The following is a 57,671-nucleotide window of genomic DNA, read 5'->3' as shown; positions in this document are numbered from 1 at the left end:
CAGACATTTTTATTTTAAGATTACTGAATATATTCATTGTAGTATATTTCATAAACAAAACCATTAAATCAAATTATGTCGAAGGCAAGCTGGAATATCTTGACAATCTAATATCAGGAACATTGACCTCTTTAATTGGTGTAGCGTTAAGTGTTGCTGGGTTACTAGGATATATTTCACTCAAAGGAGGAGACGCCTATTTGATTAATTTATCGCAAAATTTTCTATTTGGTGGGGGAAATCCCTCTATGTATCAATTCTGTATCGGATTATTATTTGAGGGAATCGCGTCTTCCATTATAATTACTTTTACCTTAATGCAGTATTGGAAAGACAGACCATTAAGACACTTTTAATAATCTACCACCTTACTTGAAAAGATGTTTTCGCGATTTAGAATCGTCCTGAAAACATCTTTTTATTTCCAATAAGTTCTAATTTTAATTCGAATTATGTATTTTTGACCCACATAATACATACTACTTATGAGTGTCACGAGAAATAATTGGACAAAAGAGGAAATCATAGCTATATATAATAAACCCTTAATGGATTTGCTTTTTGAAGCGGCAAGCATTCACAGAGAGCATCATGATCCTAATGTGGTTCAAGTATCTACTTTATTATCCATCAAAACCGGTGGATGTCCTGAAGATTGTGGCTATTGCCCACAAGCAGCACGTTACCACACCAATGTAGAAGGGAATGATTTAATGAGTGTGAGTCAAGTAAAAGCACAAGCGCTACGTGCAAAAGCTTCCGGTTCTTCACGTGTTTGCATGGGAGCCGCCTGGAGAAATGTAAAGGACGGACCTGAATTTGATGATGTATTAGAAATGGTTCGTACCATCAACAAACTAGACATGGAGGTTTGTTGTACCTTAGGGATGCTTACTGAAAATCAAGCACACCGATTAGCAGAAGCTGGACTTTATGCATACAATCACAATTTAGATACTTCGGAAGAATATTATAAAGAAGTTATTTCCACTCGCGGTTTTGAAGACCGTATTCAAACCATTGAAAACGTAAGAAAAACAAACGTAACGGTTTGTAGTGGTGGAATTATCGGAATGGGAGAAACTATTGAAGACAGAGCTGGAATGTTAGTCGCTTTAGCTACCCTTAACCCACAACCTGAATCGGTGCCTATTAATGCACTTGTAGCAGTAGAAGGAACGCCAATGGAAGAGGAAAAACCTGTAGAAATTTGGGAAATGATTCGTATGGTAGCGACTACCAGAATTGTAATGCCTGAAACGCAAGTACGTCTTTCTGCGGGAAGAACCAATATGAGTAGAGAAGGACAAGCGATGTGTTTCTTTGCAGGTGCCAATTCTATTTTTGCAGGCGATAAATTATTGACTACTCCAAATCCAGATGTTAATGAAGACATGAAAATGTTTGAAATGTTAGGATTACAGGCGCAAAAACCATTTATCAAAGCAATGCAACCTAAAACGGTTGAAGCTTGTGATTCGGAATACCAATCCCTTGGTGAAAAACCCAAATGGACTAGACCTACACACACGATAGAAAGAAACCTTGAAGCTAGCGGAAAAGGTAAAAATTAATACCCATCAAAGGTGAATTTATTATTGTAAAATGAATCCTAATTTACTTTCTCAAATAAATTCACCTTCTGATTTAAAAAAATTAAATCGGGCACAATTACCACAATTGGCACAAGAACTTCGAAATTTTATCATCGATATTATTTCAAAAAAAGAAGGCCATCTTGGCGCTAGTCTTGGCGTAATAGAACTTACTATCGCGCTTCACTATATCTTTGACACACCTTCCGATTTATTAGTTTGGGATGTAGGCCATCAGGCCTACGGTCATAAAATTCTCACTGGAAGAAGAGACATCTTTCACACCAATCGTGATTTTGACGGTATTTCAGGCTTTCCAAAAAGAAGTGAAAGTGAATACGATGCTTTTGGTGTTGGTCATTCCTCTACTTCGATTTCGGCAGCCTTAGGGATGGCATTGGCTTCTCATCTCAAAAATGAATGGAACAAAAACCACATTGCAGTCATTGGCGACGCCTCTATTGCTTCAGGAATGGCTTTTGAAGCCTTAAATCATGCCGGAGTTACCAATGCAAATTTATTAGTCATTCTAAACGATAATGCTATTGGTATCGACCCGAGTGTAGGCGCTTTAAAAGAGTATTTTACCGCTGTTAAAAAAGGTGAAAATCACGAAGAAAACAACATTATTCGCTCGTTAAATTTTGAATATTCTGGCCCCATTGACGGACATGATTTTGAAACACTTCTAGCCGAATTATCAAGATTAAAAACCATAAAAGGCCCTAAGTTTTTACATGTCATAACCACTAAAGGAAAGGGATTACAATTGGCTGAAGAAAATCAGGTCAAATACCATGCGCCGGGAAAATTTGATGCCGTAACCGGGAAAATTTACCCGAAAGAAGAAGACAATTCTCCACCAAAATTTCAAGAAGTTTTCGGACAAACCTTGGTTGAATTAGCGAAAATAAACGAAAAAATTATAGGCATAACACCTGCAATGCCTACTGGCTCGTCTATGAATTATATGATGGACGTTTTTCCTGATCGCGCTTTTGATGTCGGTATTGCCGAGCAACACGCTGTCACGCTTTCCGCAGGAATGGCTACACAGGGAATGGTTGTTTTTTGCAATATCTACTCTACTTTTTTACAGCGCGCCTATGACCAAGTGATACACGATGTAGCATTGCAAAATCTCCCTGTCATTTTTTGCTTGGACAGGGCTGGAATCGTTGGAGAAGATGGTGCCACGCATCATGGTGTGTTTGATTTGGCCTATTTGAGCTGCATTCCTAATCTTATTATTTATGCACCGCTAAATGAAATTGAACTGCGCAATATGATGTACACGGCGCAATTAGGATTGTCACACCCTGTCGCTATTCGCTATCCAAGAGGAAAAGGGTTTGTACAAAATTGGCATTTGCCGTTTCAAAAAGTAGAAATCGGAAAGTCCATTCAACTTGAAAACGGGAGTGATATCGCTATTTTATCAACAGGAACTATTGGAAATAATGTCACAAAAGCATTGAGTCAAGTCAACAGCAAAAACAATTTCTCACATTTTCATTTTCCTTTTGTGAAACCTTTAGACGAAGCAGCGCTACTTGATATTGGAAAGCATTATAAAAAAGTAATTACAATAGAAGAAGGAACTGTAAACGGCGGTTTTGGGAGTCTTGTCACTTCTTTTTTTCAAGAAAATGAAATCGCAATTTCGGTTAAAAAATTAGGAATTCCAGATGCATTTATCGAACAGGGAACCGTTCAACAATTGCACAAAATTTGCAAAATAGACGTCGAATCACTCGTTAATTATTTCACTACATGTTCATAGCGCCACAAAATACCGATTTATTACTTTCGGAAGCACAGAAAGAAGAATTGTATCTCAAATTAATCGAGCAAATTAATAAGGATTTTACGTTGGCTAATGAGAATGTCGATTTTCAAGTTTCTATAGCGCCAATCGACTTAAAAATACAGTTACACGAAAAAATCTACCGATTGATCCAACATAAATTCGCCGAATATCTTAACTTGCTGTACATTATCGATGTTCCAGAAAATGAAATTAAGAAATTAGACGGTTCTGATATTTCAGAACTAGCCGAACAAGTCGCTTTTTTGATTCTGAAAAGAGAATGGCAAAAAGTATGGTTTAGAAATCGTTATTAAAAAGACACCTATATGAAAACTTCCTTTACATTACTTGCACTTCTAGTTAGTAGTTTTTATTTCGCACAAACAAAAGAAACTTCTGAAATTAAAGTATTGTTAGACAATTGGCACAAAGCGGCGGCAGAAGCCAAATTTGAACCTTATTTTAACGCCTTATCTGAAGAATCAATTTATATTGGTACTGATGCTACCGAAAACTGGAACAAAAAGCAATTTGCGGCGTTCGCCAAACCTTATTTTGATCAAGGCAGGGCTTGGGCTTTTACCGCATTGGAAAGACACATTTATGTTTCTAAAGACAAAAAAACCGCTTGGTTTGATGAATTATTAAACACTCAAATGAAAATTTGCAGAGGTAGTGGCCTTCTAATTAAAGAAGGACAAGATTGGAAAATCAAACACTATGTTTTGTCGATGACAGTTCCAAATGACAACATGAATGAGGTAGTAAAAATTAAAGCACCTTTAGAAGATGCTTTGATGGAAAAACTAAAATAATTCCATTTATCGTTTTAGGGAAAAATGTCCTTTTACTTCTCTAGAGTCAGCTAAAGTAAAACTGTACCAATAATCAGTAGCGGTAACCGCTTTTCCATTGTAGGTACCATCCCAACCCATTTCTTTAGTAGTGATTTTTTTCAATACTTTCCCAAATCGATCAAAAATAGCTATGGAAATCGTTTCACTAGTATCAATTATTCCTTTGATGTTCCAATAGTCGTTAAACCCATCATTATTGGGCGTAAAAAAATTGGGAATACTTAGTATTGCGATTTCTTCAGAAACAATACCACATCCATTTTTATCTCGAACATAGACTGTATGTTTACTTGCTGAAACACTTTCAAAATAATTACTGTCCTGATATGGGCCGTCAATATTATCTAAAGCATATTCATAACTACCCAAACCTATTACATACACTCTAATAGAACTATTGGAAGCAAATTGGGGTGATTCCATTTTTATAATGGTGGCAATGCTTGATTTCAGAATGTTTTTATTGCTTTCGGCACTACAGCCATTTTCATTGGTTACCACTACCTTATAATTTCCTGTTTTGGTAATTGCTAATTCGTTTGTAATTTCGTTTTCAACTTCAATAGTATCTATAAACCATTTATAAGTATATAATCCACTTGAATTAGTCACAAGAGCTTTAATTTTTTGATTGTTATCACAAACAACATCTTCACTAACAAGCAAAATATTGGGTAGCGCTACGATGCTGTTTGGAAGATTAAAAACATTTTTACAATCGGGATTGTTTATAAAATTAACTTCGGCTATCAAACTTAAATTTGAAACCGTTAAAGGGTTCGGTAACGGATTGGGTAACGGCTGATTGTTGGCGTCATAAATTGTCAAATTAACATCCGATTGGCTTCCTACAATATCGCTAAATAAAGTGGTGGTATCTACAGTATAAGTCCCATCATTATTATCACAAAACTTCAAAATCGGAATCGTAACCGTTGGCGGACTAGAAACAAAAACTTTTTTTGTAATGGTACTATCTCCAAAATTACTACTTACGATTGCTGTAATTGTATATTCACCAGGGACGGTATACACATGAGAGGCTGTAATACTGTTTGCTGTAGTTCCATCGCCAAAGTCCCATAAAATCGAGTTAACTGTTTCGTTGGCTTCCACACTAAAATTAGTGGATTCTCCTAAACAGGTGTTTTCAGAAATGATTTCGGAAGTAAATAAAAACGATTGATTGAAAACAGGCAAACCTTGAAATGATAATTTCCCCAGCAAATCAACCCCATTGACCTGATAATTACATCCGGAACCACTAACATTAGGACTATTGATAACGCTTAAAAAATTAGAATTAAACAAGGCCACGTATATTTTACCATCAGGACCCATTTGCAACGAGGAAGGTTGCTCTGGTTGCGTAGAAACCGTTATGATAGAAGCTGGAATCGAAACAGCGTTCAAATTGAATTGATATACCTTTCTTTGTGTGGCATTGGAAACATATAAAAATTTATTATTGGAAGAAAACTCCACTCCATACATTTCACCTGGCTCATTTAATAAAAGAATCGGATTGGAAAGCACACCGGTTGTGGTGTTAAAATCGAATAAATCCAATTGCCCTAGACCTGAAGAACACGCCGCTAATTTTTTTCCATTGGAAGAAATTTTCATGGTCCCTCTTGTCACATCAACATTTCCCGTATAAACGGGGCCTACTGCTGTATTTACTGGTGTCGCATTTAATCCAGATGTTGTCAATTCAAATGTTTTAAAAAGATTTGTACCCCAATCATGAGTGACAATCCAATAATTAAAATCATCCGATTTTTTTATCACCGCTAATTTTTCACAGGTAGGACCATACACGAATACATTTTTAGCTACCACTGCTCCAAGTCCACCTTGAGCATCAATATCCACCACAGAATAACTAAATCCATTGGATCCGGCAGTCGCATCAATCGTAAAAATATAATACAAATTAATAGAGCCCGGCTTGGGTACTATTGTTGCTGATTGTGTAGACGAATTATGCCCAAACAAAGCACTCCCGTTTTGCATGATTACATGATTTTTATTCCAAACCGTAACTCCATCGGTATAAAAAAGTAATTCTCCAACTTCATTGCTTATGGTGGCACAACCTTCAATATTATTTGTTTGTCCATTAGTGACTGCTACCGGTACTCCTGAATTAAAATCTAAACCTGCACCCCCTCCAAAATACCAATAATTAGCCTCTCCTTGTGCCAAAGAAGTTTGAAAAACCAATAAAAATAGTATTCTTTTGAGTAGTTGCATGTTTTTAATAGATATGCTCTTTTAGCCGCTGAAACATTTCAACAGTCATATTTTCCAAGTTGAAATCATTATTCCAACCCCAGTCTTTTCTCGCTGAAGAATCATCAATACTGGCCGGCCAGCTATCGGCGATTTTTTGACGGAAATCAGGCTCGTAGTTGATGCTAAAATCAGGATAATGTTTTTTAATTTCAGCTGCAATTTCTTTCGGAGTAAAACTCATTCCTGACAAATTATAGGAAGAACGAATTTTAATTTGTTCCGCAGGTGCTTGCATGATATTGATGGTTGCTTTGATCGCATCGTCCATATACATCATTGGCAAACCTGAATTTTCTGATAAAAACGAGGTAAATTTACCTTCCGTAATTGCTTTGTGATAAATATCGACTGCATAATCGGTCGTCCCACCGCCTGGAGGTGAACTCCAACTAATCAAGCCCGGATAACGCAAACTTCTTACATCTACTCCGTATTGTTTGTGGTAATATTCACACCAACGTTCACCGGTTTGCTTACTAATTCCGTACACCGTTGAAGGTTCCATAATGGTATATTGTGGCGTATTTTCTCGTGGAGTTGTCGGTCCAAAAACAGCAATACTAGAAGGCCAATATATTTTTTTGATTTTTCCGGCTTTGGCTAAATTGAGCACATGGAAAAGAGAATTCATATTCAAATCCCAAGCAAAAGCTGGATTTTTTTCTGCGGTCGCCGACAGTAACGCCGCCATCAAATACACATCGGTAATTTGATATTTTTCGATAAGATGCTCAATTTGGTTATAATCTAATGCATTTACAACTTCGAAAATACCATCATTAACTACATCGATATTTAGTTTTCTAATATCGGAAGCAACCACGTTTTCGTTGCCATAAATTTCTCGAAGTTTTTGAGTAAGTTCGGTACCGATTTGCCCGCAAGCACCAATTATTAATATTTTTGTGTTCATAGTAGTTAATTTGGTAGACAAATATACCAAATAATCTGAATGTATTTCTTAAGATATTTAACACTTTTGACAACCTAAAAACAAAAATCGTACTTTTGTACTCTCAAAGAAATTAGTAAATGAAACTACCAATAGTATATAGCTTAATGGCACTTTTTTTATTTTCATCTTGTAAAGAAGACACCAAGGTGCGCGAAATGGAAATTTTAAAAGCCAAAAAAGAAAAAGAATTAGTTTTCAATGCTATTGATAAAGCCTGGAATTTTCCTGCTCGAAACCTTACTCCTGAATCGCAAATTATCGCTACAAGTTGGAACGAATGGCGATTATTTAATAACGAATTGCAACAAAAACCCGCTTCGACAATAAATGCCTATAAAGTAAAAACGAAGAGTTTAGTACAAAAAGCAGATGTACTGGAAGGTTCTATTCCAACGCGATTAAACAAACCTAAATTTAAAAGTCGTTTGGCAGCTTTAATCACCAAGCTAAAAGCACTAAATATGTTTTTAAATATCGATCGAATTCCTGAAAAAAGAGTAATCGCTATGGTTACCGATTTAAATCTAGAAGTCAATGCCATTAATGACCAAATTGAGGAAATCGTTCGCCGAAGTCATATTCCACTAGAAGATGGGGAAGCCATTATGATTAAAAACATTGGCGGAAAAACAGACGAAACTTCTCCGGTGCCTGAAACTGAATTACCAACTCAAGGTGTAAAATCCTTTGAAGAAATAAAGTAATTCTGTTTTAAAACTAACAATTATCATATTTAGAAGAATTTTAATTCTTACTTTTGCAATCTTAATTCAATCTAAATAAGTGAAACTAAATTTAGCACAATTACAAGTGGGTCAAAAAGGGATTATTGATGATTTCGATATCGACAAAGTTCCTTTGAAATTACTTGAGATGGGTTGTTTACCAGGAAACGAAGTGCAATTATTACAAGTTGCTCCTTTTGGTGATCCCTTATATTTGATTGTGGATGATTCACATTTAGCCATTCGATTAGAAACCGCGGAAGCCATTACTATTTCCATTACTAACCCATCTTAAAATGAAAGTTGGAAATATAAACATCGCTTTAATTGGAAATCCGAATGTTGGAAAAACCTCTGTTTTTAACCAATTAACAGGACTTAACCAACAAGTTGGAAACTATCCAGGTATCACAGTAGAAAAGAAAGTAGGCGTTTGTAAACTCGCTTCCAACCTTAAAGCAACGATTCTTGATTTACCCGGAACGTATAGCTTGAATGCAAGTTCACTGGACGAAAATGTCGTTATCGAACTCCTTTTAAATAAAAATGACAAAGACTATCCGGATGTTGCTATTGTAGTGACAGAAGTGGAAAATCTAAAAAGAAATTTACTCCTTTTTACCCAAATTAAAGATCTTGAAATTCCGACGATTTTGGTGATCAATATGGCGGATAGAATGACATACAAAGGCATTTCATTAGATATTCCGTTTCTGGAGAAAACACTCAAAACCAAAATTGCCTTAACTAGTTCTCGAAAAGGAGAAGGCATTGAAGAATTAAAAAATCTAATCGTCAACTTTAGAAGTATTCCAACCGAACCTTGTTTGAACGCTTCCGAAATCGACACCGATTATTTTGGAAATTTACGCCGTGCGTTTCCGAACCAATCACTTTATAAATTATGGTTGGTCATAACTCAAGATGTCAATTTTGTGAATTTAGACCGAAAAGAACTTCCAAACCCTTCTTTTACCAAATCGAAAGACCAACTCAAACGATTACAGCACAAGGAAACCATAAAAAGATACCAATTCATCAACGATACTTTGAAAGTGGGGCAAACTATCGATTTGTCAAGCGCCAAAGATTTGAGAAGTACTTTCGACCGCATTTTGATGCACAAGGTCTTTGGTTATGTCATTTTCTTCTTGATTTTAATGGTTATTTTCCAAGCTATTTTTGATTGGGCGAGTGTTCCTATGGATTTTATTGATAGTAGTTTTGCCTCTTTGGCTTCTTGGACAACCACTATTTTGCCAAAGGGAATTCTAACCGATTTAATTACCCAAGGTATCATTCCGGGACTTGGGGGAATTATCATTTTTATTCCACAAATTGCGTTTCTGTTTTTGTTTATTTCGATTTTAGAAGAAAGTGGTTATATGAGCCGCGTGGTGTTTTTAATGGATAAATCGATGCGTAAGTTTGGATTATCGGGTAAAAGTGTCGTGCCATTGATTTCAGGCACAGCTTGTGCTATTCCAGCCATTATGGCAACTAGAAATATTGAAAACTGGAAAGAACGTCTGATTTCTATTTTAGTGACGCCATTCACCACTTGTTCGGCAAGATTACCGGTGTATGCTATTATCATTTCGATGATTGTACCGAATAAACGCATTTTATACCTTTTCAACATGCAAGGTTTTGCCTTAATGTTCATGTATTTGATTGGTTTTACTATGGCTTTTATTTCAGCTTATGTGCTGCATAAAACCTTAAAAATAGAGTCGAAATCGTATTTCGTTGTTGAAATGCCCAATTACAAAATGCCGATGTTTAAAAACGTAGCGATAAATGTGATTGAAAAAACCAAATCATTCGTTTTTGGTGCCGGAAAAATCATCATGGCCCTTTCTATCGTTTTATGGTTTTTAGCTTCTTACGGCCCTGGCGATAATTTCAAAAATGCTGATAAAATTGTCACTTCTCAAAAAGTGGCTCCTGAGCATTTGGAATCTAAGATTGCCTCATTTAAACTAGAAAATTCCTATATTGGAATTATGGGTAAAACCATTGAACCGGCTATTGCTCCTTTGGGATACGATTGGAAAATTGGTATCGCCATTGTGACATCCTTTGCCGCAAGAGAAGTTTTTGTGGGAACTTTAGCTACTATTTACAGTATTGAAGATTCTGAAAACCAAGAAGTTACCATAAAGCAAAAATTAGCCGAAGAAATCAATCCGAGAACGGGTGAAAAACTTTTTAATCTGGCCTCAGGAATTTCCTTGTTGTTGTTTTATGCTTTTGCCATGCAATGCATGAGTACATTAGCCATCACTAAAAAAGAAACCAATTCCTGGAAATGGCCTTTAGCACAGTTAATTTTCATGTCGGGGTTTGCGTATTTAACCGCATTAATTGCGTATCAATTACTACGATGATACAAGAAATAATCGCAATAGGTTTATTAATTATCGCAGTTTTTTTTCTGTACAAAAAATTCTTTGGGAAAAAGAAACCGAAAAACAATTGCGGGAACGATTGCGGTTGCAATTAGTGTTTCCATACAATTAACGACAACTATTTAAAATCCTAGAATTGCTTTGGCAATAGAAAAGTAAATCAAGATTCCGCAAATATCATTACTAGTAGTAATAAACGGTCCGGTAGCCAAAGCGGGATCGATTCCGAATTTATCAAGCAACAATGGGATGGAAGTACCAATCAGGGAAGCAATTATAATTACGGATATTAAAGAAACCGTTACGGTAATTCCTAAATTAATATCTACTCCAAGTAGGAAATGACTTCCTGTAAATAAAATGACGGCAAGTATTGTTCCGTTTAGTAAGCTCAACGAAATTTCTTTTAGTAATCGGTTTAAGATGGAACCACTAATGGTATTATTGGCCAAACCTTGCACTATAATTGCCGAAGATTGCACCCCAACATTTCCAGCCATCGCGGCAATAAGCGGTGTAAAGAAAAATAATCCACCGTGGTCTTTCATGGCACCTTCGAACAAACCTAGTAATTTCACCGAAATAAAACCTCCAAACAAGGCCAAAACTAGCCAAGGCAAACGTGCACGGGTGAGTTCCAGAATACTATCATCCGCCTCTACGTCTTGCGAGATACCTGCAGCTAACTGGTAATCTTTATCGGCTTCGTCTTTAATTACGTCTACAATGTCATCAATGGTAATACGTCCTACCAAACAGCCCATTTCATCTACTACCGGAATGGCTTCCAAGTCATACTTTTGCATGATACGAGCGACCTCAACATCTTTAGTATCTACTTTTACATAGTCCACTTTTTTGATGTATACTTCACTAATCGGTGTTTTGGTAGAAGTCGTCAATAAATCTTTTAGCGAAAGACGTCCTTTTAATCGATCTTCATCATCCACCACATAAATAGAATGTACGCGTTGCACATGTTCCGCTTGATGACGCATTTCTTTGACACAAGTCAGTACATTCCAATTTTCATTAACTTTCACCAACTCCTTCCCCATTAATCCACCTGCCGTATCTTCATCGTAACGTAAAAGTTCGACAATATCTTTAGCGTGTTCAACGTCTTCTAACTCGGAAATTACCTGTTCCTTTTTAGATTGCGGTAATTCGGCAATAATATCAGCCGCATCATCGGTATCTAACTCGTCAATTTCTTCTGCAATTTCTTTGGCAGAAAGGTTACGAAGGATTTTTTCACGCACCTCATCATCTAATTCCAAAAGGGCTTCGGAAGTCGTTTCAGAATCGAGTAATTTAAAGACATAACTGGCACCGTAATCATCCAGTTCATCCAAAATATCAGCAATATCAGCAAAGTGAATATCCTGCAACAAGACTTCTAGTTCTTGCGCACGATTTTCGGTAATAAGTTGCTCCACTTGAGCAATAAATTCTTGGCTGATTTTAAACTCCATCGGCTGCGATTTTTTGAGTGAGTTCTATGAATTGTTCGACCGAAATTTGTTCCGGACGGAGGTCAAAGATACTATCATTTCGCAAACTATCCGAAAGGTTTAGCGATTTTAAACTATTTCTTAATGTTTTTCTGCGTTGATTGAAAGCCGTTTTCACCACAGTAAACAATAATTTTTCGCTGCAAGGCAACTGGTAATTTTCTTTTCGAATCATTCGCATCACACCCGATTTTACTTTGGGTGGCGGTGTAAACACGTGTTCATCAACGGTGAACAAGTATTCCACATCATAAAAAGCTTGCGCCAGTACCGATAAAATACCATAGACTTTACTTCCTTTTTTGGAGCAAATACGTTCGGCGACTTCTTTTTGAAACATTCCAGAAAATTCGGGAATTTGATCACGAAGTTCCAAGGTTTTGAATACAATTTGGGTCGAGATATTGTAAGGGAAATTTCCAATGATGGCAAAAGGTTCATTACCTAAATCCTTAGAAATATCATATTTTAAAAAATCTTGAGAAATGATTTTATCACTTAATTTTAAATAATGCGTACGCAAATAGTCCACCGATTCGGTATCGATTTCTATCACGTAGGTCTCAATGGGTTTATCGAGCAAATATTTGGTCAAAACACCCATACCTGGACCAATTTCCAATACTTTTTTATAGCCGTTAAGGGTTAAAGAATCAGCAATGCGTTGTGCGATGCTTTCATCGTTAAGGAAATGCTGTCCGAGGTGTTTTTTTGCTTTTACTTTATCCATTATTTAGACTTCTTGGATGGTTAGATAATTAGACTTCTAGCTTGTTAATTTTTAGATTCAAAAGAATCTAAGTTAGTCTGCAAAGTCTAAGCAAGTCTAACTTTCTATTTTTAGTGTTCTGAAATCAATTCCAATTCCGTGCGAAACGCCAACATTTTGTCTCCAAACAACTGATGTCCTTCTTCGCGAAGTCTTGGCGCATCTTCGGTATAATATTTTTCTAGGGTTTCTTTACTATCGGTAGTGTATTGAATGGAATACGTGGTTCCTCCCATTTCTTCTTCTACTAAAACTTTCACCATACGCGCGGATGTAAATTTTCCTGTTGCCAAAACATCGGCAATGTGTTTGTTTTGCATCCAATGCATCCATTGGTCGTGCACGCTTTCGTGTATGTTGATGGTAACGTTATATAATATCATATTTTTGGATTATTAGACTTCTTGGATAGTTGGACTTCTTAGACATTTTAGATTGCTGTCTAAAAGGTCTAATTAATCTAAAAGTCTAAGTAGTCTTAATTTATAAATTGGCATCTCCTCGCAATTTCCTATAATTGTTTTGAGATTCTACAAAGTAAATACTATCTTGATGATTGAACAAGATTTTCTCGTATAAACTCTTTGCTTTTTCATTGTCTAGAATGTGTTTCCTATTAATTTCTGCCGAATAGAACAAGGCTTCGTCTATATAGATGTCTTCGGAATGCTTGTCGATGATTTGTTGGTAATAGGATAATGCTTCGGTAAATTGATTTTGCTTTTCATACAATTCGCCTATTTTAAGCAAGGTTTCATCCTCAATAGCTTCGCCTTTATGTTGTTCCAAAATAGCTTTAAAAGCTTGTAAAGCTTCGGTGTTTTTGTTCTGGTAGGCAAGAAAATCGGCTTTTGCGAATTTTTTCAACGCTACTTGTGTCGAATCCTCAACCGTATTATCGGAAATTAATAAAAAGTATTCCATGGCATCGTTGGCAATCAACTGCGAAGTAGAGGACTTATGCACTTTAAACTGTTTTTGTGCCCATTCGAAATCGCCTTTAAAATAACTGGCTTTTGCCATTTTTAAGCTGGCTTGGTGCGCTACTTGATCATTTTCTAAGTCGCTTTCAACTTGGGCATAATAGATGATGGCTTGATTGAATTTTTCGTCCAACAATAAAATATCAGCCAATTCTAGTTTTACTTCCGCTTTTTGATAAATGTTCAACGGCAAATCCAAAGCTTTTGTGAGCGTATTTTTAGCCGAATCAAATTGCTTCAAATAAAAAGCATCAAAATGTGCTTTTAGAATTTGCAATTTAATGGTAGTGGAAGACCATCCATACTGCTGTAACAAGGCAGCTATTTTTTGAGAAATAACTGGATATTCTACCGTAGTTGCTTTTTCGATATCCATTTCCAATACAGCACAATTGACATCAATAATTACATCGGGATGTTGGGTATTGGCCAAAACAAATTCTAGAATTTCTCGTTCCACCAATTTTTCCTTTTCTCCTGAGGCTAACCTAGCTAGACTTAAGATTTTATCAAAATTATCGGGACTTCTTTTATAAATTGCTTTTTCTTGAATGAATGCTTTTCCATACTCTTTTTGGGTCACAAAATACCAACTCATGAATTCGTTCCAGAAAATATCTTGTGTTTTTTGCGTGCGAAGCAACAAGGCTTTTCGCAAAGCATCCGAAAACACTTTAGTATGATCTTCTGTAAGAAAACGTTGTAACGAATTTTGAACCAAAACAATATTGGTCGGGAACTTATAAGCATAATCCACCAATGAATTAATCATTAAATCGATGTTTCCCAATTGCCCTTGTAACATGGCGATTTGATAATCGAAATTAACGTTTGGATTTAATTGCTGTCCTAATTGATACGCTTGAACGGCCTGAGAAATCAATGTTTTTTGTTCAAAATCTCGCGCCACTGCATAAACATTATCTGGATTTTCGTTTATTTTATTTAAAGCAATCTTGTAATTTTTATCGGCTTTATCCTGCATTTTTTGCAATTGATAATTATAGCCCAATTCGACAAAGAGATTCGGGTATTTAAGTCGGCTAATACGAGATTGGATGATTTCTTCCGCTTTTTCGAACTGCTTCAATTGCTGATAACAAATTATTTCTTTTTGAAAAAATTGATAATTGTTTGGACTGCTTTTAACCAATTCTTCATAAATCAAAATGGCTTTGTCGAATTCCCCTCTATCAAAATAATTCTGAGCCAATTGCTCATTAGCAGGAGGTCGTTGTTGGGTATGCGCTTGCGGGTTACCTCCTGGCAAAGGCGTAACCGAAAATTCCTGCGCTACTACTAGCGAAGAGAACAACAATAAAATACTTACAAAAATCCGCATAATTCCTAAAAAAAGAATGTACTAAAGATAGCAATAATTTTGCCACTTTAGTACATATTGTGTTTTCGTTAAGAAACTAGTTTATAATATCGAAACCTGTATATTTTCGCAATACTTCTGGAATAACAATACCTTCCGGCGTTTGATAATTTTCAAGAATTCCAGCCAATACACGTGGCAAGGCTAATGAACTTCCATTAAGCGTGTGTGCCAATTGTGTTTTACCATCTTTTCCTTTAAAACGTAATTTCAAGCGATTTGCCTGGAAAGTTTCGAAATTAGATACCGATGAAATTTCCAACCAACGGTCTTGTGCGGTTGAGAATACCTCAAAATCATAGGTCAAAGCTGAAGCAAATCCCATATCACCACCACAAAGACGCAATACACGGAAAGGCAATTTTAGTTCACGCATAATTTCTTTAACATGCTCAACCATAACGTCTAAAGCAGCATGTGAATTATCGGGATGTTCGATACGAACGATTTCTACTTTGTCAAATTGGTGTAAACGATTTAATCCACGAACATGCGCTCCCCAAGAACCCGCCTCACGACGGAAACATGGTGTGTAACCTGTCACTGTAACTGGCAATTCGCTTTCTTGTAAAATCACATCGCGATAAATATTTGTTACTGGAACTTCCGCTGTCGGAATTAAATACAAATCGTCTTTAGCATCGTGGTACATTTGACCTTCTTTGTCTGGCAATTGTCCTGTTCCATACGCCGATGCTTCATTTACCAAGTGTGGCACTTGTACTTCTTGATAACCCGCATCCGTATTTTTATCTAAGAAATACGAAATTAGCGCCCGTTGTAATTTGGCTCCTTTTCCTTTGTAAACCGGAAACCCTGGTGCTGTAATTTTCGTTCCTAATTCGAAATCGATGATGTCGTATTTTTTAATCAAATCCCAATGAGGCAAAGCACCTTCGTGTAACTTTGGTACTTCTCCTTCTTCAAAAACATTCAAATTATCGTCGGCTGTTTTACCCGCAGGAACAATTTCCGCAGGAGTATTGGGTAATTTGTATAATTCTAGTGTTAATTCTTCCGCTAACACCCCAACAGTTTCGGTTAATTCTTTTCCTTTTTCACGAAGTTGCGTTGTTTTTTCTTTTAAAATTTCAGCTTTGGCTTTTTCGCCCGCTTTCATCATTTCGCCAATATCTTTGGACAGTTTATTAGATTCGGCTAAGATATTATCTAATTCTACTTGTGTTGCACGACGTTTTTCGTCTAGTGCAATTACAGAATCAACGATAGCAGTAGCATCAAAATTTCTTTTGGCTAAGGCCTTAATCACTTCTTCCCTTTTTTCTCTAATAACTGCGATTTGTAACATGACTTAATTTTTATAAGAACGCAAATTTAGTAATATTTGATGAGGAAATCAGAAAAATTAAAAAATTGGAATCTATTTTATTTTTTGCAGAATCGAAAGCAATTCTTCTGCATTTAAGTACGACTGTTTTTGAAAAAGAATCGCAAAAGAAGCATCTAAAATGGCAATTGTAGGGTACATTACTTTGTTATTGATGGTGGCTAATTCGGTAGCCAGCTCGTGCACTCCTGTCTTTGGTCCTGTGGGTCTGAATTTAAAGGTATGATTGAGAAAAGTAATATCCGATGGCACTTCTGCGTCTAGCGAAACAAAATAAAAGTTTTCATTCAGCTGCTGTATTACTTCCTGATTTTTAAACGTACTGTTTTCCATTATTTTACAATAGTTGCACCAAGATGTATGCACAAAAACCAAAGTAGGTTTTGGTGTTATTTTGTTTAACTTTTCCACTTCCGAAAACGAATACGATTTCAGCTGCCCAAAAAAAGGAAAGGTAAAGAGTAAAAAAAGCCAAATGATACTTATTTTTTTCATTATTTCAGATTGTATCGCAATCCTATAAAACTTCTCATCCCTTGATTAGGACCATACACATAACCCGGATCGAAGGTTAACGCGTAAGGATTATCTGCGGTAGCTACTACTTGTCCTTTTGGCACTGGTTGTCCGTATATACTAATAGCAGTTCCATCGGAAATTTGCACATTTTTATCGAATGGATCGTTAGCTCTGGCGATGATAAAAGGATTGCCTTTGTTCGGTGTCCAATTCAGTAAATTCTTGATTCCTAAATAGATTTCAATATTTTTTAATTTATTGTAGGTAAATTGAATGTTTTGAATACTCCAAGTGGGTGAAAACTCTTTTCTCGGATCCGTAATTCCTAACGTTGGTAATCGCATCGGACCATATACATTCCCTGTGTAATCGATATCTAAGAAAAATTTCGGAATTCGATAGGATATCGACCAGGTACCTGTGAATTTTTCAGTTAACATTTGACGGGTTGTAACTCCATTTTCGGTTTTCGCAACATCCATATACGTCGCCCCCAAAATAAATTTTAATCCGTTTTGGAAAACCATATCGATATTGGTACTCAATCCTTTGGTAACGGCATAACCATCCAAATTTTTATAAATAATCTGATTCGGATTCGTGTCATAATCGGGAATAATCGAATTGGTAAAATGAGTATACCAAGCGGTACTTTCCCAACCGATAAAACCTCCATTATCCGTAAAAAATTTTTTCAGAAAATTCACATTGGCATTATAGGAACGCTCCGGTTTTAAGTCTTCCAAAACGAGAACATCACGAGAACCGGTAAGCGCCGCATGCTCTTCGGTAAATAAATTTACAATTCGAAAACCGGTACCGGTATTGAAACGAAATATATCATTGTCGCTAATTTTCCATTTATAAGCCAATCGTGGTGTGAAAATACTACCATGATTGCTGTTATAATCGTAACGCGCCCCAAGCAATAAATTGTGTTTCTTGGCCAAGTGAATTTCATCTTGAACAAATAGACTAGGAATCCAATTTTCATCAGTCTGTATCGTAGCGGTAGTGTTGTCATTATAATAGTGATAACGCATGGCTGTTCCCAAAAGAAAATCGTGATTGTTGATTTTTTTATCCCAAGTTAATTGACCGAAGCCTATCTTTTGTTGCGCTAAATATGGAATATCTCCATATACTGAATTTTGTTCATGATCAGTATACGAAAACGAAAAGAGCATTTTTTCTTTTACTGGAAGCTCATAAGCCCCTAACAATTCCCAACGTTTAGTGTAGATACTTTCCCCATAGACTTCGTTTCCGCCACGGTACTTTTTCTCCCATTGCATTTCGCCACCCCATCGGTCTTCATAAAAATAACGTCCAGCTAAAGACAGTAATTTGTTGCTTTTACGATTGAGATTCCATTTTTGAAACACCGAGATTCGATCTTGCAAGGTTACATCGGTAAAATTATCCTTGTTATTATCAATCGGATTCGAATAGTTGAAATAATTCACCCCAGTTAATACCGAAGCTGTTTTCCCCAAATTGAATTTGGCTCCAATATCCAAATTGGCTTCTCCCCAGCTAGTCGAAAAACCATCAACTGAAAAAAGTGGCGCGTTTTTTGGGTTTTTGGTGATAATATTGATCAATCCGCCGACTGCTTCACTTCCATAAAGTGACGAAGCGGGACCTTTTACAACTTCAATTCGTTCCAATAATGAATTCGGAATTCCCGACAATCCGTAGACCGTTGAAAGTCCACTCACAATAGGCATTCCATCAATTAAAACCAAAGTATAAGGCCCTTCCAAACCGTTAATATGAATATCTCCGGTATTACACACATTGCAATTTAACTGTGGTCGCACTCCATTTACATTCTGTAAAGCTTCAAAAATATTAGCGGTTGGATTTTTTTTAAAAAAGGATGGTTTAAACACTTCCACAGGGACCGCGCTTTCCAATCGACTGACCGGTTTTAAAGTTCCTGTAATCACGACCTCATCAAGTCCGTTGGATTTTTCTTTTTCGGCAATCAATTCAAAATTAAAGATAATATCAAGCGTGTCTTTGACTACAATTTTTTGTTTCTGTTTTTGAAAGGCTTCAAATACCACCGTAATTTCATGGTTTCCTAACACTACCTTTTCAAATTGATACTTTCCATCACTATCTGTTTTCGTTTTTTGGGTTTTATCGAGCGTTACTTCCACATTTTCAAAAGTAATTCCATCAGAAGAAACAACTCCTTTTACTTTAGTTTGGGCATTCAAAACAGTACTCAAAAGAATACCAAAAATCAAAATTAGTTTTTTCACAATTGAAATTTATACTATTATAAATAAATTTTTAGACAAAACTAAAAAATATATTTCACTAAAAAAAATTTACTACATTTGTTTCTCAAATTTTGATTTATGAGCAAATCGTTAGAAGAAGTACACGAATCGGTTTCGACACAAAATAAAACCACTGTTTTTAGAAAAATATTGGCTTTTTTCGGTCCAGCGTATTTGGTAAGTGTGGGCTATATGGATCCGGGAAATTGGGCGACCGATTTGGCTGGAGGTAGTCAGTTTGGTTATGCTTTGATTTGGGTATTGTTAATGAGTAACATCATGGCCTTGCTTTTGCAAAGTTTGAGTGCCCGATTGGGAATTGTAACACAACGAGATTTAGCACAAGCATCACGCGAAACTTATTCAAAATTCATCAATTACGTCCTCTATTTTTTAGCAGAAATTGCTATTGCGGCTTGTGATTTGGCGGAAGTATTAGGAATGGCTATTGGTTTGAATTTGCTTTTTGATATTTCACTTATTAATGGCGTAATTATTACCGTTTTGGATACTTTTTTATTGCTCTTCTTAATCAATAAAGGAATTCGTAAAATGGAAGCTTTTATCATAGCTTTAGTCGCCATCGTAGGATTTTCCTTTGTTTTTGAAATGATTTTTGCACAACCAGAAATGGGAAAAGTAATTACAGGATTAGTTCCATCCCTACCTGGTGAAGGCGCCTTGTACATTGCTATTGGAATTATTGGCGCAACTGTAATGCCTCATAATTTATACTTGCATTCCTCTTTGGTGCAAACGCGAAAATTTGACCGTAGCAAAAAAGGTATTTTGCAGGCGTTGAAGTACAATTTTATTGATTCGACTATAGCTTTAAATTTAGCATTTTTTGTCAACGCGGCAATTTTGATTTTAGCAGCCGCGACATTTTACAAAGCCGGAATGTATAATGTTGCCGAAATTCAAGATGCTCATCGCTTGTTAGAACCACTGTTGGGCAACAAATGGGCACCTATTTTATTTGCAGTAGCTTTAATTGCCGCCGGACAAAGTTCCACCATAACGGGAACCTTGGCAGGTCAAATCATTATGGAAGGCTATTTAAATTTACGCATTCAGCCTTGGGTACGCCGTATCATAACCCGTTTAATTGCAATTGTTCCGGCCGTAATTGTCATCTCTATTTTTGGCGAAAGTGTAACGGGAAAAATGCTGATTTTAAGTCAGGTGATTCTAAGTTTGCAATTGGGATTTGCCATTATTCCTTTAATTCATTTTGTAAGTGATAAAACAAAAATGAAAGGATTTCATATTGGCAGAACCACCCAAGTTGCCGCTTGGTTAATCGCTTTAGTTATCGTTTCCTTGAATGCAAAATTAGTCTATTCGGAAATTGTTGGCTTATTAGAAACTTCCGAAAATCCAACGCTATTGTGGCTTACTGTGGTTCCTTTAGCCATAGGTTTCTTACTCTTGTTATTGTATATCGTTTTTAAACCATTCATCTCAAAACCAAAAGCCAACATTTTAAACCACTCGCCACACCATTTGAAATTACAATTTTCACCCACCACAACTTCCAATAAAAAGAACATTGCTGTTTCGGTCGATTTTTCAACTGCCGATGAAGTGGCCATCAACCATGCGTTTGAGTTGGGTGGAAAAGACGCCAAGTATACTTTGATTCATATCGTTGAAACCGTTGGCGCGATGATGTATGGAGATAATATAGAAGATTGCGAAACCACTATTGACGAAAAATTATTGAAAGATTACAAAACCATGCTTTCTGAAAAAGGATTTAAAGTGGAAACGGTTTTAGGATTTGGAAAACCGAACAAAGCCATCCCGAAAATTATTAACGAGGGCACCTTCGACATTTTAGTGATGGGGACACACGGCCATAGCGGACTTAAAGACTTGCTTTTTGGTACAACCGTTGACAAATTACGCCATGCCATTTCCATTCCATTGTTTATTGTAAAGATTTAAAAATGACACATTCGGAAGAAAATTATTTAAAAGCCATCTATCATCTGACTTCAGTGTTGGAAAATGAAATTAGCACTAATGCCATCGCCGAAAAAATGGAAACCAAAGCCTCTTCGGTGACTGATATGCTAAAAAAATTGGCCGATAAAGACTTGGTACATTATAAAAAATACCAAGGCGTTTCCTTGACAAACAAAGGCTTGCATTCGGCTAAAATGATTGTGAGAAAACACCGTTTGTGGGAAGTTTTTTTGGTGGAAAAACTAGCTTTTTCTTGGGATGAAGTACATGATATTGCTGAACAGTTAGAGCATATCAAATCGGAGCAATTAGTCAATAAATTGGATGCCTTTTTAAACTTTCCAACCGAAGATCCTCATGGCGATCCTATCCCGAATGCCGAAGGAAATATCATAAAAGTAGAAAAACAATTGCTTTCCGAATTGCAAGAAAAACAAACTGGAATATGTGTGGGTGTGAAAGATACTTCCTCTGAATTTTTGCAATATTTAGACAAGCAAGGGATTTCTTTAGGCTCAAAAATTGAAATCAAGTCCCGTGAAATCTTCGATTTGTCTTTAAAAATCAGTATCAACGGAAATGAAATGACGATTTCGAACAAAATAGCCAGTAATCTTTTTGTTCGAAAAGTATAAGAAAGCGCTTATATTTAATGTAATCTAAAAATAACACTCATGAAAAAGTTGCTGTTTCTAATCTTCATAACGACATCATTAACCAGTTGTTCTTGTCAAAAAGCAATAACCGAAATCAATCAGAAATTGGATTCGAAAACCACTAAAGAAATTGTTTTAGTAAAGCTGATTAATGATTCGCGTTGTCCCGAAAATGTTCAGTGTGTTTGGGCTGGCGAAGTAAGTTTTGAAGTCGCAGCTTATGATAACGGAAAAGTAGTAGCACAAAAACAACTCACTTTAAGTCCGACGAATCAAGACGAAATTATGGCTTGGTTTACAAAGTATTTACCGGAAACCAAAACACCTCTTAAAAGTATTACGGTCATACCCTATCCGAAAGAAGGCGTTTCTGTCAAGGCAGAAGACTATTTCTTAAAACTAGACTAGTATATTTTTGGTTTACCACTAAGCATTATCACTCGCAAACCATTCCGCAAAAGAAGATTCGGTTTCTTGAAGACGTAACGAGTGCAAGGCGATTCCTTCTGGTAGGCGGCTTTTTATTTTTTGAGCAAAATCAATCACCATGTTTTCACTAGTTGGCTGGTAATCGACTAATATCACGTGATGACCACGTGTTTTAAGTTCGTTGGCCAATTCCAAATGCGGAGTCGTAGCATTGAATACCGTAGCATGATCAAAGATGTCTACAATATCTTCTTTGACAATCTTTTTTAAATCGGTAAAATCGATCACCATTCCGAATTTCACATTGTTTCTATCTGTAATTGGGGTTCCAATAACCGTCACGGAAAGTTTGTAACTGTGTCCGTGTACATTTTTGCATTTCCCATCATAGCCAAATAAGGCGTGACCGGTTTCGAAACTAAACTGCTTGGTGATTCGTATTTTACTCATAATCTCAATTCTTATTGCAAAGGTAAATATTTAGCCACGAATACACGAATATTTTAAAATTCAAATTATAAAGCATTAAGAATTCTTAAAATTAATGCAGAGCTAAATATTTAGCCACCAATACACGAATAACAAAAAAATTCGTGTATTCGTGGCTTTATATAAATAAAAAAACGCCCAATAAATTGGACGTTTTAATCTTTTATGTTCTTAAAGACTATGCTTCAAATGGAACTACAGAAACGAATGATTTGTTATCACCTTTTTTCTGAAATTTCACTACTCCAGCCACTTTAGCGTGTAAAGTATGATCTTTACCCATGTAAACGTTTTCGCCTGGATTGTGTTTTGAACCTCTTTGTCTTACAATGATATTTCCAGCGATTGCCGCTTGACCACCATAAATCTTAACGCCTAAACGTTTCGATTCTGATTCTCTACCATTCTTCGAACTACCGACACCTTTCTTGTGAGCCATGATGTTTTAGGTTTTATAAGTTAGTACTAATTAAACTGCTTTACCGCCGTTTAATTCATCTTGTAATTTCTTTAATTCGTCCATTTTACCATCCGCAGCTAATTGAGCTTGTTGCCCCCAAGTTGTTGGATCTAAATGTTGTACTTTAGCTTCAGCTGAATCTAAAATCTCATTGATTTTTTCAACTTTAGCTTTTGCTAATTTAGCGAAAGTGTCAATTCCAGCAGCAACTAATACTTCAGCAGCTTTAGGACCAATACCTTCGATAATTTTTAAATCATCAGCTTTAGCAGCTTTAGCTTTTGGAGCTTTAGCTTCTACAGGAGCATCCACTAATTTTTCAGCTTTAGGAGCAGCTTCTTTCTTAGGAGCAGCAGCTTTTTTTCCACCAGTAGCAGAAATTCCTTCAACTAAAATTTGAGTAAGATATTGTCTGTGACCATTTCTCTTTTTGTAACCTTTTCTTCTTTTCTTTTTGAAAACGATTACCTTATCACCTTTTAAGTGTTGTAACACTTTAGCTTCTACAGAAGCACCTTCTATAGCTGGGGCGCCTAGAGTCACGTTTCCATTATCATCTAATAAAAGAACTTTGTCAAAAGATACTTTTGAACCTTCTTCGTTTGATAAACGGTGAACATAAACTTTTTGGTCTTTGCTTACTTTAAATTGTTGCCCTGCTATCTCTACGATTGCGTACATAACAAATGTTTATTAATTTTAAGGTTGCAAATATACAACTATTTATCAAACCCGCAAGTAGTGAATGAAAAATAATTAATTTTCTGTTTTATAGCGCTTTAATCTTCTTCAAATCTAATTACTTTTGCTTCTCAAATTCACAAAATGACACTTACCGATACCCATACCCATTTATATTCTTCTCAATTTGCCGAGGATCGCGACGAAATGATCCAAAAAGCCATTTCTAATGGTGTTTCTCGTTTTTTTATTCCGGCTATCGATTCGACATATGTCCAACGCATGTATGATTTGGAAAAGCAATATCCAGAAAATGTGTTTTTAATGATGGGTTTGCATCCGTGTTACGTTAAAGAGAATTATTTAGAAGAATTGGCTTTTATAGAAGCGGAATTCGAAAAAAGAAAGTTTTACGCGGTTGGCGAAATCGGAATCGATTTGTATTGGGACAAAACGACTTTGGAAATTCAAAAAGTAGCCTTCCAACGTCAAATTCAATTGGCAAAAAAGTATAAATTACCTATTAATATTCATTGTCGAGAGGCTTTTGATGAAATTTTTGAAGTGCTAGAATTAGAAAAGAGCGACGATTTATTCGGAATTTTTCATTGTTTTTCGGGCGATTACGAACAAGCCTTAAAAGCCATTTCCTACGGAATGAAATTAGGAATTGGTGGTGTAGTGACTTTCAAAAATGGAAAAATCGACCAATTTCTGAATCAAATCGACCTCAAACATATTGTACTCGAGACCGACGCTCCGTATTTAGCGCCAGCACCACACCGCGGAAAGCGTAATGAAAGTGCCTATATCACTTTAGTTGCTCAAAAATTAGCCGAAATTTACAATCTTCCTGTTGCTGAAATCGCAAGGATTACTACCGAAAACTCCCAAGCTGTTTTTGGAATATAACATAGGCTTTACAACGGTTTAAAAAAAAATTCGTTCTTTTGTGTGAGAAAATTTAAATTGAAATGTCAAAATTCGATGCCATTCGACCGTATTACGATGCCGAAGTAAATCAAGCCATTCAAAGCGGAATCAATCATCCGATCCTGAAGGCAATGATGCAATTTACTTTTCCGGATGTGGAAGATGAAGTTTGGAAAACCCAACTTAGAAAAACACATTCCATCCGTGATTTTCAGTGTAACTTTATCTATGAAGCCATTCAAAAAGTGCTTCAAAAAAGTTCTGACGGCCTATCCACTTCTGGATTCGAAAAATTAGAACCGAACACCTCCTATTTATTCATATCGAATCACCGTGATATTATTTTGGATACTTCTTTGCTCAATATTGCACTGTTTGATCATGGTTTGGTCATGACTGCCTCAGCTATTGGAGACAATTTGGTAAAAAAAGATTTTTTAAAATCATTATCCCGTCTCAATCGAAATTTTTTGGTACAACGTGGTTTACCACCGAGAGAATTACTACAAAGCTCACAATTAATGTCTGAATACATGGAGCAGTTATTGCTTCGTGAAAACCGTTCGGTTTGGATCGCACAACGTGAAGGAAGAACCAAAGACGGCAACGACGCTACCCACTCAGGTGTTTTAAAAATGCTTGCAATGGCTGCTGGCGACAGAAGTGCTATTGATTATTTTAAAGAAATCAAAATTGTTCCGGTTTCTATTTCATATGAATACGACCCGACCGACGCTTTGAAAATGCCTCAATTGATGGCCGAAGCGAACAATGAAATTTACAAGAAAACATCCAACGAAGACTTCAACAACATTCTTGGCGGTATTCTAGGTCAGAAAAAACACATTCACATACATGTGGGAGATGTTTTAAATACTGAATTGGAAACCATAAAACTTGAAAATTCGAACACCAACAAGCAAATTCAAGCATTGACACAAGCAATAGATGATTCCATTTTGAAGTCCTATAAATTATGGCCTACGAATTTTATCGCTTACGATTTGCTAAATGCTACCGATCGTTTTGCCGATAACTATACCGAACAAGAAAAATCATTGTTCGAGCGTCGCTTAGAAATGCGTATCGATGGTAAAAACGAACAAATGAAAGAAAGTTTTCTTGCGATGTACGCCAATCCTGTGGTGAATAAATTAAAATATTATGACAAGCTCTAAACCCAATATTTTACTGATTTATACCGGAGGAACTATCGGGATGGTGAAAGATGCCGATTCGGGTGTTTTGAAAGCCTTCAACTTTAATAAATTACTCAAAAATATTCCAGAGTTAAAGCTGTTAGATTGTAACATTGCAACCATTTCGTTTGAAATTCCTATCGATTCTTCCAATATGAATATTGAAGAATGGGTCAAAATAGCCACGATCATAAAAGAAAATTACGACAGTTATGACGGATTTGTAGTTCTTCATGGTTCTGATACAATGTCGTATTCGGCTTCTGCGTTGAGCTTTATGTTGGAAAATTTAACAAAACCTGTGATTTTTACAGGTTCTCAATTGCCGATTGGTGATTTACGCACCGATGCCAAAGAAAATTTAATTACCGCTATTCAAGTTACTTCGTTACAACAAAAAGGAAAACCTGTTATTACAGAAGTCTGCTTGTATTTTGAATACAAATTATACAGAGGAAATCGTACGACCAAAATTAGCGCCGAACATTTCAACGCATTTACATCCCCTAATTTTCCTTGCTTGGTCGAATCGGGAGTACATCTGAACGTGAGTGAGCAATTGTTACTACAATCCAACGATAAAAAATTGGAAGTCCGCACCGAATTTGATGACAATGTAGCCATCGTAAAAATATTTCCAAGTATCAATGCGAAGGTTATGAAAGCGATTCTTTCAACTGAAAATTTAAAAGGAATTATTTTGGAAACCTACGGAGCGGGAAATGCCCCTACCGAAGATTGGTTTGTACAACTACTAGAAGAAGCTATAAAAAAAGGCATTCATATTATTAATGTTACCCAATGTTCGGGTGGAAGCGTGAACATGGGACATTATGAAACCAGTTCGCAACTCAAACAAATTGGCGTCATATCTGGAAAAGACATTACCACCGAAGCTGCCATTACCAAATTAATGTATTTGTTGGGACAAAAGGTGGCGACGAGCGCATTTAAAACCCTATTTGAAACTTCTTTGCGCGGAGAGATGAATTAATCTTTCAAAAGTCAATTTTTTAAACTTTATTTGCAAAATAATTTAGAGAGGTGTCCGAGTGGTTGAAGGAGCTAGCCTGGAAAGCTAGTATATGGGTAACTGTATCGAGGGTTCGAATCCCTTCCTCTCTGCTAAGAAAAACCAAAACGTTCGTTTTGGTTTTTTTGTTTATTTACAAAAGTTCTATCCAGACACTATATGAATCATATTATGTATGGCTGTGATTAACGACAATATGTGCCAGAACAAAATTGAAATTAAACCGTATTTATGAAAAAACTAATTACATTATTTAGTCTAGTATTAATATTACTTTCTTGTAATAAAGATGACAACAAGCTTACTAACCCCTTATTGGGTACATGGAAAACAGTTGAGTATAGAGTAAAAAGCTCAAGTGGTATTTGGAGTGATTGGCAAAAAGACACTCAACAAGCAACAACGACATATTTCGACAATAATACTTGTTTATTTGTTAGTCAAAATAGTCATCTTGGTATATATGTTTTAAATGTAGCTACTCAGGAAATTAAAGAAAACTACCCTACTTTAGATATTCCTACCCTAAACTATAAGATAATTAATCTCACTCCCACATTACTTATGCTTGAGGATTCCCGATATGGTAATGATTATCAATACAAACAAATAAAAATCAATTAAATAAAAGCCAGTTCGAATTAAGAACTGGCTTTTTACATTTAAAACAATATATTTGAGTTCATGCACATATTTATCAATTGAATTTTTAGTCAGTCGAGTGGGATTTTTCTATTTCTAGTTCATAAAATTAATATTATAGTAACATTAATTCATTGAAAATTAACTAACTTTAGTAAAAAGTTCCGCCATGGAAACGTATTATTTTTACATCGGTATTGTCATTATTGGAAGTTTTATTTTGATTCGATTTCTTTTTTTTCGAAATGAAAAAGACAGAAAAGAATTGGAAGAAAAGTTTAATAATGAATATCCTAAAACTCAAGAAACAGAAGTTAACGATAAGGATCCATTTAACTGAAAGGTTATCATATTGGAACATTTGGGTTGAAATACCCCTACCTCTTTATGGCTTTATTCACCAAATAAATTCCCAACAACACTACCAAAACCCCAACAATTAAGGTAAAAGTAAGCGGCTCGTTGAAAATAAATGCACCCAAAATAACGGCAATTATCGGATTGATATACGCGTAAATACTGCTAATTTCGGTAGGAAGATGTTGTAAGGCATAAATAAAAGCGATAAATGTCGTTATGGAACCAAAAACCACTAGATACCCAATGGCCCACCACGCTTGTGCCGGGATTTGAGTAATCGCCACCGAAGTTCCTGTGGCACCCGTATACGCAAAAAGCAAAATACTGGAAATCAACATTTGCAATCCCAAACTAAAATACGGATTAAAACTGGCCGCTTTTTTCTTGGTGTACAAACTTCCGAAAGCCCAGGTAATGGTTGCGATTACCGAAAGCAGAATTCCAAATTGGAAATCAGGTTTAAAAAAATCAGTCAAATAATCGGAAAAGACAACACAAACTCCACCAAAACAAGTCAACAATCCTACCAAAGCTAATTTTGACAATCGTTCACCGTTAAAAAAGCTAATCACTACAATCCATAGTGGAAAAATCGCACCAATAATAGCGCCCAAACCACTAGAAATATATTTCACCCCCCAAGTGCTTAATCCATTACTCAATACAAAATTTAAAACACTTAAAATCAGAATCGTTTTCCATTGTTTGCCTTTAGGCCAAGGCGTTTTTTTAAATAGGAAAAAGGAAATATAAAAAACAGCTCCTAAAAACTGTCGAATCGCCGCCAATTGTAAGGCAGGCATGTGTTTTACACCTTCTTTGCTGGCTAGCCAAGTGGTTCCCCAAAAGAAACTAATCCAAATTAAGGCCAACATGGGCAATCCTAATGCTTTTATTTTTTGAATTGGTTTCAATGATTTGATGTAATTTTAGTACAAATCTAACGCAAACGAATGATTTAACAACGTGATTATTTTAGTCGAATCGATTATTTTTCCTTTTTCAGAATGCTCTTTGAACTTTGGAACTTCCAAATGTAATTCTAATGCCTTTTTCGTATAATAATTTTTTCGAGTTGGATGAAATGGCGCCACGGCATTAAAAACTTCTGCAAAGCAGTCCATGCTAATTATTTTTTCAATTAGGGCAATGCAATCCTTTTGATGAATCAAATTAACGGGTGCATTGGGGTTTTCAAGATTTTCCTTTCCTGCTAAAAACTTTATGGGGTGTCTGTCGGCTCCAATCAAACCACCAAAACGCAAAACGGTCGTTTTGAAATTCGGATTGAATTTCAGTATTTTTTCGACTTGCGCCAATTGTTTACCACTTTCAGTGTCCGGACAAGGAATCGTTTCTTCAGTTACAATTGCTTCATCCTCTCCATATACTGAGGTTGAACTCACAAAAAGCACTTTTTCAATTTTGGATGTTTCAATATGCGGAATCAAATTCTGAATTTTTCGCACAAAGTTTTCCTTCTGTTCTCCTCTCAATTTCGGCGGAATGTCAATTATCAAAACGTCAGCATTCGATAGAAAATCGGAAATAGTACCTATTATTTTTTCTTCCGACAGTTCAATTAAAAAAGGAACAATGTTTTCTTCTTCTAAAACTTTCAATTTCGCAATTGAAGTTGTCGATCCATTTACCGAAAAGCCATTTTCTATCAGTCGTTTTGCTAACGGGAATCCCAACCAACCACAACCTAAAATACTTACATTCATAATTAAGAATCTTTTTTGACCAACACATACCCTTCATTTTCCAACGCCATATACCCTTGATCGTATAAAAAATAATACACATTTCCGGTTTTTGTAGTATAAATAGAGGTGCAAAATTCAAAATCAAATCCTTTACTCAACAATTTGGAACGAGTTGTTTTCGATTTTCCCTCTGGATTCAAATCAGATAGAATTCTATAATTTTTCCGCAGTTTGTTATTGATGTTGCGCATCAAATTTGTACTGTCCTTATTCATTTTGTTATTATAGGCATTCCGACAGCCATCACTACAAAACTTTTTATCTTCTCTTCCAACGATTTTTTCGCCGCATTCTAAGCAATTCTTCATACTATATTCTTTACTATTGTTGCCTGAGGCTCTCGAAGACACCCATTTTTCATACTAAAATTCTCCTTTATAGTGTAATGCTTGATAAATATGTGCTAAATGATGCTCACAATGCCAAGCATACAATCCTAACATTTCTTTTAATGTAAACAATTTTTGACTGGCAGGGTGAAAATACATTTTCTCCCAATCCTTTGGTTGTAAACTATCAATAACTGTAGACCACCGATGATGTACCCCTTCCAAAATTTGAATCGAAGCGCCTAAATCATCCGACAAACCATCTTCCAATTCGGCCCAAAGCTGTTCTTCATACGGTCGGATCGTGGGTGATTCTTCCGTTAACGTCAGCTTAACTCTAATCAAAGCATTCATATGACTATCGGCACAATGGTGTACCACTTGTTTGATTTTCCAACCCTCCGGACGGTATCGCCATTGCAATTCTTCTGTTGATAGCGTCGCCACTACTTCTTTTATTTTTTGAGGAAAATTTTTGATAGTCATTTTCCAATTTTCAAATTCAGTTGTTGTGACATCGGGATTAAAATGAAATGGACCGATGGGAAACCTTAGTTTTTCTATATTCATTGTTAGTTTGTTGAGTATCCAAATATAATGAAATTTCCACTTACAAACGACAACAAATAATTACAACCGAAATTAAACGTATTTTAACCGAATAACTTTTGAAAGCCATCGCATCTTTGCCCTGTCGAAATGAAACGACGAATAATTAGAACAATAACATTTAAATTTTAAACGCCATGAATGCATTAAGAAACAAAGTACAATTAATTGGACATGTAGGACAAGAACCAGAAATCAAAGTTCTGGACGGAGGAAAAAAAGTAGCAAAAATCACTATCGCTACTAATGAAGTGTATTATAATGAGAATAAAGAAAAAGTGACCGACACCCAATGGCACAACGTAACAGCTTGGGGAAAAACAGCAGATATTATCGAAAACTTTGTCAGCAAAGGAAAAGAAATTGCTATTGAAGGAAAGCTAACGCATCGCAGTTATGATGATAAAGACGGTATAAAACGCTTTTATACCGAAATAGTAGCCAATGAATTATTGCTTTTAGGAAAGTAATTTTATTGTGAATAATGGAAGGAAATCCGAAAAATATTAAGTTTTTCGGATTTTTTCATTTATAAAAGTAATTTTAATAACTTTGGCTTGAAAATTAAAACCCAATGAAAAAAATTACCTACATTTTTTGTTTATTCACGTCTATTGTATTTGCTCAAGATCACGACCATGATTTTGAAAAAATGGTGAACGCTGAAATGAAATCGGCTTTCAAAAAAATAGACTTAAGAGTCAATCCGAATACTCAAAATTACGACGTTACCTACTCGAAACTTGAATTTACAGTAAATCCAGCAGTTTATAACATTTCTGGAGTAGTAACTACAACTTTCAAAGCACTTTCAGACATGACAACGGTGACTTTCGATTTGACGAATGAGCTAACCGTAACTTCTGTAAAAAAAGGGCTAACCAATCTAAGTTTTGTACAAAACGCTTCGGAAGAATTAGTAATCACTTTACCAGCTACGGTTACTACTGGAAATTCTGAAACGGTAGAAATAACCTATAATGGCGCTCCCTCTTCGGGCCAAAGTGCTTTTGAAACTTCCACACACGGGAGTAATGTGCCTGTTTTATGGACCTTATCAGAACCTTATGGCGCACGCGATTGGTGGCCATGCAAACAAGATTTGAATGACAAAATTGACAGTATCGATATTTATATTACAGCACCATCGGCTAACATAAGTGTGTCAAATGGTTTACAACAGTCAAGAGTAATAAACGGCGCAAATGCTACTACTCATTACCACCACAGTTATCCTATTCCAGCTTATCTAGTAGCTATAGCCGTAACAAATTATCAAATTCACAACCAGCAAGGTGGTTTGGGTACTACAGGTAGTCCGTTTTTTCCAATTGTCAATTATATCTATCCCGAAACAGCATTACCAACAATGTCAAGTTTGAATGTTACTCCTACAATTATCAACTTCTATGAGACGAAAATTGGAAATTATCCTTTCAGAAGCGAAAAATATGGACATGCCCAATTTGGCTGGGGTGGCGGAATGGAACACACAACGGTATCCTTCATGGGTGGTTGGAGTCGTGGACTAATTGCGCACGAAATGGCACACCAATGGTTTGGCGATAAGATCACTTGTGGTTCTTGGAAAGACATTTGGCTAAACGAAGGAATTACCGAATACATGTCGGGTTGTGTTGTAGAACATCTTGATGGCGCAAGTTCTTTTGTTTCTTGGAAAACGGGTAAAATCAACAGTATTACTTCACAAACCACCGGTAATTTGTATTTATACGATTCGCAACTAAACGATGTAAACAGAATTTTTAGTAGCCGATTAAGCTATGACAAAGGCTCAATGGTGACCAATATGTTACGTTATATGATTGGAGATACTAATTTTTTCCAAGGATTGCGTAATTATTTAAACGATCCCTTGTTAGCCTACAGTTACGCTGTTACCCCACAATTTCAAACACATATGGAAGCTGTTTACGGCGCTAGTTTACAAGAATTTTTTGATGACTGGGTATATAAAGAAGGTTACCCAACGTATGCCATCAATGCTTTCAATTCGGGAGCAAACCAAGCGACGGTTGTTATCAATCAAACCCAATCAATAACCAACTCAGCACAAACGGGTTATGTATCCTACTTTGAAATGCCAGTTCCTGTACGTTTAACATTGAGTAACAGTACTACATTAGATGTCAGACTAAACAATACTTTTGGTGGACAGAGTTTTAATGTGGCCTTACCTGTTGGAACGACCGTTACCGGAATTACTTTTGACCCTAATAAAGATATTATTTCAAGAAACAGTACTGCTGTTATGGGAATTTCGGAATTTGAGTTGTCCAGTCAAGTGAATTTATTTCCAAACCCAAGTAAAGACAACATCACAATTGAAATCCCTAATTCAATTTCTGTAGAAAAAGTAAGTTTCATTAATACATTGGGTCAAAAAGTAATGATAGCCAATACAAATCAAATTAATGTTTCTTCTCTATCATCTGGCATTTATCAGGTGGTGATTGAAACAAATGAAGGCTTGGCTCATAAAAAATTCATAAAAAAATAAGCTCGGCACATATATTGTTAGAAAAGTAAGGCGAAAGTCTTACTTTTGCTTTTTATAGAAAATACTAAAATAAAAAAATGGATACATTTATACAGATTGCACAAATCATCTTTATACTTTCAGTACTTGTTATTTTACACGAGTTCGGACATTATATACCTGCCAAATTATTTAAAGTAAGAGTTGAAAAATTCTACCTTTTTATGGATCCTTGGTTTTCGCTAGTCAAAAAGAAAATAGGCGAAACCGAATGGGGAATTGGATGGTTACCCATTGGCGGCTATGTTAAACTAGCTGGAATGATGGATGAGAGCATGGACAAAGAACAAATGAAGCAACCTGCACAATCATGGGAGTTTCGTGCGAAACCGGCTTGGCAACGTTTAATCATTATGTTAGGTGGAGTGACTGTAAACATTATTTTGGCTTGGTTTATCTACACCACCATGTATGCTACTGTAGGTCAAAAATACATTTCAACAGAAAAATTACAAACCAATGGTTTGGCCTTTGGTGAAGCGGGACTAAATGCTGGATTTAAAAACGGAGATAAAATTCTATCCGTTGATGGTCAAACACAAGAAAAATTCAATCGTTTAATGATTGATGTATTGCTAGGAGACAAAGTTGAGATTGAAAGAAATGGTCAGAAACAAACACTTTTGATTACAGATGAGCAAAAAAGTAAAATTTTAGCTACCGAAGGTAGAGAATTCATCCAACCTCGAATAGCAAATATCGTTATCGATTCAATTTTACCAGAAGGAGAAGCCAAAAAAGCAGGACTTTTGAAAGGAGATCAAATTGTAAAAATCAATGATGCCAAAATTAAATATTACGATGAATTAACGGGTTCTTTAAAATCAAACGCTGGTAAAGCAACGGAATTGACTGTTCTAAGAGACGGTAAAGAAATAGTAATAAAAAGCAATGTTTCAAAAGAAGGCAAACTCGGATTTGCACCCAATACAAAAGACAAAACAGCATTTCAAATCGTAAATAAATTAAGCTTGATTGATGCCATCCCTGCAGCCGTAAACGAATCGTACACGCAATTTATTTATAACATCAAACAGTTCAAATTAATCCTTCGTCCAAAGACAGAAGCCTACAAACAAGTAAAAAGTCCCATTGGCATTACGCAGCGACTTCCAACCGAATGGAATTGGGAATTTATTTGGGGGTTCACTGCAATGTTCTCGATTGGTTTGGCCTTTATGAACCTGTTACCAATCCCAGGTCTTGATGGCGGACATGCCATTTTTACTATTGCTGAAATGATTACTGGGAAGACTTTAAATGACAAAGCGGCCGAAATTGTACAAACCATTGGAATGGTTATTTTATTGAGTTTAATGGCTTTAACCTTTGGTAAAGACATTTATGAAATAATTGCTACTAAATTTTTCTAAAAATTAATGATTTTTTGTTTGCGAATATAAAAATTGGATTATATTTGCACTCGCTAAAAAGATATTAATCTTCCTCCTTAGCTCAGTTGGTTAGAGCATCTGACTGTTAATCAGAGGGTCCTTGGTTCGAGCCCAAGAGGGGGAGCAAAATAAAAGTCTAACTACAATGTTAGACTTTTTTTATTTTATATATTTTGGGTGAGAAGTTTATCCTGAGCTTGTCGAAGGAAGCCCAAGAGGGGGAGCAAAATAAAAGTCTAACATTGTAGTTAGACTTTTTTATTTTATATCATATTCATTAAATCCAAAAGAATTACTGGCAGCACAACCAGCAGAAAACAAAAAAGCCCTAAACAATGTTTAGGGCTTTTTTTTGAGCGGAAGACGAGGCTCGAACTCGCGACAACCAGCTTGGAAGGCTGGAGCTCTACCAACTGAGCTACTTCCGCATTAGCGAGTGCAAATATAAAGAATAACTTTCCTTTAATGCAAACTTTTTAAAAAAAATATTTCCGATAAAAACACATAAAAAGCCGACCTTTTGTAAATCATTTATACTTAATAATTTAGATTAAGTTTTAAATTTGTATTTGATGATTGAAATTAAAGAAATTCCTACAGAACTAACCTATAGTGTACGCCAAGCCATTTTAAGGCCAGGAAAACCTATTGAAAGTTGTTTTTTTGAGGGAGACAAACTAGACACCACTACACATTATGGTATACTTATTGATAAAGAAGTTGTAGGAGTTGTTTCTGTCTTTTTAAACAGTAACATAAATTTTACTGAAACAACACAATTTCAGCTTCGAGGGATGGCGATTAGCGATTCCGTTCAAAAAAAAGGATTGGGAAAATTACTTTTAGAGGAAGTTGAAAATTGTATTTTTCAAAAAAAAGGAAACGTTATCATTTGGTTTAATGCCAGAGAATCGGCAGTTGCTTTTTACAAAAAATCAAAGTATCAATTGATTGACAAACCTTTTGTGATAGAAGGAATCGGCACTCATTATATTATGTACAAAAAACAAATTTAGACCCATGCGCTATTTTATAACCATTCTTATCGGAATATTTGTCTACGTTGGTTGCGCAAATAAAGCTTCTAATGTGATTACCACCGAAGAATCGATTCAAATCGCATTAGAAAACGAGTCTTTATTAGAAAACTGGAACATTAAAGAAAATCGCGTTGCACTCTTAGAAGTCATTCGAACGGCAGGAGCAGAAGGATTAGACCCAGAAGATTATCATTATTCTGATTTGGTAAAATATGAAGATGCCATTTTCTTGAACACTACTCAAATTGAAGAATACCACAAATTACTGACGGAATCCATTATAAAATATACGTCTCATCTTCGCAACGGAAAAATCAATCCACTAGAAATTTATGATGATTGGGAAATTACTCCAAAACCTATCATTAATGATTCTTTACTCACCATTGTGCTCAATCGAAAGAAAATTGACAGTTTGGTAGAAGCAAGCAGACCTAAACACATTATCTACAAAAAACTGAAAAAGGCATTATTTTTAATTAACACGATGCCAGAAGAACAATTTGACACCATAAAATACAAAGAGAAAATTTATTTTGGCGTCAAAAGTAATGCTATTGAAAAAATCAAAAAACGCCTTCGTTTCTGGGGAGATTTAAAACCTTCCGATACCAGCGCTAACAATCTTTATAACGAAGAATTTAAAAAAGGGATTATGCGATTTCAATCGCGTCACGGATTAGTCGCTGATGGCAAAATTGGCCCAGGAACACTTCGCATCATCAACATCAGTAAAGAAACTAGGAAACAACAAATTATTGCCAATTTAGAGCGCTGGAGATGGTTTCCAGAAGACTTAGGGGATAATTTTTTGAGTGTCAACTTACCCGATTATCAACTTCAAGTTGTAGAAAACAAGGACACGGTTGCTACTTACAGAGTGGTCGTTGGAAAAGTAAAAAGAAAAACCCCAATACTGTCTTCAAAAGTAGACAATATTGTCTTTAATCCAACTTGGACAGTTCCGCCAACGATTATCAAAGAAGATTTAATACCCGACGCCACCAAAAACAGAAGTTATTTTCAAAAAACAAGGGTTAAGATTTTTAACTATAAAAACGTTCAAATTCCAGTGAGTCAATGGAAACCAGAGGATGCCTTAAACTATAAATACGTTCAAGATCCAGGATATAACAATTCCTTAGGGGTAGTTAAAATTAACTTTAACAACGATCATTTGGTGTACATGCACGACACCAATCACCGTGAATTGTTTGTCAATAATTACCGAGCGCTAAGTTCGGGTTGTGTTCGTATTGAAAAACCACTTCCCTTGGCCGAATATTTACTAAAAGACAAATTGAAAAAATTTAGAGTGAAAGAAGAAATCGTTCAAAAAGGAAAGAAGAAACCAATTACACCAATTTATAAATCTAAACTGGTTACGATGCCTGTTTATACTTTAGCCGAAATCGACACGATTGTGCAGACCAAAAAAACAAAAGCTGTAAAAGTAAGTCAGAATTTTGGGATTCATTTCTTATACTTTACAGCTTGGTATGATAAAGGTATTTTAAATTTTCGTAATGACGTCTATGTCTATGACAATGAATTGTATTTACGATTAAGAAACCAATTTACTAGCAATCTCATAACTTCTACTCGGGTGGAAGATAAATAAACAAGATTTTCCTTTTACCGTGTTGATGATTTGATTTTTTAAGGATTCAGGAATTGCTGGACAACCTTGGCTTCTTCCTAAATAGCCTTGACTTCTCAAAATTGATGGATTTGCATAATTCGCTCCGTGCATAACTACCGCTCTTGCTCTTGCATTATGATTAATTCCTCTTTCTTGTCCGTCTAATTTTAAAGATAATCCGTGTTTCCCAATATAGGTTTCACCCGTTACATAAAATCCCAAACTGCTTTTGTTCGAATTTTGAGAATTAGAAAAACTTGTCGCATATTCACCGCCAGATTTCATTCCGTGTGACACCACTGAATTGAATAATATAGTATTGGAAGTCAAATCAATAACCCACAATCTCTTTTTTGTCGAAGACATACTGAAATCAATGATTGTGATGATATCTTTTTCTATAGCCCCGCTTTGTTTTAAAGCATAAAACCCTTCCATTGCTCTTTTAAAACAATCCATTTGAGGTATAGCAAAATTGTTTGCATTCAATGAATTGTAAACCATTTCAATTTTTGCAGCCATACTCATAGTCACATTGGAAGCAACCATTTTCGGATCAGTTTCGATGTTTTTTACGTTATTAGTAGCTTTTGGGGCAAAAGACATTAAAAATAACAATACTAAAGGTAAAATTCTGTAAATCATTGATAATCTTTTATTTGTGTTGTTGTTTGTGTTTAGCAAATATTAATAAAAAAATAATACCCACCAAATTTTTTTTGCATTTTATCGGTTTTTTTTGCATTTCATCGATGAAATGCATTTTTTTAAATAGTTAAACAATTCATAAAATACTTTAAAACACAGGGACTTTCAGTATTTTTGACATCATCTCAATCAAAAAAATTATGTACAAATGTTTATTGGTATTAATGGTGAGTTTTCTTACTATCAATACATTTTCACAGACATCAAGCTCAAAATCAGAGCCTTATCTTAAAAAGAATTTGGCTGCAAAAAAAATTGAGCACTCCATCACAATAGACGGAAAGCTGGACGAAGCGGAATGGCAAAATGCCGAAATCGCAAAAGACTTTGTCATGTTACAACCTGATAATGGCGTCCCTCTAGACGAATCAAAGAAAGCGGAAGTAAAAGTATTGTATGACAACGAAGCCATTTACATCGGTGCCTTTTTAAAAGACGACCCTTCACTCATCATGAAGGAAATCACACAACGAGATGATGATGGTTCTGCTGATTTTTTTGGATTGAGTGTGAATGGTTATAATGACGGACAACAAGAATTTCGATTTTTTGTAACGGCCGCTGGAGTACAATTGGACGCTAATGCCAACTCCCAAACCGGTGAAGACTTTTCTTGGGATGCCATTTGGAGTAGTGAAGTAGAAATTACAAACGACGGTTGGTATGTAGAAATCAAACTACCCTATTCGGCGTTACGCTTCTCGGAACAAACACAACAAACTTGGGGAATTCAGTTTTTCAGACAAATACGTCGCGATCGTCAATTGTATTCTTGGAATCGATTTGATAATACCAAAGGAAGCTTAGAACAACAATCGGGCGAATTAACAGGGATCGAAAATATCAAAACCCCTACCCGTCTATTCTTTTTCCCATATGCTTCAACATATATTAATAACAACAAAGAATTAGGCACTAAAATAGATGTAAAAGGAGGTTTGGATATTAAATATGGTATTAACGATGCCTTTACCTTGGATGCGATTCTTGTTCCTGATTTTGGTCAGACCGCTTTCGACAATCAAATCTTAAACCTTGGTCCGTTTGAACAACAGTTTAACGAAAACCGTCCTTTTTTTACGGAAGGAACCGATTTATTCAACAAAGGAAATCTTTTTTACTCACGACGAATTGGCGGAAGACCTTCTTATTATCCAGAAACAGAAGACAATGAAGAGATATTGAATTACCCTTCAACCGTAAACCTATTAAATGCCTTAAAAGTTTCAGGTAGAACTAAAAACGGATTAGGCGTTGGGGTATTAAATGCCGTAACTGAAAAAACAGACGTAACGATTCGTAAAACGATTCTTAATGACGACAATACTATCCGATTTGAAGACAGAAAAGAAGTAGTAGAGCCGCTTTCCAACTATAACATTCTAACTTTAGACCAACGATTCAATAAAAACTCATCGGTTTCATTTGTCAACACAAACGTGACGAGAAACGGAAGTTTCAGAGACGCGAATGTTTCTGCGGTAGTCTGGGATTTAAATACTTCAAAAAACACTTGGAATTTAGGAGGTGATTTTAAATACAGTCACGTCAATCGACTAAACAGCGACAACAAAAACGGCGTCAATACTTCTTTATATATTGGAGAAACAGCAGGTAAAATTCGTTTTAGTGTGAGAGGAGAATACATTTCTAAAAAATTTGACAATAATGATTTAGGTATTACATTTCAAACCAATTATCACGGAATATATTCTAACTTAAATTATCGATTATTAAAGCCCAACGATGTTTTAAACAGTTTTAATGTAAATGTAAATGCCAATTCACAATTTCAAAATACTTCAGGAAGACTGCAAGCCGGAAATATTAACGCCAACTTTAATGCCACGACGAAAAAGAATGATAGTTTTGGGGGAGGTCTTTTTATCAGACCTTTTAAAGTCCACGATTTCTATATGCCAAGAACTGCTGACCGCTACTTTTTAAATCCAGAATATATTGAATCCTGGTTTTGGATTTCCTCCAATTATAATCGAAAATTCGCCATCGATTTTAACCCAGCCATTGGTGCTACATCGGTTGAAAAATGGAACAACTTCGGATTTAATTTAAGTCCACGCTACCGATTTAGCAATAAACTATTATTAACCACTGGGTATGAATATTTCAAGGAAAATAATTCGAGAGGTTTTTTCACCAAAGTAGATGATGCGATTATAATCGAAAACCGAGACATCAACACTTCCACTTTGTATGCCAAACTAAAATACGCCATTAATAATAAAATGACTATTAATTTGAATTCAAGATATTATTGGAGTTATGTACAACACAAAGAATTTGGAGAACTTCAACAAGACGGAACGGTAAGCGATACTTCTTTTCTAGCCTACGGCAGTCAAGATTTTAGTGCTTGGAATATCGATTGCTCGTATTCGTGGTGGATAGCCCCTGGAAGTCAACTAAATGTACTTTATCGTAACAATTCATCGAACTTTAGTGACGGATTAACCCGTTTGGATCGTGATTTCAGAGGTAATTTCAACAACTTGTTTGGCGATAAATTAAACCATACCTTCTCGATCAGCTTGCGTTACTTTTTAGATTACAACCGCGTTAAAAACTGGATTTAATTTTTTACTTTTGAAGCTATTTCCTGCTGTCCACTGTATCTTTATTGTTGACTTCGAGAACCTCAGTCAACAATAAAGGATGCCGTTACCATCAGGGCTAAAAATCGATTCAAAATGAACAAAAAAGTAATCTTAATGATTCTGGACGGTTGGGGGAAATCTCCCGACCCAAAAGTATCGGCCATAGACAACGCCAACACACCCTTTATAAATAGTCTATATACCCAATACCCAAATGCACAACTTCGCACCGACGGTTTAAACGTAGGCTTGCCGGAAGGACAAATGGGAAATAGTGAAGTGGGGCATATGAATCTTGGCGCGGGACGAATTGTTTATCAAGATTTAGCCAAAATTAACTTAGCGGTTCAACACAAAACTTTAAATCAGGAAAAAGTCTTAAACGATGCGTTTCAATACGCCAAAGACCACAATAAACCCATCCATTTTTTAGGCTTATTGTCGGATGGTGGCGTGCATTCACATACATCACACTTAAAAGGATTATTAGATGCGGCTACCACTTTTGGTTTGACGAAACTTTTTGTACACGCATTTACCGATGGTCGCGACGTCGATCCGAAATCGGGCGTCAATTATATTGATGATTTTACCCACTATTCTCAAAATACACCGGCACAATTAGCCTCCGTAATTGGGCGTTATTATGCCATGGATCGGGACAAACGTTGGGACCGCGTAAAAAAAGCCTACGATTTGTTGGTCAACGGAAAAGGAACTCCTTCCAAAAACGCTTCTCAAAGCATTGTAGAAAGTTATCACAATAATATCACTGATGAATTCATCGAACCGATACTGATGGTGGATGAAAACGAAATGCCAATCGCCACCATTCAAAATGGGGATGTTGTGGTGTTTTTCAATTTCAGAACCGATAGAGGACGTGAATTAACCGAAGTCTTATCGCAAGTAGACCTGCACGAACACAACCTGCATAAATTGGACTTGTATTATGTGACCATGACCAATTATGACGATACGTATCAAAATGTTCATGTGATATACGACAAAGACAATATCACCGAAACTTTGGGAGAAGTGTTGGAAAAAGCCCATAAAAAACAAATTCGCATTGCCGAAACCGAAAAATACCCGCACGTTACTTTCTTTTTTTCGGGTGGAAGAGAAATTCCTTTTGAAGGCGAAACCAGAATCTTAAGAAACTCGCCCAAAGTAGCCACTTATGATTTACAACCTGAAATGAGCGCCTACGAATTGAAAGACGCCTTAATTCCCGAATTACAAAAAGGCGAGGTAGACTTTGTATGCCTTAATTTTGCCAACGGCGACATGGTAGGACATACGGGTGATATGGCAGCCGCTATTAAAGCCTGTGAAGCGGTAGATGCTTGTGTCAAAGAAGTGGTAGAAACTGCCTTACAGCATAATTACACCACTATTATCATTGCCGATCATGGTAATTGTGAAACGATGATCAATCCTGACGGTTCCCCCAATACGGCACACACGACCAATCCGGTTCCGATTATTTTAGTGGATAAAGAATTAAAGACAATAAATAATGGTGTTTTAGGAGACATTGCCCCTACTATTCTGGAGTTAATGAATATAGCCCAACCGGAAGTGATGACGGGGAAATCGTTGTTGTAAATCTATTTATATACAGATAGCGCAGATTTCCTTCGGCAGTAGCTACGCTCGTCTGCAATCCTTGCCCACAAACAATACAAACTACAACCCTAAAAGTTGTAGTTTTTTATTAAAAGAAATCTGAGATTTTAAAGAAGAAATAGCCCTAAAAATAAAAAAGCCCTCCAATCAAATGGAAAGCTTTTCATCTCGTTGGCACAACGAGACTACAAAACCTGCTATGGGTTATTTTTTGAAGAAATAAGTTTTTCTAAAGAAAGTCTATTCAGCTTTTTCAACCTTTTTTCTTCTTTCAAAGCTTCTGTTTTGGAATCAAAAGTACAAGAATATACAATTTCCCAGTCATTAACTGATGCTGTATAATTACTTTCACCTGAATTGTGTTTTTGCAATCTACTCTCTAAGTTTGAAGTAAATCCTTTATAGTAAACATCTTTAATTTTCGAATACAATATATAAGTGTAAAACATAAACCAAATATAAAATAAAAAAGCCCTCCAATCAAATGGAAAGCTTTTCATTGGTCTAACTACTAAACCTGCTATGGGTTACAAAGCCATAGCCTAAACAACACAACTACTCTTAAATATTGTAAGAGGGCAAAAAAGCTCCGTTTTTATACGGAGCTTCCTCTTTTCTGGCGGTCTGGACGGGACTCGAACCCGCGACCCCATGCGTGACAGGCATGTATTCTAACCAACTGAACTACCAAACCAGTGCGTAATTGCGAGTGCAAATATACAACGCTTTTTTACTTCTGCAAGTATTTTTTAATTTTTTTTGAAAAAAATTTTTCGCCTTTTAGCCAAACTTTTGTTTTTCAACCAAATAAGTGGTCATAATTTTTTCAAATTTTTCATCCACCGAAACCGGAACGTACTTGATTTTATACATGGCACAGGTACTGGCTACCTTATCAAAATACGTTTGTACTAATTTTTCGTATTCCGTTTTGATATTTTCGGCAAACAAATTGACCTGCTCTCCCGTTTCCACATCGATAAACTTTCGTGGCGTATTGTCAAAATCAAATTGAAACTCCGTTTTTTTATCGGTCACATGAAACAATACTACTTTATGTTTATTATGTTTCAAATGCTGTAAAGCTTTGAATAATCTTTCGTCATCTTCCCCTTGAAACATGTCCGTAAACAAAATAATCATCGAACGACGGTGCATTTTTTCGGCAATTTGATGCAAATAGGTAATCGTGTCGGTTTGTTTGGCTTCTTTGGGAGATTGCAACAAGCCTTCCAATTTATTCAACAGCATGCGATGATGGCGGTCACTTCCTTTTTCGGGAGCATGATATTCATACGAATCGGAATAAATGCTCAAACCCACGGCATCCCTTTGTTTCTTGAGCAAATTCATCAAAACTGCGGAAGCCAGTACCGAAAAACCAATTTTATTCTCGTAAAAAAACTGATTATCGTTCAGTTTGGGATAATGCATAGATGAAGAGTTATCGATAATTAAATGACAGCGTAAATTCGTTTCTTCTTCAAATCGCTTGGTATACAAACGATCGGTCTTGGCATACAACTTCCAATCGATATGTTTGGTGCTTTCACCCGCATTATAAATTTTATGCTCGGCAAACTCGGCCGAAAACCCATGAAAAGGACTTTTGTGCATTCCAGAGATAAAACCTTCCACAATTTGATTGGCCAACAATTCTAAATGTTGGAAACTGGAAATCTTAGGTAATTGCGCATCAATCTTCATACTTCAAATATAGGAAATGATTTTTTATCAAATTATCATTCATCAATACAATCCTAAAAATAATATTACAAAACCGCTACTCATTTGGCACAACTATTGTTGTAATGTCGCTTCTTTATGTACATTTGATTTATAAAACAGAACTATGACTCCCGAAACTTTACAATCAATAGCCTTCAAGTGGTTTGAAGCGTTTAATACCAAACAATTAGAGAAATTATTATCGCTTTACGATGATGAAGCGCAACATTTTAGTCCGAAGCTGAAAATTCGCCAACCGGAAACCAACGGATTAATCATTGGCAAGGAAGCGATGCGTGTTTGGTGGCAAGAGGCTTTTGATCGATTACCGAGTTTACATTATAAAGTAACTTCCTTGACTGCTAATAGCGATCGTGTTTTTATGGAATATGTTCGACAAGTAACCAACGAAGAAGACATGTTGGTTGCCGAAGTTTTAGAAGTCAGAGATGGTAAAATCATTGCTTCACGCGTGTACCATGGATAACAAGAGGTTCGACTTTTGCCGAACCTCTTACTAACAAGAAATACAATTGTTTTTAATACAATCGGACTAGGGTTACCTCTCCGTTACCAGTAATTGAACCTGAAGCAATTGGCCCAGTTACATCACTCCCAACCCTTATCCCTACGATATCATTTAAATTAAAATAGCTAACGAATGAACCCGAAATTTCATGATAAGGAAGTTGGTACAAAAAAGTAGCAATTAATGCTTGGGGGCCATGTGTATTATCTCTTTCTAAAAAGTCCGTTTTCTGATTTTGAAGTATAGCTCCGCTAGTTTTATTGTACAAATAGGCCCTTGTACCTAAAACTTTTGCTTCATTGCAGGGACTTGAACAGGATAAAAACCAATTATTGTTTGCATTTACAAAATACGTTACAAGATAATAACCCGCTGCAGGTACCGTTACATTGGAAGTAGCAATATCAATAATGGACCCTTGTGAGGGCGTTGAAATTCCAAAAGAAGCTTTAGTGTAGGAATTCGTTGCCGGCACAACTGGAGTGGCCCAAGAGGCATTACCCGAAGCATCAGAAGTTAATACTTTACCCGTTCCCGCTCCTGAAGTTACTTGTAAATTTATTGTTTTTGTTTTGCCAACCACGTCTAACTTTGCCGTTGGAATAGAAAGACCAATACCAACATTTCCAGCATTATTATTGTATATATCCGTTCCATTTGCCCCCCATTGAGAAGAGGTTCCAGCATTTCCTGCATACAAAGCATACGGCACACTTAATAATTGACTCGTTCCTGAAATTGTGTAGTTGGTACCACCAGTAGGATCGGTTTCTGTTTTTACGTAATAATTATTAGTTCCCCAACTTATAGAAGCGAACGTTCCCGAAACGACTGTTCCAGCTCCTATTTCTAAAGCTGCTAATCCATTGGTATTGGTTGTTGGTGTTTGCGTTTCTACATATACTGCCGTTCCATTTGCTGTTCCTTGCAACACACTGATTCGCATTCCAACAGTGGCATTCGTTACTAAGACATTGCCGGCATTTCTAACAACCGCTTGATAACTCATTTTTTGTGGTGCTTGCGCAAAAGCGGAAGAAAGCGATAAGAAGAAAGATAAAAGACAAACAGTCTTCACTATTTTATTTATTGTTGTTTTCATAATATTAGTTTTTAATGATTTTGAATGTTTTTAGTTCCTTATTATTTGAATTGATTTTTAAAATATAAATTGCTGAGGGATAACTTTCCATATTGAAAACCGTTTCTTCATTGGATATTTTTCCACTTTTTATCGGCTTCCCTTGAATGTCAAACCACTGATACGTCACTTCATCCAAATTGAAGTTGGAAATTTTCAAGATCACACTGGAAATAGTTGGATTGGGGTAAACAAGCGCTTCGAGTTTAATGTTTTCAAATGCTGTACCGCTCAAGGTGAAAATTTCAACCGATTGTTGGACCCCTTGATTGATACTTCCTCCTGACCCTGTTTGTTCGTTATAAGTAATTTGACCAATAGAATAACTGGACGAACCACCGGCACCTGTCGCATTTCCGCCTGATGCATTAACCGTTTGCTGCGCCATGAGTTTGGGCAAACAAAACAATAGGAATAGTAAAATTGTTTTTTTCATTTTTTATAAATTTAAGTAGTTAAAATCCTTATTAAGCAGTACAAATTTGAACCATTAGTAAATAGGAAAAAACCACAAAAGGACGAACGACATTTTAAATACACGAACGATCATTTTAAAATAAAAAAGGCCCTATCTCGTTTTTAAATGAGATGAACCTCTTTCTGCTTAAAAAACCTACTTAACTTATTTTTAGTTTCTAATTATTGCCTCTTTTTTAACAGGTTTTACCATTAAATTTTCTGGTAATTTTCCGAAATTAATTTTGCTTCCATCAGACCAAACCGCTTTTGCATTGTCATCTTTATTATTTTCATTGAACATCACTTCATTGATATTACTATCAAAATCAATAGCTAATACATCACTTTGGATTTTTTTGTTTGCATCAATACGATCGCCTACAGCAATCCAAGAAACAGCAACGTTACTTGTTCCATTATTAAGTTCTTTGATAGTAAAACCACTTTTATCTATTGATTCGATATAAATACCGTTGCATTGTCCCATTGGTGTTGTAGTTACTATTGGAGTATCTCCTAATAATGCTGCGTAATCGATATCAAATAAAACTCTTGCCATACCGTTTGTAAGTATAATTTTTCCTTTTTTGTAGATGATGGCTTCTGTAGAAGTTACCGTGTAGGCTGCTTTTTTGCCAGTATTCGTTTCCACAATTTCGATTTGTTTCCCTGAAGTATATTCATCACCACTGTTATACGATGCGAAAAGAGTTCCAGAATTCATATTTCCAATTTCCCCTTTACTCCATGACCCTATTAAACCTCCATAAAAACCACCTCCAATTGAAGATTGAGATGATGATTGTGACATTCTACCCGTTCCAGTTGTCAAAGCCGCAGTAGCATATACTCCATAACCAGTACTGGCACTATTTTTATATCCCAAACTTGACCAATAAGCTCCGCCAGTAATTGCTCCTAAAACCCCTCCTGTTCTGGTAAAATCATTATCTGAATGACCTGTTACTCCAAATGAATAGACATCGCCCCAATAATTGTGACCACTCACAGCTGTATTTGTTCCTGTTCTAGAATAATTTATTCCGTCGTTTTGAGAATCTCGGGTTCTGTACCCATAAATAGCACTTTGACCGTCGCCAGTAGCTGTAAGTTGCTGACTATATGTATAAAACTTATGACTTGCCAAAGGATCAGCGCCGACACCTGTATTCCCATTTTTAAGAATAACCATAGCGTTGCTCCTTTCGCCTGGATCAACAGTTTGGTTAGCATTAGTATCAATCGCATTTCCTACTACCAATAATCTATCGGTGGCATTAGCTGCGGTAAACGCTAATGTTCCATTAGCAGAAGGCGTATAGCTTGTAGCACCAATACCCAAAACCGTCTCTGCGAAACTTGAAGCGGTATTTAGCGCTCCAAACGCTGTCGAATACATACCATCCGCTATTGAACCACTTCCAAAAGCTGTTGAAGCAAAACCATTTGCTATTGAATTGGTACTAAAAGCTGTTGAATACTGACCATTTGCTATTGAACCACCTCCAAAAGCTGTTGAATATGCACCTGCTGCTCTTGTAGTTATACCGAAAGCTGTTGAATTAGAACCATTCGCTATTGAATTTAAACCGAAAGCTGTCGAATAACTCCCAACATTACTATCATCCCATTCTGTTCCACCGGTGTAACCAACTCTAAAAGCTGATTTTCTGGGATTCCAAACCATTCGAGCGCCTACAACTGAAGGCATCATTGCGCCTGAAAAAACCGTTCCAGTAACAACCAAACCGTCTGTACCGTTAATTGTAACAGCACCGGCATCTGCTGTAATTGTTTTTCCCAAACCTGCACCACCAAAATCATAGGCTTGATCTAACGTACCACTTGCAATGGCTGAAGGCGCAACCCACGCCACATTCCCTACTCCATCCGTTTGCATAATTTGATTTACAGTTCCACGAGAAAATGGTAAAATGTAATTATTAGCAGTCGTTGTTCCTATAGAAAATCGGCCTAAAAAATAACCAGCATAACCAGTGGCTTTGGGTACATCAGAGTACACCCCATAATGCAACCCATTTGTCGCTGTTTCGGCGATGTAATTGTAAATTCCGTATTTGTCTCCTGTTCCTGTGCTTGTAATATTGTTAAGCACACCATACTGAACTCCACTTCCAGAGTTATTAATATAGTTTTTCACCCCATACTGAGCACCACTTCCTGAACCTGCAATCCAGTTATTCGTTCCCAAACGGTCACCAGTCCCAGTGCCTGAAAGGTAATTTCGAACCCCGTAGTGTGCGCTATTTCCTCCCGATACGCTAATGTCGTTTTCTACACCAAATTGTTCACCTGTAGATGTTCCGCTCAATATGCTTTCAACTCCATATCTCCTAAGTCCACCACTACCGTCGATGTTATTATAAACTCCGTAATGTATATTAGCATTACCAGAATTGGTAATCTTGTTATAAATACCGCGAATATTTCCTTCTGAGGAACCAGTAAATTCGGAAAAAACACCTGTTTCTTCCATTGCACCGTTATTATTAGTAAACGTATTACTGATTCCCGTATGAAAACCCCCAGTCGAATTGGAAATCACATTATCCACTCCTATTTTATCTCTAATTCCGGATGTTGTGAAAGTCGATTTTACGCCCAAAGATATCGCATTCGGATTGGAGAAAGAATTGTACATTCCGTAAGTAATGCCTGTTCCCGTTCCCGGAAAGCTATTATTTATTCCAGTCCTTGAACCTGATCCACTTGTTGAGATAGAGTTATTCACCCCATAAGCATCAGCTGTCGAAGTACCACCTACGAGATTTCGCAAGCCAGTGGCGGCAGTACCTGATCCTGGCGTAATTGATGTGGAAACTCCTTGAATAACTCCCGTAGCAAAACTACCCGAAATACTTGATTGGACACCACTGGAAATACTCCCATCAACTGGATTGGAATGTCTCACACGCATCGCGTAAATTTTTCCGGAAGCAGTTTCGTCTACATCCAGTTTGTAGGCTGGGTTGTTATTTCCAATACCTACATTTCCGGTGTGAAACATACTATCGGTTATAGCATCGGGCGGAGTAGTCGTCCCTACTTCGTAAAAATCGTGATCGGATGTTCCGGTACCTCCAACACTTTTCCAAGTCAGCGTACTATCATCCCAATAATAAAAACCGGGTTGTTTACCTGCAGCTACTGTAGTTAAATACACCATCATTCCTTGCTGCGCCGCAGTTGGATTCGTTACTGGAAAGGCATCAATTTTCGGAATCAGAATACCATCGGTATTGGATGGTGTGGCTTGATTCGTAGATTTGATTTCCAATTGTGCCTTTGGGTCGGTTGTGTTAATTCCCACTTGTGAAAATGCAAATTGAGTCACCAACAAGAATAGCAATGTGAGTACTAATTTTTTCATTTTGATAAATATTAAGTAGTTGTAATCCTTTTAAGCATCACAAATTTGAACCATTAGTAAGTAGGAAAAAACAGCAAAAGGACGAACGACGTTTTAAATACACGAACGTTTCTTTTCGTGTAAAAAATTGCTATATTTGAAGAAAATACTACTAAATGAAGCCATTTGACTGTATAATTGTTGATGACGATGAAATGGATCGTCTTGTTGTGCTCTCTTATGCGAAACGATTTTCCAGCTTAAATATAGTGGGCGTATTTGACTCTGCAGAAAAGGCTCTTTCCTTTTTAGAAAAGAATAAAATAGAAGTCATTTTTTTAGACATTGAAATGCCAGGTGCTTCTGGGTTAGAATTGCGACGAAAAGCGTTGGAAGTTCCTGTTTGTGTTTTTATCTCTTCACATTCCGAAAGTGCTGCTGAAACTTTCGAATTGCAAACCTTAGATTTTATTGTAAAACCATTCAAATTTCCGCGTTTTGAACAAATGATAAATCGCCTCGAGGAATTTATGGAAATCCGAACAAAGGTCGATTTGTTTGAATCAAGTTTGGGAGGCGATACCGTATATGTAAAAACTGGACACAATCAAATCAAGGTTAAATTACATGAAATCCTGTATCTGGAAGCGCTAAAAAATTATACCATTTTAGTAACCGAAACTCAAAGACACTGTGTGTTATCTAATCTTGGAGAAATCTTACAAGAAGACAAATTCAATTCTTTTTTAAGAATTCATAGAAGTTTTGCCGTACAAAAGCAGTTTATCCAAAAAATTGGAAGTCAAGAAATTGAACTGAGAAATAACATTACCATTCCCATTGGAAGAAGTTTTAAAGGGAACTTGAATTTTGTGATATGAGAAAACAAATTATTTTACTACTTACATTTATAACTTGTTTTACCTACGGACAAAAAGAACCCAATCTAACAAAATATAAAACTTCTAAAGAAAAACTACAAGTTTGGGTAACCCATTGTGATGAACTATTTGAAAATGGAAATACAGAATTATTAAAAAAAAGGGCCAGAAAAGGATTCACTTTACTTAAAAAAGATGATTTTGAACACCTTTCCCTTTTTAATTTCTACCTAGGAAGTGCTTTTGATTATTTAACAGAAGTAGATAGTGCTGTCTATTATTTAGAAAAATCTGAAAAATACTTGAACAAATCGAGTAACAAAAAAAACACTCCACGACTATATAAAGAACTTCTTTTCGTTTATAAAAATGTTGGATTGATAAACAAAAGAGAACGCTTAATTTTAGAGTATAAAAAAATTGTTGACACCACAAAACAAGTAAATCAAAAGTATCTTTTACAAGAAAATCTAGCCGATTATTATATCTCAATAGGCCAATATGAAACAAGTTTAAAATATTATCTCAATGGTATTCAAACTCGAAAAAAGGCATTAAATAGTAAAAGTTTAAAAAAAGACTCTATTGGAATTGGTGTAAAACTAGTAAATATAACGGACATCTTTTTGAATTTAGAAAAGACCGATCAAGGATTAGAAAGCATTAAAGAATCTGAACTCTATATAAAAGATTACAAAACAGGTATGGCCTTTGTGTACAAATACTTTATTGCAATTTATGTAAACAAAGATAACATAGGGGAGATTGAAAAGTACTATAATAAATTATCTAAATTGGTAAACTCTGGCGCCGACAACAAAGCTTGGGATGCCTATTTAGCTAGTGATTTAACTATAGCCGATTATTTAATTACCAAGAAAAAACAATTTCACTCCGCCTTAAAGTATATTAACCATGCCCGAAGCTTGGCTCCAAAATATGCCAGTACATATATGTTAGGCAGTATCGATTACATGAGTGGCGAAGCCTATCTTGCCTTAAAACAATATGACAAAGCTTTGTTTTATTTAAAAAAAGCCGAACCTATTGTTAAAGAAGATGATCCAGATGCCTATGGTTGGTTAAAAAATGCACTTTCTAAAACCTATGCAGCAAAAGGTTTATGGGAATTAGCATACAAAAATATGAGTGAGTATTCTGAAATAAAAAGTGCACTACAAAATGAAGCCTCCGAAAAGAATATTGCTGAAATGGAAGCCAAATACCAAAACAATGTAAAAAAGCAAGAAATACAGAATAAAAACCTTCAAATTGAAGTCGCAAAAAAACAAAAATACTATTTCATAGGTGGCATTCTACTATTAGCCATAATTGGAAGTTTATTTTTCTATCAAAGTAGAAATCGCAAAAGAAACAACGAAAAATTACAACTGTTAAATACCGAATTAGACCAAGCCAACAAGGCTAAAACCCGATTTTTTAGTATTTTAAATCACGATTTACGAGGCCCTGTTGCTAACTTGGTATTCTTTTTACAATTGCAAAAGGAAAGTCCGGAAATGTTAGACGAAGAAAGCACCAAACGCATGCAAGACAAAACCATAGCAGGAGCCGAAAACCTGCTCCATTCGATGGAAGATATTTTGCAATGGAGCAAGAGTCAGATGGAAAATTTCAAACCTCAGCCTAAAAACATTAGTGTAAACTCATTATTTGAAGACACCAAAATACATTTTTCAAGTGAAGAAACCGTTCAAATTACTTTTGAAAACAAACAAAATATTCAAATCAATACCGACGAAAATTACTTAAAAACCATCATCAGAAATTTAACGGGAAATGCCATCAAAGCCTTAGACGGGATTGAAAACCCAAGCATTGTTTGGAAAACTTGGCAAGAAAATAACATTTCATATTTATCAATTACCGATAACGGAAAAGGGGCTTCCGACGAACAGTTTAAAGCCTTATATGACGAAAAAGAAGTGGTTGGCATTAAAACTGGATTAGGACTGCATTTAATTCGGGATTTAGCCAAAGCCATTAATTGCAAAATTGAAGTCAATTCCAACAGTAATCAAGGCACAACAGTTACCTTAAAGTTATAAAAAAAGCCTAACTCACGTTAGGCTTTTTTGTTTTTTATTATTGACTATAACAATGCATCAATTGCATCAGTATAGGTTTTTTTAGGCGCTACACCTACTTGACGACCTACTACTTCTCCGTTTTGAAAAACCAAAACAGTTGGAATGTTACGCACGCCATATTTAGCAGCAAACTCTTGATTTGCATCAACATCTACTTTTCCTACGATTGCTTTTCCTTCATATTCTACAGCTACTTCGTCGATTACTGGACCTACCATACGGCAAGGACCACACCAAGCTGCCCAAAAATCTACTACTACTGGTTTGTCTGATTTTAATACTACTTCTTCAAAAGTAGCATCAGTTATTGCTTGTGCCATTTTTATTTCTTTAAAATTTGTTCCACAAAAGTAGCATAATATTTTAAAAGACCACTACCTAACAAATCAGTTTTATCAATAGCTATATAGCTGAAAAAAATAGTTTAAAACGTATTGTTTATAGAGCCGATTTCCGATTTTAGTTTGACATCATCTGTAGTTAATACTTCGAGATAATAGTCGTAAATTTTATTTTCCTCGGAAGTTTCGTCTAAAATTCCGCTTGGATTTACAGCAAATGGAATTCGAACAAAGCCAGTACCATTACTTTTTCTAAAAAGCTTCATCGTTTGAATTTCATCCGATTTCAAACCTTCATAACTGATCATTACTTTTTTGGCGCTTACCTCTTGAAAAACCGTAATTTTCAGTTTTTTGTTACTAAAATCTGCAGTAGCAACCGTGATTTTATTGGAAGGTTTCGACTCTAATTTAGCCGAATCAATCGCTTTAATATAGTATTGAAGAACCCCTCTTTTGGTATTTTCAGTATCGCTAAAAGTAGTAGTAGTCACAGGTGTTCTGTTTATTTTTTCTTCTTTGTCTTCAAAAACGCGGTACACATCATATCCCAGAATGGCATCGTTGGTAATCGCATCCCATTTTAAATTTACTTGCTCTCTTTCGTAAGTGGCATCGTTTAAAAAAGGCGCTGATGGCGGAACCACGTCTGGCAATTGTACCCAAACCGCAGCTTGAGGACTTTCATTGAAGGCTTTATCGACTGCCGTTACTTTGTAAATAAATTTAGTTCCTGCTTTTTCGTTGAAAGTATCCACAAAGGTCGTTTGCGCTTGTGGTGTAACGTTTAAAAGAAGCATTTCATTTTCGTCATCGTCTTTTAAACCACGGTAAATTCGGTAACCGGATAAATCTTTTTCATTGTTAGAATTCCAAGATAACGTGATTTTTCCTTTTTCTACTTTTGAAGCCACTTCTCTAGGTATCGCAGGCGCATGATGATCTGGCGCAAATACACTTACAGGATTTGATTTACTTGAATTGTTGGATTTATCCAATGCTTCGATTTTATATTGAAACGTTCCCGAAGCAGCAGCTTCTAATTTCTCAACGTATTTCACTTCCGAAAGTAATTGCGCATTTACTTTTGCAAACGTTTTTCCTTTATCAGTACTCTTCAAAACATTATAACCCGAAAGATCCTTGTCTTTCGACGCTTGCCAAGCCAACACTACCTCATCATTTTTACATTCTGCTTTAACGCCTTTTACTACTGATGGTGGTGTGGCGTCTTTAATTTCCATTTTAATTTCTGCAGAAGCTTGACTTTCGGTATTTATAAACGTAATCCCTTTTAAAACGTAGGTATAACTTCCTTCCGCTAGATTTGAATCGACATAACCAATTTGATAGCCTGCTTTTTCAAGATTCGCCATGATCGGTTCTGCATTGATTTTTGCTCCGTTACGGTAAATATTGCAACCCATAAAATCTTCGTTGTTCTTCCAAGATAATTTTACGTTTTGCTTTTCTTGAATTCCTTTAAAATTTTCAGGCGCTGCAGGCAATTCACCGGCTACCAATCCATTTAAAACGGAAAGTTCTTTCCCCGTTTGTGCATCGACCACTTTATAATTGTATTTCTTTCCATTTACAACCGAATTATCCTCAAAATAAATCCCTAAATGCTTTGCCACTTGGCTGTCAAAAATTGCGGCTAAAGACAATTGGTAGGCTTCATACGCTTTTTTATTCGCAACTGTTTCTTTCGAGTTTTTGTTTTTGATATAAAACTCATACGATTTATCCTTTGGAAATTGATTTTTAGGCGAATTCAATTCTGCTTCCGTAATTACAGGAGAAGGCACCACTGAAGTTGTGTTTAATTTTTGCCACGAACCGTTGGATTCACTTCTGAAAACATCAAAAGAAGTATTTCCTTTGATGCTTTTTGACATCCATTTTAACTGTACTTTATTTCCTGCCGAAGCACCAAACAATTTGTATTCCTGAGCATTCATAATTCCTGAAATCAAGAACAAAACACTGTATAGATATATCTTTTTCATTTCTTAAATTTTAAAATCGGTTATAGACTAATACTGAATCCACCGTTAGAGGCCCAACGTGCGTGTAGGGTGAAATTTGGAATCCAACGATGTACATCACATACTACGCTACCATCGAACACCACTGGGTTTGGCATAGACACATTCAAGTTGGCCGAAACACCGCAACTTCCACTGATACAACCTTCATACACCCAAAAATCGACACATCCTTGTCCGTACGCTCTTCCATTAAACCAAGCAGAACCTGTAGCTTGGAATGGTGCATACGCTACACTTAAGGAAGCCCCCAAATCGGAAGTCAATCTTCCTGAAGCCGAAGCAACTCCTAAATCCAAACCTTTCCAACCTGAATCGTAATGATTATTGAAGCCAAGTGCTACTCTTTTGGTATCAAAATTCAACCATACTCCAGTTGAAAATCCGCTTCCACACATTACCTCAGCCGTAATTGGCGCTTCCTGACTTCCAACATTTAGATAAAAATCATCGGCTCCAAAATGGAAACTAATCGCATCTTCATTTGCCGCACCTTCGTTAATACATACAATATCTTTGATTCCGCCCCAAATTTGTCCGGTACCATCTAAATATTTATCCATCCAGTTTAGTTTACCGTTTAAACGGGCTTGAACTAAACCAGCGCTATTACTGTTTGGAGCAATAGCATCTCCTTTGACAAAATAATCGATTCCATCAATACTCCAACCTTTAAACTGAGTCACTACCTGCACATGTCCATGAAGCGTTGCTCCTTGATCGTAGGCTGTACGCACATCAGCTTCTGCAGCAATTCCTAACGAGTACGCTTTATTCGGCACCATATCGGTAATTTGTCCTAAATTATTGTATGTAGGTTGGATATGATAATAGGCTTTTCCTCCGAAACCATGCGCTTCTAATATTCCCGGTACAATTGGAATAGCAACCAATCCTTTTTGTTTGAATTCAAAGAACCAATAGGTGTATTTTCCGTTACTCGCCAATGTTTTCCCTAACACCATTTTTGCTTGTAATTCTTTGGCATCGGGTTCTTTCGCTTCATAATAACCACCCAATTCGAAATAATTCCCCCACGTAGGATCATTCGTTTTGATTTTGAATCCGCCACCAAATTTTTGCGCTCCATCTTCATATCCTCCATTTATAGCTTTGCCATCATCTGAGATTTCCAGCGAATTTTCGAGTGCAGAAACATAGTGTTCTTTATCAGTACTAGGTCCTTTGAAAATTCCATTAGGTGGTTTAACTCCACCACCATTGTTTATATTTGCTGGAGTAGCATTATACTCTTGTGAATAATCTATAGTATTAGGTTTAGGATCAGAACCGTGATACACAAAGCCCATTTCTTTTTTATCGGTCGTTCCGATTTTTTCTCCAAGAACCACATCTCCAGTAAATAAAAACTGAGCATCGGTTTTAACACTGTTACGCTTAATCTTCATCTTATCGATACCATAAGTAAATCGATAATAAGTGGCCCATTTTTTTGATCCTTCACAAGTAGATTCTGAATTTAGATTGAAGTTAGAATCATAAGAAACCGTTCCGTTCGCATTAATATACATATCACACATACTCATGTTTTCAGTTTCAAGTCCTTTATTCTCGGAATTTTTGATCGTAAGGCTCGGTTGAACAACAATAGCATTACCTTCAAGTCGACCCAGAGAAATTTTCACATAAGCAAAGCTTCCCGATTGACTTTTAGTCAGATAGTATTTTTTATCATAATCGAAACTAACGTTCGACTCCTGAATTTTTTCATCATCAATATACATGTTTAGCCCCGCCCAATCATTCAAGAACGGAACATATAATTCTCCTGCCAAATTCAAGGTAATGAGTTTATTTGACTTAATTAAGAATTCACATTTCTTAAGTTTAGAAACAAATCCTGCAATATTTACATTTGATTTTACGACAGCTTCGCCTTTTTTATTGTTACTATAGCCCTTCCCATCATGGTAAATATTATCAAAATTCAAATTCAATGACGATTGCTTTGTTTCTTCAGGTTTTATTGGAAATTTAACTTCGACACCAAATTTGTCGAAATTCAACCCATTGTTATAGGTCTCAAATTTTTTGTCCAATTGTCCTTCATCCGACAGATGTACATAGGTTGATTGTACATTCGCCCAAACGGAACCATCTCCATTTAATTTCCATTGTAAAGGAGCTTCGAAAGAATGTGGGAAATTTAAATTAGGTTGTTGCTTAAATGGAATATTTAAAACTGTCATCGCTGCTTGAAAAGGTTTTGCTTTAGGAAAACTAACAGTCCCTGTAAGTTCCGTTCTTGCCATTAAGCCTTTCACAAGCATTTTTATACCGTTAACAGTATCGAAATTAACCTCAATCCCTTTATTTTCGAGATTGGTCATTTTTTGATTTTTCATAATGATTTGACCATCCAATCTATCTTTATAAGATATCGAAACCGTCCCTTCATTAGAAGACTCAAAAACATATTGCTGATTAGAACT

The 57,671-nt window shown here is 36.0% G+C and carries 51 protein-coding genes and 4 tRNA genes (2 of these 55 cut by a window edge); 28 read left to right on the top strand and 27 right to left on the bottom strand.

The genetic code is table 11. From position 1 onward, the window contains the following. The 5 genes from EQG63_RS04350 to EQG63_RS04330 form a co-directional block, all read left to right on the top strand. Positions 1–356: the 3' portion of a hypothetical protein gene (locus EQG63_RS04350; protein WP_129434794.1), read on the top strand. Its footprint begins 88 nt before the window's first position; only the last 356 of its 444 coding nucleotides appear in the window; its start codon lies beyond the left edge, outside the window; it ends in the stop codon at positions 354–356. A 129-nt stretch (positions 357–485) separates the two neighbouring features. Next, positions 486–1,574, top strand: a complete 1,089-nt coding sequence (gene bioB, locus EQG63_RS04345) for a biotin synthase BioB (protein WP_129434792.1) — start codon at positions 486–488, stop codon at positions 1,572–1,574. Positions 1,575–1,605: 31 nt separating this feature from the next. After that, positions 1,606–3,378 (top strand): 1-deoxy-D-xylulose-5-phosphate synthase, encoded by a 1,773-nt coding sequence (locus EQG63_RS04340; protein WP_129434790.1) that lies wholly within the window; start codon positions 1,606–1,608, stop codon positions 3,376–3,378. Further along, positions 3,369–3,719: a hypothetical protein gene (locus EQG63_RS04335; RefSeq protein WP_129434788.1), complete on the top strand. Its 351-nt coding sequence runs from the start codon at positions 3,369–3,371 to the stop codon at positions 3,717–3,719. Before EQG63_RS04340 ends, EQG63_RS04335 begins: the two co-directional genes overlap by 10 nt. A 12-nt stretch (positions 3,720–3,731) precedes the next feature. Continuing rightward, positions 3,732–4,220, top strand: coding sequence for a nuclear transport factor 2 family protein (locus EQG63_RS04330; protein WP_129434786.1), 489 nt, complete (start codon positions 3,732–3,734; stop codon positions 4,218–4,220). Positions 4,221–4,226: 6 nt separating this feature from the next. Here EQG63_RS04330 and EQG63_RS04325 read toward each other — a convergent pair whose 3' ends face one another. Both EQG63_RS04325 and EQG63_RS04320 read right to left on the bottom strand, forming a co-directional pair. Beyond that, the gene (locus EQG63_RS04325) at positions 4,227–6,518 is read right to left on the bottom strand and encodes a T9SS type B sorting domain-containing protein (RefSeq protein WP_129434784.1); all 2,292 of its coding nucleotides are present in this window, start codon (positions 6,516–6,518) and stop codon (positions 4,227–4,229) included. A gap of 4 nt (positions 6,519–6,522) precedes the next feature. Then, positions 6,523–7,473 (bottom strand): L-threonine 3-dehydrogenase, encoded by a 951-nt coding sequence (locus EQG63_RS04320; RefSeq protein WP_129434782.1) that lies wholly within the window; start codon positions 7,471–7,473, stop codon positions 6,523–6,525. A 119-nt stretch (positions 7,474–7,592) separates the two neighbouring features. Here EQG63_RS04320 and EQG63_RS04315 point away from each other — a divergent pair, with 119 nt between their 5' ends. The 3 genes from EQG63_RS04315 to feoB all read left to right on the top strand — a co-directional run bounded on the left by EQG63_RS04315 (position 7,593) and on the right by feoB (position 10,630). After that, positions 7,593–8,219 (top strand): hypothetical protein, encoded by a 627-nt coding sequence (locus EQG63_RS04315; protein WP_129434780.1) that lies wholly within the window; start codon positions 7,593–7,595, stop codon positions 8,217–8,219. Positions 8,220–8,298: 79 nt separating this feature from the next. Beyond that, entirely contained in the window at positions 8,299–8,535 is a 237-nt protein-coding gene (locus EQG63_RS04310; RefSeq protein WP_129434778.1) for a FeoA family protein, read from the top strand. A 1-nt stretch (position 8,536) separates the two neighbouring features. Next, positions 8,537–10,630 carry a ferrous iron transport protein B gene (feoB, locus tag EQG63_RS04305; RefSeq protein ID WP_129434776.1) on the top strand — a complete coding sequence of 698 codons (2,094 nt, stop codon included), beginning with the start codon at positions 8,537–8,539 and terminating at the stop codon, positions 10,628–10,630. A 143-nt stretch (positions 10,631–10,773) separates the two neighbouring features. Here the strand turns inward: feoB and mgtE are convergent, their stop codons facing one another. From mgtE to EQG63_RS04265, 7 genes are all read right to left on the bottom strand, one after another. After that, entirely contained in the window at positions 10,774–12,126 is a 1,353-nt protein-coding gene (mgtE, locus tag EQG63_RS04295; protein ID WP_129434772.1) for a magnesium transporter, read from the bottom strand. Next, on the bottom strand, positions 12,116–12,895 hold the full coding sequence (gene rsmA / locus EQG63_RS04290; protein ID WP_129434770.1) for a 16S rRNA (adenine(1518)-N(6)/adenine(1519)-N(6))-dimethyltransferase RsmA: 780 nt from the start codon (positions 12,893–12,895) through the stop codon (positions 12,116–12,118). The genes mgtE and rsmA overlap by 11 nt, the downstream gene beginning before the upstream one ends. 110 nt (positions 12,896–13,005) lie before the next feature. Next, a complete protein-coding gene (locus EQG63_RS04285) occupies positions 13,006–13,317 on the bottom strand; it encodes a DUF4286 family protein (protein WP_129434768.1) in 312 nt (103 codons plus the stop codon). Positions 13,318–13,417: 100 nt separating this feature from the next. Next, positions 13,418–15,259 (bottom strand): tetratricopeptide repeat protein, encoded by a 1,842-nt coding sequence (locus EQG63_RS04280; RefSeq protein ID WP_129434766.1) that lies wholly within the window; start codon positions 15,257–15,259, stop codon positions 13,418–13,420. Between the two features lie 76 nt (positions 15,260–15,335). After that, entirely contained in the window at positions 15,336–16,607 is a 1,272-nt protein-coding gene (gene serS / locus EQG63_RS04275) for a serine--tRNA ligase (RefSeq protein ID WP_129434764.1), read from the bottom strand. A 72-nt stretch (positions 16,608–16,679) separates the two neighbouring features. Beyond that, positions 16,680–17,141 (bottom strand): thioredoxin family protein, encoded by a 462-nt coding sequence (locus EQG63_RS04270; RefSeq protein ID WP_129434762.1) that lies wholly within the window; start codon positions 17,139–17,141, stop codon positions 16,680–16,682. Further along, positions 17,141–19,438: a TonB-dependent receptor gene (locus EQG63_RS04265; protein WP_129434760.1), complete on the bottom strand. Its 2,298-nt coding sequence runs from the start codon at positions 19,436–19,438 to the stop codon at positions 17,141–17,143. Before EQG63_RS04265 ends, EQG63_RS04270 begins: the two co-directional genes overlap by 1 nt. A gap of 99 nt (positions 19,439–19,537) precedes the next feature. Between EQG63_RS04265 and EQG63_RS04260 the strand changes: the two genes are divergently transcribed. The 3 genes from EQG63_RS04260 to EQG63_RS04250 are packed head-to-tail and all read left to right on the top strand — an operon-like array spanning position 19,538 to position 22,494. Continuing rightward, positions 19,538–21,409, top strand: coding sequence for an Nramp family divalent metal transporter (locus EQG63_RS04260; RefSeq protein ID WP_129434758.1), 1,872 nt, complete (start codon positions 19,538–19,540; stop codon positions 21,407–21,409). Between the two features lie 2 nt (positions 21,410–21,411). After that, positions 21,412–22,065: a metal-dependent transcriptional regulator gene (locus EQG63_RS04255; RefSeq protein WP_129434756.1), complete on the top strand. Its 654-nt coding sequence runs from the start codon at positions 21,412–21,414 to the stop codon at positions 22,063–22,065. A gap of 39 nt (positions 22,066–22,104) precedes the next feature. Then, positions 22,105–22,494: a hypothetical protein gene (locus tag EQG63_RS04250; RefSeq protein WP_129434754.1), complete on the top strand. Its 390-nt coding sequence runs from the start codon at positions 22,105–22,107 to the stop codon at positions 22,492–22,494. Between the two features lie 18 nt (positions 22,495–22,512). Here the strand turns inward: EQG63_RS04250 and EQG63_RS04245 are convergent, their stop codons facing one another. The 3 genes from EQG63_RS04245 to rplU form a co-directional block, all read right to left on the bottom strand. Then, a complete protein-coding gene (locus tag EQG63_RS04245) occupies positions 22,513–22,965 on the bottom strand; it encodes a 6-pyruvoyl trahydropterin synthase family protein (protein ID WP_129434752.1) in 453 nt (150 codons plus the stop codon). 217 nt (positions 22,966–23,182) lie between these two features. Next, positions 23,183–23,443 (bottom strand): 50S ribosomal protein L27, encoded by a 261-nt coding sequence (gene rpmA / locus EQG63_RS04240; protein ID WP_129434750.1) that lies wholly within the window; start codon positions 23,441–23,443, stop codon positions 23,183–23,185. 30 nt (positions 23,444–23,473) lie between these two features. After that, entirely contained in the window at positions 23,474–24,145 is a 672-nt protein-coding gene (rplU, locus tag EQG63_RS04235) for a 50S ribosomal protein L21 (RefSeq protein ID WP_129434748.1), read from the bottom strand. A 144-nt stretch (positions 24,146–24,289) separates the two neighbouring features. On the opposite strand from rplU, the gene EQG63_RS04230 reads away from it, so the two are divergent. The 6 genes from EQG63_RS04230 to EQG63_RS12230 all read left to right on the top strand — a co-directional run bounded on the left by EQG63_RS04230 (position 24,290) and on the right by EQG63_RS12230 (position 28,292). Beyond that, positions 24,290–25,057, top strand: coding sequence for a TatD family hydrolase (locus EQG63_RS04230; protein WP_129434746.1), 768 nt, complete (start codon positions 24,290–24,292; stop codon positions 25,055–25,057). Positions 25,058–25,119: 62 nt separating this feature from the next. Beyond that, entirely contained in the window at positions 25,120–26,256 is a 1,137-nt protein-coding gene (locus EQG63_RS04225; RefSeq protein ID WP_129434744.1) for a 1-acyl-sn-glycerol-3-phosphate acyltransferase, read from the top strand. Then, complete coding sequence (locus EQG63_RS04220; RefSeq protein ID WP_129434742.1) at positions 26,243–27,271, top strand: asparaginase; 1,029 nt, start codon at positions 26,243–26,245, stop codon at positions 27,269–27,271. Before EQG63_RS04225 ends, EQG63_RS04220 begins: the two co-directional genes overlap by 14 nt. A 44-nt stretch (positions 27,272–27,315) precedes the next feature. Beyond that, positions 27,316–27,402, top strand: a tRNA-Ser gene (locus tag EQG63_RS04215). A 139-nt stretch (positions 27,403–27,541) separates the two neighbouring features. Beyond that, positions 27,542–27,934 (top strand): hypothetical protein, encoded by a 393-nt coding sequence (locus EQG63_RS04210; protein ID WP_129434739.1) that lies wholly within the window; start codon positions 27,542–27,544, stop codon positions 27,932–27,934. A gap of 187 nt (positions 27,935–28,121) precedes the next feature. Continuing rightward, the gene (locus EQG63_RS12230) at positions 28,122–28,292 is read left to right on the top strand and encodes a hypothetical protein (protein ID WP_164974451.1); all 171 of its coding nucleotides are present in this window, start codon (positions 28,122–28,124) and stop codon (positions 28,290–28,292) included. 37 nt (positions 28,293–28,329) lie between these two features. On the opposite strand, the gene EQG63_RS04205 is transcribed toward EQG63_RS12230, so the two are convergent. From EQG63_RS04205 to EQG63_RS04190, 4 genes are read right to left on the bottom strand one after another with little or no spacing between them, the layout of a single operon-like run. After that, positions 28,330–29,226 carry a DMT family transporter gene (locus tag EQG63_RS04205; protein WP_235827805.1) on the bottom strand — a complete coding sequence of 299 codons (897 nt, stop codon included), beginning with the start codon at positions 29,224–29,226 and terminating at the stop codon, positions 28,330–28,332. 15 nt (positions 29,227–29,241) lie between these two features. Continuing rightward, entirely contained in the window at positions 29,242–30,039 is a 798-nt protein-coding gene (locus tag EQG63_RS04200; RefSeq protein ID WP_129434737.1) for an SDR family oxidoreductase, read from the bottom strand. A gap of 2 nt (positions 30,040–30,041) precedes the next feature. Continuing rightward, the gene (locus EQG63_RS04195) at positions 30,042–30,389 is read right to left on the bottom strand and encodes a hypothetical protein (protein ID WP_129434735.1); all 348 of its coding nucleotides are present in this window, start codon (positions 30,387–30,389) and stop codon (positions 30,042–30,044) included. 54 nt (positions 30,390–30,443) lie between these two features. Further along, a complete protein-coding gene (locus tag EQG63_RS04190) occupies positions 30,444–30,980 on the bottom strand; it encodes a YfiT family bacillithiol transferase (RefSeq protein ID WP_129434733.1) in 537 nt (178 codons plus the stop codon). 176 nt (positions 30,981–31,156) lie between these two features. Here EQG63_RS04190 and EQG63_RS04185 point away from each other — a divergent pair, with 176 nt between their 5' ends. The 4 genes from EQG63_RS04185 (at position 31,157) to EQG63_RS04170 (ending at position 35,097) form a co-directional block, all read left to right on the top strand. Beyond that, complete coding sequence (locus EQG63_RS04185; protein ID WP_129434731.1) at positions 31,157–31,489, top strand: single-stranded DNA-binding protein; 333 nt, start codon at positions 31,157–31,159, stop codon at positions 31,487–31,489. A gap of 104 nt (positions 31,490–31,593) precedes the next feature. Then, a complete protein-coding gene (locus EQG63_RS04180; protein WP_129434729.1) occupies positions 31,594–33,540 on the top strand; it encodes a M1 family aminopeptidase in 1,947 nt (648 codons plus the stop codon). 77 nt (positions 33,541–33,617) lie between these two features. Further along, a complete protein-coding gene (rseP, locus tag EQG63_RS04175) occupies positions 33,618–34,952 on the top strand; it encodes an RIP metalloprotease RseP (RefSeq protein ID WP_129434727.1) in 1,335 nt (444 codons plus the stop codon). 71 nt (positions 34,953–35,023) lie between these two features. After that, a tRNA-Asn gene (locus tag EQG63_RS04170) sits at positions 35,024–35,097 on the top strand. Between the two features lie 231 nt (positions 35,098–35,328). On the opposite strand, the gene EQG63_RS04165 is transcribed toward EQG63_RS04170, so the two are convergent. Then, positions 35,329–35,401: transfer RNA gene (locus tag EQG63_RS04165), tRNA-Gly, on the bottom strand. Between the two features lie 144 nt (positions 35,402–35,545). On the opposite strand from EQG63_RS04165, the gene EQG63_RS04160 reads away from it, so the two are divergent. Both EQG63_RS04160 and EQG63_RS04155 read left to right on the top strand, forming a co-directional pair. Continuing rightward, a complete protein-coding gene (locus EQG63_RS04160) occupies positions 35,546–35,989 on the top strand; it encodes a GNAT family N-acetyltransferase (protein ID WP_129434725.1) in 444 nt (147 codons plus the stop codon). A gap of 4 nt (positions 35,990–35,993) precedes the next feature. After that, the gene (locus EQG63_RS04155) at positions 35,994–37,634 is read left to right on the top strand and encodes a L,D-transpeptidase family protein (RefSeq protein ID WP_129434723.1); all 1,641 of its coding nucleotides are present in this window, start codon (positions 35,994–35,996) and stop codon (positions 37,632–37,634) included. Here EQG63_RS04155 and EQG63_RS04150 read toward each other — a convergent pair. Further along, positions 37,578–38,300 carry a murein L,D-transpeptidase catalytic domain family protein gene (locus EQG63_RS04150; protein WP_129434721.1) on the bottom strand — a complete coding sequence of 241 codons (723 nt, stop codon included), beginning with the start codon at positions 38,298–38,300 and terminating at the stop codon, positions 37,578–37,580. The genes EQG63_RS04155 and EQG63_RS04150 overlap by 57 nt on opposite strands. A 203-nt stretch (positions 38,301–38,503) precedes the next feature. Here EQG63_RS04150 and EQG63_RS04145 point away from each other — a divergent pair, with 203 nt between their 5' ends. After that, the gene (locus tag EQG63_RS04145) at positions 38,504–40,957 is read left to right on the top strand and encodes a DUF5916 domain-containing protein (RefSeq protein WP_129434719.1); all 2,454 of its coding nucleotides are present in this window, start codon (positions 38,504–38,506) and stop codon (positions 40,955–40,957) included. A gap of 114 nt (positions 40,958–41,071) precedes the next feature. After that, complete coding sequence (gpmI, locus tag EQG63_RS04140; RefSeq protein WP_129434717.1) at positions 41,072–42,589, top strand: 2,3-bisphosphoglycerate-independent phosphoglycerate mutase; 1,518 nt, start codon at positions 41,072–41,074, stop codon at positions 42,587–42,589. Positions 42,590–42,807: 218 nt separating this feature from the next. On the opposite strand, the gene EQG63_RS12415 is transcribed toward gpmI, so the two are convergent. The 3 genes from EQG63_RS12415 to EQG63_RS04125 form a co-directional block, all read right to left on the bottom strand. Further along, positions 42,808–43,059 carry a GIY-YIG nuclease family protein gene (locus EQG63_RS12415; protein WP_129434715.1) on the bottom strand — a complete coding sequence of 84 codons (252 nt, stop codon included), beginning with the start codon at positions 43,057–43,059 and terminating at the stop codon, positions 42,808–42,810. Positions 43,060–43,227: 168 nt separating this feature from the next. Then, positions 43,228–43,304 (bottom strand) — tRNA-Asp (locus tag EQG63_RS04130). An 86-nt stretch (positions 43,305–43,390) separates the two neighbouring features. Further along, the gene (locus tag EQG63_RS04125) at positions 43,391–44,317 is read right to left on the bottom strand and encodes a DUF58 domain-containing protein (RefSeq protein ID WP_129434713.1); all 927 of its coding nucleotides are present in this window, start codon (positions 44,315–44,317) and stop codon (positions 43,391–43,393) included. 145 nt (positions 44,318–44,462) lie between these two features. Here EQG63_RS04125 and EQG63_RS04120 point away from each other — a divergent pair, with 145 nt between their 5' ends. Continuing rightward, positions 44,463–44,825 (top strand): nuclear transport factor 2 family protein, encoded by a 363-nt coding sequence (locus tag EQG63_RS04120; protein ID WP_129434711.1) that lies wholly within the window; start codon positions 44,463–44,465, stop codon positions 44,823–44,825. A gap of 52 nt (positions 44,826–44,877) precedes the next feature. Here the strand turns inward: EQG63_RS04120 and EQG63_RS12330 are convergent, their stop codons facing one another. From EQG63_RS12330 to EQG63_RS04105, 3 genes are all read right to left on the bottom strand, one after another. Then, positions 44,878–45,969: a hypothetical protein gene (locus EQG63_RS12330; RefSeq protein WP_206733254.1), complete on the bottom strand. Its 1,092-nt coding sequence runs from the start codon at positions 45,967–45,969 to the stop codon at positions 44,878–44,880. A 4-nt stretch (positions 45,970–45,973) separates the two neighbouring features. Then, complete coding sequence (locus EQG63_RS04110) at positions 45,974–46,444, bottom strand: T9SS type A sorting domain-containing protein (RefSeq protein WP_129434709.1); 471 nt, start codon at positions 46,442–46,444, stop codon at positions 45,974–45,976. A 192-nt stretch (positions 46,445–46,636) separates the two neighbouring features. After that, positions 46,637–49,858 (bottom strand): hypothetical protein, encoded by a 3,222-nt coding sequence (locus EQG63_RS04105; RefSeq protein ID WP_129434707.1) that lies wholly within the window; start codon positions 49,856–49,858, stop codon positions 46,637–46,639. 155 nt (positions 49,859–50,013) lie between these two features. Between EQG63_RS04105 and EQG63_RS04100 the strand changes: the two genes are divergently transcribed. Next, positions 50,014–50,718 carry a LytR/AlgR family response regulator transcription factor gene (locus EQG63_RS04100; RefSeq protein ID WP_129434705.1) on the top strand — a complete coding sequence of 235 codons (705 nt, stop codon included), beginning with the start codon at positions 50,014–50,016 and terminating at the stop codon, positions 50,716–50,718. Further along, on the top strand, positions 50,715–52,787 hold the full coding sequence (locus tag EQG63_RS04095) for a tetratricopeptide repeat-containing sensor histidine kinase (protein WP_129434703.1): 2,073 nt from the start codon (positions 50,715–50,717) through the stop codon (positions 52,785–52,787). Before EQG63_RS04100 ends, EQG63_RS04095 begins: the two co-directional genes overlap by 4 nt. Before the next feature lie 44 nt (positions 52,788–52,831). Here EQG63_RS04095 and trxA read toward each other — a convergent pair whose 3' ends face one another. The 3 genes from trxA to EQG63_RS04080 all read right to left on the bottom strand — a co-directional run. Next, the gene (gene trxA / locus EQG63_RS04090; RefSeq protein WP_129434701.1) at positions 52,832–53,149 is read right to left on the bottom strand and encodes a thioredoxin; all 318 of its coding nucleotides are present in this window, start codon (positions 53,147–53,149) and stop codon (positions 52,832–52,834) included. 104 nt (positions 53,150–53,253) lie between these two features. Next, positions 53,254–55,179 (bottom strand): fibronectin type III domain-containing protein, encoded by a 1,926-nt coding sequence (locus tag EQG63_RS04085; protein WP_129434699.1) that lies wholly within the window; start codon positions 55,177–55,179, stop codon positions 53,254–53,256. A gap of 20 nt (positions 55,180–55,199) precedes the next feature. Further along, positions 55,200–57,671: the 3' portion of a hypothetical protein gene (locus EQG63_RS04080; RefSeq protein ID WP_129434697.1), read on the bottom strand. It continues 2,055 nt past the right edge of the window; only the last 2,472 of its 4,527 coding nucleotides appear in the window; the start codon falls outside the window, past its right edge — the gene reads right to left on this strand; its stop codon occupies positions 55,200–55,202.

It is taken from the genome of Flavobacterium amnicola, assembly GCF_004122165.1.
Taxonomy (GTDB): Bacteria; Bacteroidota; Bacteroidia; order Flavobacteriales; family Flavobacteriaceae; genus Flavobacterium; species Flavobacterium amnicola.
This window is presented reverse-complemented; position numbering and strand designations above follow the sequence as displayed.

Coding starts and splice junctions, on each gene's coding strand:
- bioB (WP_129434792.1), top strand. CDS start 486: ATGAGTGTCACGAGAAATAATTGGACAAAAGAGGAAATCATAGCTATA.
- EQG63_RS04340 (WP_129434790.1), top strand. CDS start 1,606: ATGAATCCTAATTTACTTTCTCAAATAAATTCACCTTCTGATTTAAAA.
- EQG63_RS04335 (WP_129434788.1), top strand. CDS start 3,369: ATGTTCATAGCGCCACAAAATACCGATTTATTACTTTCGGAAGCACAG.
- EQG63_RS04330 (WP_129434786.1), top strand. CDS start 3,732: ATGAAAACTTCCTTTACATTACTTGCACTTCTAGTTAGTAGTTTTTAT.
- EQG63_RS04325 (WP_129434784.1), bottom strand. CDS start 6,518: ATGCAACTACTCAAAAGAATACTATTTTTATTGGTTTTTCAAACTTCT.
- EQG63_RS04320 (WP_129434782.1), bottom strand. CDS start 7,473: ATGAACACAAAAATATTAATAATTGGTGCTTGCGGGCAAATCGGTACC.
- EQG63_RS04315 (WP_129434780.1), top strand. CDS start 7,593: ATGAAACTACCAATAGTATATAGCTTAATGGCACTTTTTTTATTTTCA.
- feoB (WP_129434776.1), top strand. CDS start 8,537: ATGAAAGTTGGAAATATAAACATCGCTTTAATTGGAAATCCGAATGTT.
- mgtE (WP_129434772.1), bottom strand. CDS start 12,126: ATGGAGTTTAAAATCAGCCAAGAATTTATTGCTCAAGTGGAGCAACTT.
- rsmA (WP_129434770.1), bottom strand. CDS start 12,895: ATGGATAAAGTAAAAGCAAAAAAACACCTCGGACAGCATTTCCTTAAC.
- EQG63_RS04285 (WP_129434768.1), bottom strand. CDS start 13,317: ATGATATTATATAACGTTACCATCAACATACACGAAAGCGTGCACGAC.
- EQG63_RS04280 (WP_129434766.1), bottom strand. CDS start 15,259: ATGCGGATTTTTGTAAGTATTTTATTGTTGTTCTCTTCGCTAGTAGTA.
- serS (WP_129434764.1), bottom strand. CDS start 16,607: ATGTTACAAATCGCAGTTATTAGAGAAAAAAGGGAAGAAGTGATTAAG.
- EQG63_RS04270 (WP_129434762.1), bottom strand. CDS start 17,141: ATGAAAAAAATAAGTATCATTTGGCTTTTTTTACTCTTTACCTTTCCT.
- EQG63_RS04260 (WP_129434758.1), top strand. CDS start 19,538: ATGAGCAAATCGTTAGAAGAAGTACACGAATCGGTTTCGACACAAAAT.
- EQG63_RS04255 (WP_129434756.1), top strand. CDS start 21,412: ATGACACATTCGGAAGAAAATTATTTAAAAGCCATCTATCATCTGACT.
- EQG63_RS04250 (WP_129434754.1), top strand. CDS start 22,105: ATGAAAAAGTTGCTGTTTCTAATCTTCATAACGACATCATTAACCAGT.
- EQG63_RS04245 (WP_129434752.1), bottom strand. CDS start 22,965: ATGAGTAAAATACGAATCACCAAGCAGTTTAGTTTCGAAACCGGTCAC.
- rpmA (WP_129434750.1), bottom strand. CDS start 23,443: ATGGCTCACAAGAAAGGTGTCGGTAGTTCGAAGAATGGTAGAGAATCA.
- rplU (WP_129434748.1), bottom strand. CDS start 24,145: ATGTACGCAATCGTAGAGATAGCAGGGCAACAATTTAAAGTAAGCAAA.
- EQG63_RS04230 (WP_129434746.1), top strand. CDS start 24,290: ATGACACTTACCGATACCCATACCCATTTATATTCTTCTCAATTTGCC.
- EQG63_RS04225 (WP_129434744.1), top strand. CDS start 25,120: ATGTCAAAATTCGATGCCATTCGACCGTATTACGATGCCGAAGTAAAT.
- EQG63_RS04220 (WP_129434742.1), top strand. CDS start 26,243: ATGACAAGCTCTAAACCCAATATTTTACTGATTTATACCGGAGGAACT.
- EQG63_RS04210 (WP_129434739.1), top strand. CDS start 27,542: ATGAAAAAACTAATTACATTATTTAGTCTAGTATTAATATTACTTTCT.
- EQG63_RS12230 (WP_164974451.1), top strand. CDS start 28,122: ATGGAAACGTATTATTTTTACATCGGTATTGTCATTATTGGAAGTTTT.
- EQG63_RS04200 (WP_129434737.1), bottom strand. CDS start 30,039: ATGAATGTAAGTATTTTAGGTTGTGGTTGGTTGGGATTCCCGTTAGCA.
- EQG63_RS04195 (WP_129434735.1), bottom strand. CDS start 30,389: ATGAAGAATTGCTTAGAATGCGGCGAAAAAATCGTTGGAAGAGAAGAT.
- EQG63_RS04190 (WP_129434733.1), bottom strand. CDS start 30,980: ATGAATATAGAAAAACTAAGGTTTCCCATCGGTCCATTTCATTTTAAT.
- EQG63_RS04185 (WP_129434731.1), top strand. CDS start 31,157: ATGAATGCATTAAGAAACAAAGTACAATTAATTGGACATGTAGGACAA.
- EQG63_RS04180 (WP_129434729.1), top strand. CDS start 31,594: ATGAAAAAAATTACCTACATTTTTTGTTTATTCACGTCTATTGTATTT.
- rseP (WP_129434727.1), top strand. CDS start 33,618: ATGGATACATTTATACAGATTGCACAAATCATCTTTATACTTTCAGTA.
- EQG63_RS04160 (WP_129434725.1), top strand. CDS start 35,546: ATGATTGAAATTAAAGAAATTCCTACAGAACTAACCTATAGTGTACGC.
- EQG63_RS04155 (WP_129434723.1), top strand. CDS start 35,994: ATGCGCTATTTTATAACCATTCTTATCGGAATATTTGTCTACGTTGGT.
- EQG63_RS04150 (WP_129434721.1), bottom strand. CDS start 38,300: ATGATTTACAGAATTTTACCTTTAGTATTGTTATTTTTAATGTCTTTT.
- EQG63_RS04145 (WP_129434719.1), top strand. CDS start 38,504: ATGTACAAATGTTTATTGGTATTAATGGTGAGTTTTCTTACTATCAAT.
- gpmI (WP_129434717.1), top strand. CDS start 41,072: ATGAACAAAAAAGTAATCTTAATGATTCTGGACGGTTGGGGGAAATCT.
- EQG63_RS12415 (WP_129434715.1), bottom strand. CDS start 43,059: ATGTTTTACACTTATATATTGTATTCGAAAATTAAAGATGTTTACTAT.
- EQG63_RS04125 (WP_129434713.1), bottom strand. CDS start 44,317: ATGAAGATTGATGCGCAATTACCTAAGATTTCCAGTTTCCAACATTTA.
- EQG63_RS04120 (WP_129434711.1), top strand. CDS start 44,463: ATGACTCCCGAAACTTTACAATCAATAGCCTTCAAGTGGTTTGAAGCG.
- EQG63_RS12330 (WP_206733254.1), bottom strand. CDS start 45,969: ATGAAAACAACAATAAATAAAATAGTGAAGACTGTTTGTCTTTTATCT.
- EQG63_RS04110 (WP_129434709.1), bottom strand. CDS start 46,444: ATGAAAAAAACAATTTTACTATTCCTATTGTTTTGTTTGCCCAAACTC.
- EQG63_RS04105 (WP_129434707.1), bottom strand. CDS start 49,858: ATGAAAAAATTAGTACTCACATTGCTATTCTTGTTGGTGACTCAATTT.
- EQG63_RS04100 (WP_129434705.1), top strand. CDS start 50,014: ATGAAGCCATTTGACTGTATAATTGTTGATGACGATGAAATGGATCGT.
- EQG63_RS04095 (WP_129434703.1), top strand. CDS start 50,715: ATGAGAAAACAAATTATTTTACTACTTACATTTATAACTTGTTTTACC.
- trxA (WP_129434701.1), bottom strand. CDS start 53,149: ATGGCACAAGCAATAACTGATGCTACTTTTGAAGAAGTAGTATTAAAA.
- EQG63_RS04085 (WP_129434699.1), bottom strand. CDS start 55,179: ATGAAAAAGATATATCTATACAGTGTTTTGTTCTTGATTTCAGGAATT.